The sequence below is a fragment of the Paenibacillus sp. JT22N7 genome, assembly GCF_059383875.1.
In genome coordinates this window covers 1-57,671 of record NZ_JBXENY010000019.1, presented here as the reverse complement: position 1 = coordinate 57,671, position 57,671 = coordinate 1, and the positions used below count along the sequence as shown (strand labels likewise).

The following is a 57,671-nucleotide window of genomic DNA, read 5'->3' as shown; positions in this document are numbered from 1 at the left end:
ATTATTCATAAACCATAATTTTTTCGAGTCCACACGCGAGATAATAGAATAAAAATCACTGTAAAACCAATATGAATCAATAATTTGCTTTTCTTCAACTGGAAGGATTTTCACCGTCACTGTGATCATTCCTTTTCTATTTGATTAGGTTATCTATTGGATTAATTTAATAAATAAGCTCATCATGTGTGAAGTAATTTCAATATAACATTACTGGAAAAAATATGAAAGTTTTATGTTGAAAACACTTTCATTTTCGAATTAAAGCCATTGACAGATTCCCGCTTCCTCCCTATGATTAAGAATGGATTACGGACAGGACGGGCTTATGAGCCTGCAAAACTTCATACTTGAATGAAAATAGGTGCGAAATGTTGGCTGGAACTTATACGTCTTCGTTCGCTTAAAAGGGAAGTTCGGTTAAAGGCCGACACGGACCCGCCACTGTAAAGGGCAGCAGCTTACACAGGCTGCGCTCCCCTCACAAATAAGCCACTGGCTGATGAGCTTCTTTTCGTCGCAAGACGAATAGCAGATGCTTACCCTAGCTGGGAAGGGAAGAGAGGGAGGCCCCAAGTCAGGAGACCTGCCTGTTTTAACATCACTGTTTGACCTACGGTGCTTAGGGAGGTGGTTGGTTATGCCCATTTATTGCAAAATGTCTAACGATTATTTGTTGCTTCATGGCGAGCAGACGCAGATAAGGTTTAGTTATTTAACATAAAAGCATTTCTGACTGCTTTTTAAGGGTCGGGGATGCTTTTTTTAAATATAGAGAAAAGATATGATTTTTCTATCCTTTCTCTATATTTCTACGCGAAACGGTAGCTTTGCCGCCACAGGACGGCTTTCGGCCGTTTACGCTTACTAGAAGGGGAGACAAAAGAAAAATGAACCACACGAAGAAGCCGCTTAGCTTGTCACTTGGAATGATGATCGTTTGCTTGATGCTGGTCCTTGCAGGATGCAGCACGAATGCTGGCCAAAACGCAGAGCAGGGCACGGATGCTGCCTCGGGAAACAACGCTGCTGCCGCTAAAAAAACACTAACAATGGCGTACACTTGGAACCCTGCAGGCGTTGATCCGCATGGCGACGATAGCTGGGATGTTATGCGCTCGGGCGCAGGGGAAACGCTGATTAAATTGAATGAGCAGCTGCAGCCATCCGCTTGGCTCGCGAAGGAATGGAAGCAGGAGGATGCTAATACGTGGACGTTCAAGCTGGAAACGGGCGTAACGTTCCACAACGGCAAAAAAATGGATGCTGAAAGCGTAAAAGCATCGCTGCTGCGTTCCATTGCGAACAGCCATTTGGCGAAGGATTTGCTTCTGGTTAAAGATATTGAAGTGCTTGCGCCTGACGAGCTGAAAATGATTACGACACAGCCGAACTCGGCGATCATTTCCAGCTTGGCTGATCCAAGCACGATTATTCTTGATGTTGACAGCATGAAGGAAGCGGGCAGCTACCCGGCCATGACGGGAGCTTTCAAAATCAAGCAATTTACGAAAGACGTATCGCTTGTTGTTGAGCGTTATGATGGCTATTGGGGGGAACCCGCAAAGCTTTCAGAAGTGACGATGAAGTTTGTAACCGATGGCAACACGCGTCTGATGGCGCTGCAAGCTGGTGAAGTAGATGTCGCAACGGACATTCCGATTGACAGCATTGAGCTGGTAGAGAAGGACAGCAAGCTGGAAGTGCTGTCTGCCCCATCGGTTCGTACACATATGGTATTATTTAATATGAATTCTGCTTTGTTTAAAGAAAAATCGAACCGCGAGGTTGTAGATCAAGCGATTCCGCGCGAGGCGATTATTGAATCGGTTATGCGTGGTTACGGCACGAAAGCGAAAAGCCCGTTCCCGGAAATTTTGCCATTCGGCAAAGTGGCGGAGCAAGCAGCAGGGGAAACGACGGAGCAATTGCTGACCGCTGGCGGCTGGCAGAAAAATGCGGAAGGCATGTGGGAGAAGGAAGGCAAGCCGTTCGAGGCGACGCTCCTTACGTTCCCGCACCGCCCAGAGCTGTCGGTTATGGCAGAGGTTATTCAAAATCAACTGCTTAATGAAGGAATTACCGTGAAAATACGCAAGGTTGAAAATATTGACGCTGAGCTTGCGAAGTCCGATTGGGACCTTGCGATGTACAGCATGCTGACGGCGCAGACGGGCGATCCGCAATATTTCTTGAACATTTTCTATCAAGCTGCTAGCGAATCGAATGTCAGCCATTATGAATCGAAGCCGCTTGAGACGGTAATCGATAAGCTTAACGATACGGCGGATACCGATGCGCGTTATGCGCTTGCGATACAGGCCCAAGATATTATTAATGCTGATTTGCCGCAGTCGTTTATCGTACATCCTGACAATGTATTTGGCGTGAAAAAAGGGGTAACGGGCTTCATACCGCATCCGATCGAATATTATTATGTGACGGCTGAAGTCGATATCCCTTAAGTAAAGGGTGAACTTAAGTATGCTTCGTTTTTGGCTAGAACGCGTCGCGCAAATGCTGCTCGTCATTTTTTGCGTAGCGACGCTTACCTTCATATTAATGCGGGTATCTCCAGGCGATCCGGCGAGAATTTTGCTGACCACGCATAATATCCCGGCCTCGCAGGAGGCGATTGACGCGCTCCGGGAGGAAATGGGACTGACGGATTCCTTGTGGAGTCAATATATAGGCTGGCTAGGCGATGTATTTACATGGCAGTGGGGGACATCTTATATGTCCAAGGAGCCAGTTGCCGGGGAACTGCTCAAAAGGCTGCCCGCCACACTGGAGCTTGCTTCTGCTGGCGCATTGGTCATGCTGCTGGCAACGTGCCTTATAGGCATGGTGACCGCAATCTTTTCAACAGGGCTGCTGGACCGGATAGGCCGAATCCTTGCGCTGCTGGGCGCCTCGATCCCCTCCTTTTGGCTCGGTTTTTTATTGATTTATTTTTTCTCGGTCCGGCTAGGCTGGCTGCCTTCCATGGGACGCGGGGGCTTTGCTCATCTCCTCATGCCGGCGGTTACGCTTGGCCTAGGGCTTGGCGCGGTCTATGCCCGGGTTTTGCGGACGAATATGCTGGAGATGAACAACCAGAACTTCGTCAAAGCATCGCGTGCGAGAGGCTTATCCAAAGGAAGAATATTCATTTTTCAAGTGTTCAAGCATGCCTTTTTGCCGATCTTATCGATGCTGGGGACAAGCTTTGCTTTTATGCTGGGAGGCAATGTGATCGTTGAGACGATCTTTTCCTGGCCCGGTGTAGGCAAATATATTATTGAAGCGATAACGGCGCGGGATTATCCGGTCATTCAAGGTTATGTCGTATTCACCTCCTTCTTGTTTGTCGCAATCCATTTGGCGGTGGAAGTTTTTTATGTGCGCTTGGACCCGCGGCTGCGGGCAAGCTAGGAGGAACTCTTTTTTATGCGGACCCTTTTTCAAAAAAAGAATACAAGCTTGCTGCTTGGCATCGGCCTGTTTGCAAGTATTGTGCTGCTGGGCTTGCTGGCCCCGTGGCTCGCGCCTCATAATCCGCTTCAGGTGAATCTGCCGAATCGGCTTCTGGCGCCGAGCGGCGAATATCCTTTTGGCACCGATCATTTGGGGCGCTGCATTTTATCGCGCATTTTATATGGGATTCGGACGACGGTTACGATTGCTTTTGTCATTTTGGGATTGAGCTTATGCATTAGCTTGCCGATTGGGCTGTTAACAGGCTATTTTGGCGGGCGCACCGATCATTTTTTTATGCGGCTGATGGATGGCACGCTCGCTTTTCCTGATTTTGTACTGACAATTGCCATTGTGGGCATACTCGGACCCGGGTTTGCGAATATGATCATCGCGATTGTCATCGTGAGGTGGGCCAATTATGTCCGGCTCATTCGCGGGCTCGTGCTTAAGGTGAGCAAGGAGGATTATTTAATAACAGCCCGCATGTCCGGCAATTCGCATCTGCGGATTATGCGCCGTTATATTTTGCCGCAGATTGCAGCGCCGATCGCTGTGTTCAGTACGCTTGACATTGGAAAAATCGTGCTGCTCATCGCCGGGCTATCCTTCCTCGGGCTGGGCGTTCAGCCGCCTACTCCTGAATGGGGCGTCATGCTGCATGATGCTACACGTTATTTTCAGCTGGCGCCGCATGTCATGATTTTTCCGGGGCTTGCCATCGTAAGCTTCGTATTATCGTGCCAATTAATTGGCGACCGGTTTAAAGAGCAGAACGCTGACGTTCCGAAGGAGGTGTAAGATGGCGGCGAACACTACCAACATTAACAACAGCGCCAACCTTAACGATACCCCGCTGCTCTGCGTTCAAAATATAGAAATTTCCCGGCAGCAAGCTGGAAAATGGCTGCCTATCATCCAAAATGTATCCTTGGAGCTTCATGCCGGTGAAATGGCTGCGCTTGTAGGGCCGAGCGGCTGCGGCAAAAGCATGACTGCCCATGCGCTTGTCGGGCTGCTGGAAACCGGGCTGCGCCTGACAGGCGGGCATATTTTTTATAAGGAGGATGATATTTCCCGTTATGATGAGCGTCGCTTGCAGAAGCTTCGCCGTGAGGAAATCGCCCTTCTTATTCAGCATTCGCTGAGCGGCCTAGATCCGATCCGCACGGTGCGCAGGCAAATGGTCGAGACGTTGAAGCTGCAAGCGAAGCGTTCGCGCAAAGAAATGGAAGCGTATTTGGGCACGATGCTGGAACGGATTGGCTTTGCGGACCCGGCAGCGATTTTGGACGCATACCCTTTTGAACTGAGCGGAGGCATGCGGCAAAGGGTGCTTCTTGCAATGATGCTGAGCACGGAGCCGGCATTGTTTATTGCCGATGAGCCGACGACGGCGCTGGATGCACTCAATCGCGACCGAGTGTTAGCTTTGCTGAAGCAGCTGCAGGCGGATTTCGGCTTGACGGTGCTGCTCATTTCGCATGACGAGCAAAGCGTCCGCAAATTCGCGGATCGTGTCATCACGATGCAGCCGGGCGGGATGGCTTCAGTCCAAGCGAAAGGAAGCGTCCTATGATTGTGTTGGAATTGCGTCAAGTGACCAAGGCGTTTCCGCTGCGGCTGCTGAGAAAGCGAAGAGGGCTTAAGGCGAAGGACAGCAGCACGGCCGTTCAAGCTGTGAAGCAGGTTGATCTCGCGCTGCATCGCGGAGAAACGCTTGGGCTTGTTGGGGAAAGCGGCAGCGGGAAAAGCACATTAGCAAGGCTCATTATGAAGCTGGAAACGCTAAGCTCCGGGCAAATTTTGCTCGGCGGACAGTCTATTCATGGACATCATATGAAGGATTTGCAGGTATACAAAAGCGTACAGCTTGTCCTTCAGGACTCTGCATCCTCCTTGCATCCCCGGATGCTTGTTAAAGAGGTGCTGGCAGAGCCAATGCGCAATTTTGGAGCTAAGCATCCGCTGGAAATTCGGGACTTAAGCAAACAGCTCATGCGCGCCGTTGGCCTGGACGAGAGCTTTCTAGGCAAGCTGCCGCATCAGCTTAGCGGAGGGCAGAAGCAGCGCGTATGCATTGCGAGAGCGCTGGCGGTGCGCCCGGAAGTGATTATTTTCGACGAGTCGTTAGCCAGTCTCGATCCTTTATCGCAGACTTCTATCGTGTCGATGCTCCAGCAAATTCAGCGGCAGCAAGAGCTGGCCTACTTGTTCATTACGCATGATTTGGCGCTTGCCCGTCAGCTGTGCGACCGGATCGCGGTCATGTACCAGGGCGAAATCGTGGAAACGTTTAGTGAATGGGAGGAAGGCAAGCTTAAGCATCCGTACACCCATGCTTTATTTGCGACGCTAGAGGAGCACGTGGACGAAAGCTCAGTTGAAAACGCGGAGAAGGAACTGCCCTATGAGCTTGTAAAAAGCTAGCCCTCCTTCGGTGTTTCTCTTACGCGCATAATATTGGAAACTCAGTGGAACCCTATGCAATAAAAAGGCACAAAGGGGTTCAAACATGATGCTAATGAGCTTATGGAAGCAGCTAAAAAGAAAGCTTCGCCGCCGTCCGCTTTGGACGCTAGGCAGTATCGCCTTGCTCGCCGTCACGCTAGCGGGTACTGTCTGGCATCCTGCGAAGGCGGCTGCGGCCATCAACCTGGCAAGCGCCGTCGCCAATTTTGCCGATTCAGCGTCTGGCGCTAATCCCGTAGGCGTAGGAGCAGCATCTAGTGCAGGAGCCGCCAGCGGCCCCTCTTCTGAGCTGCTGCGCGAGCTGCGGGAGCAGCAGGAGCCAGTCAGCGTCATGCTGCGCCGCTACTATCTATGCGGCGAGGAGAGCAGGCCGCTTGGGCGCATGACTTCTCTCCAGCTGATCCGGCTGCTCGAGGCGAATGGCGAATGGCATGCAAGCTTCGATAAAAAAACGAGCCGGGTGCTGGTTGAGCAAACGGTGGATGAGTTTTCGAAGCATTGCCAGAATGAAGCGTATATGGGCGTGGACAGGCAGGGGAATTTATCGCTGTTTGAGGGGGCCCCCCAGCAGGAGAAGGTGCTAAGAACTTTTTTTCAACTGGATATTCGGTATTTGGAAAGCAGCTTGCCCCGCGACAAAGTAGAGCAGCTGACCCACGGCATTAAAATCAATGACATCGAAGAGTTTAACAGCGTCCTGTCTACCTTTAGCGACTATGAGCTGGGACATGGCAAACCGGCTAAACGATCCGCTTATTAGATGAAAATAGCAGCCCGGAGGACGTTCTTATAGAGGACGTCCTCTTCTTGTTGTATAATGAATGATGGTGTAAAGAAAATCGGCTGCTCCTCGACACTTTCCTCAAACGCATGTTCTCATCCTTTCTGTCTTTTGGTATAATAGGAGAAATAAACGGCAGGAATAAGGAGTTGGCGGTTTGCGCGTTCTAGGCATAGATCCCGGTATTGCGATAGCGGGTTTTGGTTTCATTGATAAACAGGGTCATAAGCTTAAGCCCGTTCAGTATGGCTGTATTCAGACGGAGGCGCATACGCCGCCCGAGGAGCGGCTCATTCAAATTTATGATTCGGCTGTTGCCCTAATGGATAAGTACAAGCCCGATTCGGTTGCGGTGGAGAAGCTGTTCTTCAACCGGAACGTATCAACGGCGTTTGCGGTTGGTCAGGCGCGGGGGGTTATTATTTTGGCGGCGGCGCAGCGCGGGCTTCCGGTTGCGGAATATACGCCGCTGCAAGTTAAGCAGGCTGTTGTAGGCTACGGCAAGGCGGAAAAGCGCCAAGTGCAGGAGATGGTCAAGATGTTCCTGAATTTATCGGCCATTCCGAAGCCCGATGATGTGGCGGATGCGCTGGCAGTGGCCATTTGCCATGCCCATTCGGCAGTTTTAGTCCAAAAAATTAATGAGGCGGGACGATCATGATTGATTTTTTACGAGGTATAGTGTCCCATGTTGAGCTGGAGTATGTGGTGCTGGATGTACGAGATGTCGGTTACCGGGTGTTTACGCCGAATCCCTATGCGTTAGCGAAAAGGGAAGAGCCTGCAACCCTATATATTCATCATTCCGTTCGCGAGGATGCGATTTTGCTGTACGGGTTTGCAACGCGCGAGGAACAGACGCTGTTCCGCAAGCTGCTGGAAGTATCGGGCATTGGGCCGCGCGTGGCGCTGGGCATACTCGCAGGAGGCAAGCCAGAAACCGTTATTGCTGCCATTCAGCAGGAAAACATTACGTTTCTTACGAAGCTGCCGGGCATTGGCAAGAAGACGGCGCAGCGGATGATTTTGGATTTGAAGGACAAGCTTGCAGGCATCGCAAGCGATGCGGCAGTGCTGTCGGCGGCGGGCGCTTACCTGGAGCCTGATTTATTCCAAAGCGGAAGCGGGCAGGGAGCAGGCACCGCTTGGGAAGAAGCGCGTGAGGCACTCGCAGCGCTTGGTTATACAGCTGCGGAGCTTGACCGGGCATGGCATGGCTTGCAGCAGACGGTGATTCCAGAGGAGACGGTTGATTCCCTCATGAAGCGCGCTTTGCAGCAGCTGTTTAAAGGTTGACGAAAAGGAGCTGAGCACGGATGGACGAAAGAATTATTTCCGCCAACCTTATGATGGATGATCAGGCGGTGGAGCTAAGTCTGCGTCCTCGTTATTTGGCTGAATATATCGGTCAATCGAAGGCGAAGGAAAATTTAAAAGTATACATAGACGCGGCAAAGCTTCGCAAGGAAGCGCTCGATCATGTATTGCTTTACGGGCCGCCCGGACTTGGAAAAACAACGCTGTCGAACATAATCGCCAATGAGCTTGGCGTAAACCTGCGTACGACATCGGGACCAGCTATTGAGCGCCCAGGCGATCTCGCTGCCCTGCTGACGAATTTGCAGGAGGGCGACGTGCTGTTTATCGATGAAATCCATAGGCTGCACCGTACAGTAGAAGAAGTGCTTTATCCGGCAATGGAGGATTATGCGCTCGACATTATGATCGGCAAAGGGCCAAGCGCAAGATCCGTACGGCTTGATTTGCCGCCTTTTACATTAATTGGCGCAACGACAAGGGCGGGGCTGCTTTCCGCTCCGCTGCGGGACCGCTTCGGCGTCATCAGCAGGCTGGAGTTTTATACGGTTGATGAGCTTGCTTATATTATTTCGCGCTCGGCGGAAATTTTCGATATTTCCATCGTGGGCGAAGCATCTCAGGAAATTGCGCTGCGCTCCCGTGGAACACCGCGAATTGCCAACCGCCTGCTCAAGCGGGTAAGGGATTTTGCCCAGGTGCGTGGCGATGGCATTATAACAGACGAAATAGCAAGCTCGGCGCTGGAGCTTCTGCAGGTTGATCCGATGGGACTGGACAGCATCGACCATAAAATGCTGCATGCAATGATGACGACATTTGCCGGGCGTCCAGTAGGCCTGGATACAATCGCGGCTACAATTGGCGAGGAAAGCCAGACGATAGAAGATGTATATGAGCCATATTTAATGCAGATTGGCTTTCTCCAGCGTACGCCGCGCGGACGTATGGCGACCGAGCAGGCGTATCGCCATATAGGCATTCCATACCCGGAGAGAAATTAGAATGGCTGGCGCGGGGAAGCATTCAGTAGAAAAGCTGTTTATCGTCTATGATGGCCAGTGCAATCTATGCATTGCAACGGTTGCAAAGCTCAAGGAGCTTCCGTCGCGGGCCCATTTGCAATTTGTGCAAATTCAGCAATTGGAACAGCCGGGAACGGTGAGCGTTCCTGGCATTCAGCAGGTGAGCACGCAGCAGCTTTATGAGAAAATGCATGTTGCGGACAGCAATGGCATGTTATATGCCGGAGCAGACGGCGTTATACGCGTGCTGCGCACGGTTAAAGGGCTGGGAGCGCTCGCCCTGTTGTACCGGATCCCAGGCATGCGGCGAATAGCAGATGTTATTTATCGCATCATTGCGGGCCGACGTTACGAATGGTTTGGCAGAACAGAGCAAAGCTGCTCGGTGGATGGCTGCGAATGGAAGCCGCCAATGCAGAACAATAATCACCCAGAAGGGGGAAGGTGAGATGAACGCCCGCTTTTCGATCAGACGGCTGTCGCTTCTAACTTTAGCTGGGCTAATGCTCATTTCGATGTGGCATGTACAGCCTTCTCAAGGAGCCGTACCTCAGCTTGATTCGATAAGAGTCGCTATATTTTTGCAATTTCCGGGGAAATATTCGGTGAATACAGCCGCAGCAACACTCAGCTCGGCAGGCGGCTTGTCCATTGGAATGAAGCAGCCGTCCGGCGCGGAGGAATGGCTGCGGGAGGCAGGCAATGTACAGGCCCGCTTTGCCAAGGACGATTATAAGGTCAAGGTGCTGGAAACGACCAGCTTCGAGACGGCGCTTAGCGCTTATAAAAGAGTGCAGACGGCGAAGGGCAGCGGTTTTATTACTTCCTTAACGAAGAAAAGCAAGACGGTATATCAAGTAACAGAAGGTACCTACAAAACCGTTGAAGAAGCAAAAACTGCGCTAAGCAAATGGAAGTCAGACAGCGAGTTAACGAAGCTGTCCGGCGGTTCGCAGCCGGAGCTGCAAGGGCCGCTTCATCTGGAAAGCACAGGCTATGCTTCTAAAGCTGAGGCTGTTAAGGCATCGTCATCATTTGAGGCAGCGGGAATTGATACGTATATCGCTGTGCGCAAGCCAGCCAGCGGACTGCGTTATTCGGTTATGGTAGGTGCTGCTGCCAGCAGTGCTGATCTAGACCTCATCAAGGTAGCGTCTGGAGCATCTGGCGTCAGCCTGCTGCAGGCTGACGCCAAATCGCCTTATCTGCTGCTGAAGAACGACCATACGCTGACAGGCAAGTCGGGAAGCTCACTTACGATGTATACGTTCCCTGTAACAAGCGCCAAAGTATGGGTCGAGCCGGCAGGCAAAGAAACGATCAAACTGACGGAGCGTTACAGCCGTACGTATCGCGGTGCTTTTGAGTTTAGTGATTTTAATGGGAAGCTTGCAGTCGTAAATGAACTTCCGTTTGAGCAGTATTTGTATTCCGTTGTAGGTGCGGAAATGGTTGCGACTTGGCCGCAGGAGGCTTTGAAGGCTCAGGCGGTAGCCGCTAGAACGTATGCGCTCTATCAAGGCACGGGCTTTCAAATCGCCCATGTAGTCGATAGTGTGAGCAGCCAAGCCTATGCGGGAACAAGCACGGAGAAGCAATCCACGATTCAAGCGGTAGACGCGACGCAAGGCGAGGTCGTGCTTTATAAAGGCAAGCTGATTGAGGCGCTTTATTCCTCCAATGGCGGCGGGGCTACAGCGGATGCCAAGGAAGTATGGGGCAATGCCGTTCCTTATTTGACGAGTGTCAAAAGCCCGACGGACAGCTCGGCGGAAAAAGGGCTGTACAGCTGGTACCGCGTCGTGCTCCCAAGCGGCTTGACCGGCTATATTCGCGAAGATTTGCTTACGGCAACGAGCGAAACGAATCCCGCAGGAATTAAGTTGATGAAGGTGAATACGGACGGCGTAAAGGTGCGGAAAATACCGCTCATCCAAGATGATGTGCCGTTGGTTGGCCAAGTTAATGCGGGTGCAAAGGTAGTCGTCTTGGAAAAATCAGTGCAATCCGGTCCGATGTCTTGGGTACGAGGACCTTTCAGCTCAGAGGAGCTGGTTGCTTCACTCAAGAGCGTCACCACGATAGCCGGTCCAATTACTTCGCTCCAAGTGAGCAAGACAGGACAGTCGGGTCGGGCTACGGAAATGCTGGCGAACGGCAAAAAGCTGGAGGTCAAATATCCGGATATGCTGCGGACGGCGCTGGGAAGCCTGCCGAGCACCTTGTTCCAAATTGACGAGACAGCACGCGTGAACGTACTCGGAGCGAATAAGAAAACGACAACAAAGCCTGAGAGTGCAGGTGCGATCTATACGATTGGGGCAGGCGGCGAAGTGAAGCAAATGGATGCCAAGCTGTATATTATGGGCAGCAAGGGCAAGATTCGTGAAGCGACGAAGACGCCGAGCTTCCGTTTCATCGGTACAGGCTTCGGCCATGGCATCGGTTTGTCCCAGTATGGGGCGCTTGGCCTTGCCGAGCAAGGGTATGACTACTCTTATATTCTGAAATACTATTATAATGATGTAACTATCGCTAAGGAATGATGACTGACAGATGAACGTAGAAATGTTTGATTTTGAACTGCCGGAGCATTTAATTGCTCAGACCCCGCTGCAGCAGCGCACTTCATCGAGGCTTTTAACGCTGGACCGCAGCAATGGCGCGGTGAATCATGAAAGCTTCACCGATCTGGCACAGCATTTGCATGCCGGCGATGTGCTGGTGCTTAATGACACCAGGGTACTGCCTGCTCGTTTAATTGGCGCGAAGGCGGATACAGGGGCGAAGATTGAGCTGCTGCTGCTCAAGCAGCTGGAAGGTGACCGCTGGGAGGCGCTCGCGAAGCCTGCCAAACGCATGAAGATCGGCGCAGAGGTATGGTTTGGCGATGACGGCAGCGGCCAGCCGCTGCTTCGTGCCTTTGTTGAAGAAGAAGGCGATATGGGCGGCCGTACGATCCGGTTTGCGTATACGGGCATTTTTCAGGAGCTGCTGGAGCGGCTTGGAGAAATGCCGCTTCCGCCTTACATTCGGGAACGTCTGGAGGAGCGCGAGCGCTATCAGACCGTTTATGCCAAGCATGATGGCTCGGCGGCAGCCCCGACGGCTGGACTGCATTTTACAGCTGACTTTTTGCAGCAGCTTGCGGATAAAGGTGTGCGCATTGCTTATGTGACGCTGCATGTTGGGCTTGGAACGTTTCGGCCGATGTCGGTAGACGTAGTGGAAGAGCATGTGATGCATTCGGAATATTACGAGCTTAGCGAGGAGACCGCGGCGCTGCTGAATCAGGCGAAGGTCGAGGGCGCACGCATCGTTGCTGTAGGGACAACCTCTGCAAGGACGCTGGAAACCGTTGCGGCGCGCTTTGAGAAGGAAGCGATTCAGGCATGCAGCGGCTGGACTGATATTTTTATTTTTCCGGGCTACTCCTTCAAGCTCGTTAATGCGCTGCTAACCAATTTCCATTTGCCCAAGTCGACGCTGGTTATGCTCGTCAGCGCGCTTGCTGGGCGCGATGCGGTTATGAGCGCTTATGCAGAAGCGATTCGTGAGGAATACCGCTTTTTTAGCTTCGGTGATGCGATGTTTATTTATTAATAGTGGAGCAACAAAATTAAAGAAGACAGGAAGCGTGAATTGTGGCTGTAACCTATGAATTGTTAAAAGTGTGCAAGCAGTCTGGAGCGCGGCTTGGCCGCGTCCATACGCCCCATGGCGTTATTGAGACGCCGGCTTTTATGCCAGTGGGAACTCAGGCGACGGTAAAGACGATGAGCCCGGAAGAGCTGAAAACGATGGATGCTCATATTATTTTGAGCAATACGTACCATCTGTTTTTGCGCCCCGGACATGATTTGATTGGGCGTGCAGGCGGATTGCATAAGTTTATGAACTGGGATCGTCCAATTTTGACTGACAGCGGCGGTTTTCAGGTGTTCAGCTTGAGCGAAATGCGTAAAATTACGGAAGAAGGCGTCCAGTTCCGCTCCCATCTGAATGGAGACAAGATGTTTTTGTCGCCGGAGAAGGCGATGGAAATTCAAAATACGCTTGGCTCGGATATTATGATGGCATTTGACGAATGCCCGCCATACCCAGCTGAGCATGCTTATGTGAAACAGTCGCTTGAGCGCACGACACGCTGGGCGGAGCGCTGCCTCGAATCCCATGCGCGTCCACATGATCAAGGGCTGTTTGCAATCGTCCAAGGAGGCATGTACGAGGACCTGCGCATCCAGAGCGCGAAAGATTTGACTTCCATGGATTTCCCGGGGTATGCTATTGGAGGACTAAGTGTCGGTGAGCCGAAACACTTGATGTATCAAGCACTTGAGTATACGGTACCGCTGCTTCCAACCGGCAAGCCAAGGTATTTAATGGGAGTTGGTTCGCCCGATGCGCTGCTGGAAGGCTCCATTCGCGGCATCGATATGTTCGACTGTGTGCTTCCTACGAGAATTGCGCGCAACGGAACAACGATGACAAGCGAGGGAAGACTCGTTATTCGCAATGCCAAGTATGCAGAGGATTTTGGTCCACTTGATCCGAAATGCTCTTGCTACACATGCACGAATTATTCACGCGCGTATATTCGCCACTTGATGAAGGCCGATGAAACATTCGGTATGAGATTGACGACTTATCATAATCTACATTTCCTGCTTCAACTCATGAGGGATGTGCGTCAGGCGATTACCGAAGATCGGCTCCTTGATTTTCGCGATGAGTTTTTTGACAGCTATGGGTTGCGGGATAACGATAAGGGTTTTTAGAAAGGGGGGATTTCAATGTCACTATGGTTAGCAGATGCAGCTGGAGCACCAGCGAATAGCATTTGGGGCATGGCATGGCCGATACTACTTATGTTTGCCGTGTTCTATTTCTTGCTTATTCGTCCGCAACAGAAGAAACAAAAGCAGCGTACAGCGCTGTTGTCGCAATTGAAAAAAGGCGATAAAATTTCAACAATCGGCGGTATGCACGGTACAATCACGGAATTGACGGATGACACAGTCGTACTTCGCGTCAATGATACGGTTAAGCTGACGTTTGAACGCAGCGCAATTAGCTCGGTCGTTAGCAGTGCGCCTACGATTTCGAAAGATTAGTAGGATAGCTCCAAAAAGCCTGCGCCTTGAAGGTTAATCCTTCAAGACGCAGGCTTTTTTATATGAGTATGTAGAAGCCTTCTTTAGGCTAAGCTGCTTCTATTTTTCCCCGTTAGCGCTCCTATGCCGTCTGAAAATGATGCCGGCTGCCGAATTACTTTTTAAGATTGACGCCAATAACGCCCCCAAAAGCGCCAAGCAGCAAAGTAATGCCAAGGACAATGGCGGTATGCAGAGAAAATCCGGCATCGGCAGCCAGAAAGCCAATTAACAATATGGTCAAACCATAGAGCAGGCCAAGCAATCCGCCCTGATACCAGCCTTTCATGCCGGATCGCTTGCCGGACGTTAATCCGCCCGCAAAAGCGGATACGCCATGAATACATGTTGCGAAAGTCGGCAGGCTGCTTTCCTTCATATTTCCAAAATGCAGCAAAAGCGAGAGCAGCAATGCGCCTAAAGCAAGCCAAATGATGGCATACAGGAGACCCGCCAGCATAGGGGAAGCGATCTGGGGAGGCCGCGGAACATGTTTAATGGGATTCATCGTTTTCCTCCTTTAAATTCCTTTTACTTAAACCATATGGCCAGGCTCTGCGGAATAGTACAGGCAAGCGGAAGGGTGGACGAAATTCTATCCAATTACGTATAATGTGAGGGATAAGAAAGGGTGAAGCGAGATGGAAACCAAGGCAGCAGGAATGCTTTACAATCCGGCGGCTTGGCAGGTTATCGCGGTAGCAGTTATTTTTTTGGTAACCTATGCCTTTGTCATTACGGATAAAATCAATCGGGCAGTGGCGGCGCTTGCAGGCGCATTTCTCATATTGGTGCTGGGCATATTGGACTTGCGTTATGCATTTACGGAGGCGGTCGGCTGGCGGGTCATTATGCTGCTCATCGGCATGATGCTGCTTGTCGGCATTTTGAACCGGGCAGGTGTCATCCCATACATAGCGATCAAGCTGGCCCAGTGGGTCAAAGGAAGCTCGTGGAAAATCTTTATACTGCTCATTGCCTTAACCGGCATTAGCTCAGCTTTTCTGGACAATGTAACGATTATGCTGCTCGTCATTCCGGTAACAATGTCGATTACAAAATTGCTGAAGCTGAATCCTTACCCTTTTATTTTTGCAGAAATTGCTGCTTCCAACATCGGTGGTGCTGCTACTTTAATCGGTGATCCGGTTAATATGATTATTGGCTCTGCGAACAAGCAGTTGACGTTTAATGCTTTTATCATCCATTTAGGACCTGTATCGTTGTTTATATTGATCGTTACGATAGGCTTGTTTTTGTTCGTATACCGCAAGCATTTTAAGCCTACGCATAAAAGCAAGGAAGCAAGCGAGCTGATGAAGCTTTCCGCCAGCTCCTACATTAAAAATCGCCCGCTGATGATCAAATCGGTCGTCGTTTTTTTGCTAACCATTATTGCCTTTACGCTCCATTCGGCATTAGGCATTGAGCCGGCGGCTATCGCGCTTGGCAGTGCGGCACTGCTCATGGTCATAGGTTTGAAGCGCAAGGAAGCAGAAATTGCCTTCCGCATGGTGGATTGGGGTACGATATTATTTTTTATCGGCTTATTTATTATGGTAGCGGGACTTTCGGCAACGAATTGGACCAATCAAATCGCTTTAGTTGTGCTGCAAATGACTTCCGGTAATGTTGATATAGCGTCATTGCTGCTATTGTGGATTTCCGGTGTAGCCTCCGCTACGATGGATAATGTGCCGTTTGTAACGGCAATGGTTCCTGTTATTCAAGCGATGGGTGCTGAGCTGGGACTGAGCGCGGGTCAAATGGAGCCGCTGTGGTGGTCGCTGTCGCTTGGCGCAAATCTCGGCAGCAACGGCACGCTCATTGGCGCTTCCGCAAACGTAATTGCCGCAGGCCTTGCTTTGCGGGAAGGCAAAAGCTTTCATTTTAGAGCCTTTCTTAAAGTAGGTGCGCCAATTGCGCTTATGTCGCTGCTCGTCTCTACGGCTTATGTGTATTTTATTCTGATCCCGTAATTTTATGTTTTCCCGCCTTTACCATAAATTCGTGCCTGGCCGTTTCGTATGAGGGAGATGGCGGCAGGTGAGAATACGTGTACAGACCGCTCAGGCCAACATGCAGCAGGCGCGAGCGATGAAGGAGGCGGGACCACTTGGAATTTCTGACCCTTGTGCTGCGTACCGTATTGATTTATTTCATCGTATTTCTCATCATGCGGTTTATGGGAAAACGGGAAATCGGCAAGCTGTCGGTTTTTGACCTCGTTATCTCGGTTATGATTGCGGAAATAGCTGTGATCGTTATAGAGGATTTGGATCGAACGATGTGGGAAGGCATTGTGCCGATGGTTATTTTAATGCTGGTGCAGGTGGGAATGGCTTTTGTGGCGCTGAAAAATCGCAAGCTGCGGCAGCTATTTGACGGGAAGCCAAGCGTTATTATGGCGAAGGGCAAGCTGAATCGCGATGTCATGCGCAAGCAGCGCTATAATCTGGATGATTTTATGCTCCAGCTTAGAGAAAATCAAATTACAAGAATCTCGGATGTGGAATTTGCGATTTTGGAGACGAGCGGCAAGCTGTCGGTCATTCCTAAAAGTACAGAAGGGTCCCCGGAAGAGATAGCGGAAGAGCGTTTGAATGTGGAGGAACAACGGAGCAGGGGCGGACACGAGCTGCAGCAGCAGGCGGAAGAAGGCAGTAGTGCTGAGCATAATTCGGATTTGGCGGGCAAGCTGTCTATGCAGCAAAATGCTAAGGTCATTCCGCCCAAATATCGTTTTGAGATTTTGCCTATTCCGCTCATTATGGATGGCAAAGTACAGGATGAAAATTTGGAGAAGCTGGAGAAAACCCGTTTTTGGTTGAAAAATGTCCTTCAGGATGAAGGGGTAACCGACTTTAAGGAAGTATTCCTTTGTACAATAGACCATAAAGGCAAGCTGTTTTTGGATAAAACGAAAAAGCCGCGAAAGTAGTTTGGGAGCAAGGATGTCCCAAACTGCTCGCGGCTTTTTTTTAACGATACGAATATATGAAGACATTATCGCAGGCGATGGTCTAGGTTCGTGAAAACCAATGGCCGATTTTGGGCAAGCGGGTGAGGTCATGCCGGTCAATAATGTTCGTCCAAACCATGAGCGCCAAATATACAATTGCGCCGCAAGCACAGGCCACAAGCAAATTCACCCATTCCGCAGCTACGGGCTCCCGATTCATAACGAAGCGTGCTGCGGCCCCCATAACAACCATAGCAGAGATGACCTTCATAAAATCGCGCAGCTTCATCCGGAAGCCGATCAGCTTGAGAACGCTAATGCCATGCAGCGCAGTGACTAGCACGATATTCAAATTAATCGCAATTAAAGCGCCATATATGCCAAATTCGGGCTTGGAGGCGAGATATATAATGAAGACCAGCTTAATAGCAGCTCCAATAAACGTGTTCATAAGCGCTTTGCCCGGTTTATCGAGCGCCTGAAGAGTTGCTTGCAGGGGAGCCTGCAAATAAATAAAAAGGCCGACAGGAGCAAGCAGCTGCAGCATCGGTGCAATCTCGCTGTGGTTGTACAGCATCCGGCAGATCGGCTCGGCGAATAGGCCGAGAATGACGACGAAAGGCGCTCCGGCGACAAGGGCCAGCCTCATCGATTGGTGCAAGCGCTTATGGATCGTAGCCATATCGCCGCGTGACGCTGCTTCAGAAAGCGACGGAATTAGCGAGGAGGCGAGGGAATAGGTCAATGCGGTTGGCAGCAGGATGAGCGGGATGACCATTCCTTGCAGCGCCCCGTACTGTGCCGTAGCAATGCCTGTAGCAATGCCTGCCGTAGCAAGACTGCGAGCGGTGAAAATAGATTCGAGCAAATAGGAGAGCGAGCCGACAAGGCGGCTGGCTGTAACCGGTATGGACAGGCTAAGCAGCTTGCCCATAATGGGTCCCTTATCAGCAGCTGTTGATGGCATGCTTGCCTCAGACAGCAGAGCGGGAGTCCTTTTTTCCCTCGCATATTTCCACAGCAGGACGGCTAGGCCGCCGATTTCACCGACCACGACGCCAAGCATGGCGCCAGCCGCTGCCCATTCCAGCCCTTTGGGCATGAGAAGCATCGCGAAGCTAAGCGAGAAAATAATTCGCAGCACCGTCTCCACAATTTGGGAAGCGGCGGAGGGAATCATATTTTGCTTGCCCTGGAAGTAGCCGCGAAATACAGATGAGACGCCGACGATCAGCAGCATCGGCGTCATGAACAGAAATGTGCGCTGCACACGCTTGTCCGGCAGCAAATGCGCAGTAATCCAAGGCGAGAACAGCAGCAGCAGGCTGGTCAGCGTGATGGCAAGAAAAATCGTAAGCAGCAGAGCACTGCGGAAAATATGGCGGACCCGCCCCTCATCTCCGTTTGACTGGGCTTCGGCAATCCATTTGGCAACGGCGAGCGGAATGCCGCCGGTAATTATTGTCAGCATAACCGCCAAAAACGGATAGCTCAGCTGATACAGCCCCACGCCTTCGGCGCCTATAATGCGCGGCAGCGCAATGCGCGGGACGAAGCCGAGAATTCGATTGATGACGCCTGCTGCAAGTAAAATCATGGCCCCTTTTATAAACGTTTGCTTGGTCATACTCGCCCCTCATTCCATTAGCCGTATTGTTGCAGTATCATAGTTATGCACGGCATGTCCGAATCATGATTGGATAATGAACATCGCTTTATGTGCAGGAATATGTGCTATGGACAGCGAATAGTATCAGTCAAGGCAAAAAAGCACGGGAGGCGCGGCTATGGAGGAACAGGACCTGGTTCAGGTAATTGAGCAGCTGTGCAACAGCAAGGCAGAGGAGTTTCAGCTTATTGGCTATGAACATGCGAATGGGAAAGACATTTGGGCATGCGTAAGCGCTGGATATAAAAAGAGCGGGCAGCCGGAGCTGCACAAGCTGGTCAACGACATTTTATCGCTGAAGGTGACGAGCTTTATGAACTTTTTGACGATTAGCGCCTACCGGGGAACCCATTTCTAAGGGAAGGGTTTCTTTTTTTTGACTCAAAAATTGCTCGCAAGTATAATAGGAATATTGAGATCATAAGGGGGACTTAGGAAATATGAACGGGAAAAGATTATTTGCCTTCCTTGGGATCGTTGTCATCATGTTTGGCGTGATCGCTTGGACGAGCCCATCGCTGGTAAACGGCATTCGGCTAGGCCTTGATTTGAAGGGCGGATTCGAGGTGCTTTATGAAGCAGAACCGCTTGCAGCTGGCGATAAAGTAACGCCTACTTTGCTGAAGGATACGGCGAAAAGCCTCGAGGCTCGGGCGGACAAGCTGGGTATTTCCGAGCCGGAGATAACGACAGAAGGAACAAACCGCATTCGCGTCAAGCTTGCAGGCGTTACGAATGAGGATGAGGTAAGAAACATTATCAAGAAGCCGGTTAATCTGACCTTTAGAGCACCAGATGGCACGGTTGAGCTTCAAGGTGATGATTTTGTGCAAAATGCAGCTACGGTCGAATATGATTCACTGAACAATCCGGTCGTTTCGATTAAGCTGAAAGATGCGAAGAAGTTTGAGGATGTTACGACAAGACTGACGGGCAAGACGCTTGCGATTTATCTCGACGATGAAATGCTGTCGAATCCGAACGTCAACCAGCCAATCAGCGGCGGAAGCGCGCAAATTAGCGGCAATTTCACGCTTGATGAAGCGAATGATTTGAAAGATACGATTAATTTGGGCGCATTGCCGCTTAAGCTGACAGAGAAATACACGCAAAGCGTTGGCGCAAAGCTTGGACAGCAGTCGCTTGAAGATACCGTTCGCGCCGGCGTTATCGGCTCGGCGATTATTTTGGTGTTCCTGATTATTTTGTTCCGTATACCGGGCGTTGTAGCGGGTATTACGGTCATTACATTTACATGGATGCTGGTACTCGTATTCGAGATGCTGAATGTCACGTTAACGCTGCCGGGTATTGCCGCATTTGTACTCGGGATTGGGATGGCGGTCGACGCGAATATCATTATGTACGAACGGATCAAAGAGGAAATCCGCAGCGGCAAAAGCTTGCTTTCCTCCCTTAAAGCAGGCTCCAAAAACTCGTTCCGTACGATTATGGATGCGAACATTACGAACATGATTTCCTGCGGCGTGCTTTATTACATCGGAAACGGTGCGATCAGAGGCTTTGCACTGACGATGATTTTGAGTATTTTGGTCAGTATCGTTACAAACATTTTCTTCTCACGCCTACTGATACATTTGCTGATTCGCAGCAACCTGTTTACTAAACCTAGCTATTTCGGCGTGAAGGAGGCGGACATCCGTGAACTTTAAAACAACAGTGCATTTTGACTTTATCAAGCATAGCAAAAAGTTTTTCATGGCTTCTATTATTTTGACGGTTTTAGGGGTTATCTCGCTGTTCCTGTTCAACCTGAACTATGGCGTCGATTTTAAAGCGGGTACGAATATGGATATCGCAGTCGGCAAAGCTTTGACCCAAGCGGAAGCGAAGGAAGTTTTGGCAACAGCTGGCGTTACGAACGTTACACCGACTGTTGGCGGCACGAACGGCGATCGCGTTTCAGCTCGTTTTGAAGAAGTATTGGAGCAAACGAAGGTCACGGAAATTCAAAATGCGTTTAAAGCAAAATTTGGCGATCAAGTATCGGCAGAGGTCAACGTAGTATCCCCGGATATGGCGCGTGAGCTTGGCTTCAAGACGATTTATGCCGTTATTATTGCAAGTATTGCGATTATGATTTATGTGATGATCCGTTTCGAATGGCGCTTTGCGCTAGCAGCGAACATTGCGATTTTGTATGACGCCTTTGTCGTTGTCGCTGTGTTTTCCATTTTCCGTCTGGAAGTCGATCTGCCGTTTATTGCCGCAGTATTGACGACAATCGGTTATTCGATTAATGATAAAATCGTTATTTTCGACCGAATTCGTGAAAATCTTCGTTTTGGCAAGCTGAAAACGCGTGATCAGCTCGCAGATATGGTCAATCAGAGCCTTTGGCAGACGATGGCGCGTAACATTTATACGGTACTGGCCGTACTCGTTATCGCGGTTTGTTTATTCCTTTTCGGAAGCGAGTCGATTAAGCTGTTCGCCTTGGCGAAAATTATCGGTCTGACAAGCGGCGCATACTCGTCGATCTGTATTGCGAGCCCGCTCTGGCTTCTTCTTAAAAGCAAACAAAAGCCTAAAGCAAAGCAGCCTGCCAAGACTGCGGTCTAACAGCGTAGAAGGAGGCAGTCATGACAATGAACCAACGATATACAAAAGCAGAGCCGGCCAGCTGGTCAGGAATTTGGGGTAATGCGGCGTTGGCGTTGTTGAAAGGGGCAGCAGGCTGGCTGTCCGGCAGCAAAGCATTGCTTGCGGATGGTTGCCGATCGGCAGCTGAGGCGGCGGCTATTTTTGCGGAAAAGGTCGTTTCGCAGCGTAATGAAAGTGGCAGCGAAGCCCCTTCCAGCAGCGCTGCTGCTGTAAAGCATAAGGAAACACGGAAGACAGAAACCGTCATGAATGTCGTTTTAGCGGCAGCCTTGCTCCTTATTGGCTTGGAAATTGGCATTTCGGCTGTTCGGGACATTGCAGAGGGCATTAGCAAGCCGCCTCATTGGAGTGCGCTTGTCGTTCTGGCTGGCTGCCTGCTCGTGAAGGAGCTCGTCTGGAAACAGCGGGAGCATGGCAGCAGCTTGTATGCGACACTTGCTGTGTTCATTGGTGCAGGAGCCGCGTGGCTGGGCAAGCTGATTTCGCTTCCGGTGCTTTATTATTTTGATTCGGCAGCTGCTATCGTCATATCGGTTATCGTCATGAACGGCGGCTATCGCATTATTGTGCCTTCCCCTCATAGAGAGGAAGCTGCCGCAGAAGTATACAGCGAAAATACCGAGGAGCTTATGCAGCTCGTTCAACGGGTGGAAGGTGTCGTCACCGTACAGTCGCTGCATGCTCGCGAGCGGGGCCATTACGTCGTTGCGGAGGCGGTTATTAGCGTTAATCCGCGCGTGACTGTGCTTGAAGGGCATGAAGTGGCGAAAAGGGTGAAACGACTGCTGTTGACACGCTTTACCCACCTAACGGACGCAACGATTCATGTCGAGCCTTATGACCCAGGTTATCCTTATAAATCCAATCACGATCCGAATCAGGAACATATGCCTACGCTGCTTCAATAGCGCAGCGCGGCAGAAAGGAGTTGAAGTCGGCGTGATTCAAGCAAAAACACGTTGGAATCTTGCACCTTGGGACGAGCAGGCAGACGCGGCGGCGAAAGAGCTTTCGACAGCTCTTAGCTTGTCGCCGCTTGCCGCCAAGCTTTTGGTGCAGCGCGGCTACAAGGAGATCGCACAGGCGGAGCAGTTTTTAAGAGGCGGCTCTGAGCATTTGCATGACCCGTATTTGCTGAAAGATATGAGGGAGGCTGTCGCCCGTATTCGGGAGGCGGCCTCAGCTGGCGAAAAGATACGTATTTATGGCGATTATGATGCCGACGGCGTATCCAGCACCTCGCTGCTCGTACATGTGTTTCGCGAGCTTGGCCTTCATTTTGATTATTATATTCCTCATCGTGCTCTAGAAGGTTATGGATTAAACAAGGCGGCGCTGGAAAAGGCGGCCGCCGAGGGTATCCGCTTAATCGTAACGGTTGACACCGGCATCAGCGCCTATGATGAAATTGCCTACGCCAAGGAGCTTGGGCTTGATGTCGTTGTCACCGACCATCACGAACCTCCAGCACGTATTCCGGATGCCTGCGCCGTAGTTAATCCGAAGCGGCATGATTGCACGTATCCTTTTGAAGGGCTGGCAGGCGTTGGTGTCGCATTCAAGCTGGCGCAAGCGCTGCTGGAACGCCCGCCTATGGAGCTGACAGACATTGTCTGTCTCGGAACGATTGCGGATTTAATGCCTTTAACTGGCGAAAATCGGATTTTAGTCAAAAGCGGGCTGGAACGGCTTCGCCAGACGACGAATACCGGATTTCTAGCGCTGGCTGAGTCGACGGGCATCGAGCTGCCGTCAGTTACTTCCACGACAGTTGCTTTCGGCATGGCACCGCGCATTAATGCGGCTGGCAGGCTCGATCATGCGCGGCGCGCTGTAGAGCTGCTCATAAGCGACAACTACGACGAGGCTATATTGGCAGCAACTTCGCTCGATATGCTCAACCGCGAGCGGCAGCGCATCGTGGAAGGCATCGTCAAGGAAGCGGAGGAGCAGTGGGCGCAGAAGCGAGCGCAGGCTGCGGATGCGGGCGAGGCGGAACCGGCGGTTATTGTACTGGCGGGAGAAGTCTGGAATGTTGGCGTTATCGGCATTGTGGCTTCCAAGCTGCTGGAGCGCCATTACAAGCCTGTAATTATTCTCGGTATTGATGGGGAGAGCGGCATGTGCAAGGGCTCTGCGCGCTCCATTGACGGCTACGACCTGCATGCAGCACTTACCGCCTGCGATGAGCTGTTGGACCATTACGGCGGCCACCAAGCGGCGGCAGGCATGAGCCTGCATCGTGACCAGCTGGCTGAATTTGAACGTAAGCTTGGCGAGCTTGCTTTGGAATGGCTCAGCGAGCAGGATTGGATTCCAAAAACGGGCATCGATCTGCAGTGCAAGGTTGAAGAAGCTAATTTGCAAACGATTAATGAGCTAGCGCAGCTGGAGCCGTTTGGTGCGGGCAATCCGTCGCCGCGCCTGCTCTTTCAGGGAGCAGCTCTTGCAGACAAGCGAACGATGGGCAAGGAAGCGAAGCATCTTAAGCTGACCGTGAAAAGCGGGCAAGCTGTACTGGAAGCGGTAGGCTTCAGCATGGGAGCTATTGCCGACCGGCTGCTGGCGAGCAGCCCTGTCGACTTGGTAGGCGAGCTGTCCATCAATGAATGGAACGGCCAGCGCAAGCCGCAGCTGCATATTCATGACCTGTTCAGCGGCGGCGCGTATGCAAAGTTTCCTGAGCGTGAGCATTTCGGTCAAGTGTATCAACTGCTGCGTAGAATGAAGCAGGCACCGCTTGAAGGGCTTGCGAAGCGCCTGGCGGAGATGAGCGGCTGGCCGCAGGAAATGACCGAGGTTATGCTGCGCGTATTTACCGAGCTTTCGTTTATCCGCATCGAGGATGGTTTGGCGATCGTTGTAGAAGCGCCGGAGAAGCGGGAGTTAAGTACAGCCACTGCCTATCAGGAGGCAAAAAGTAAAGCAGAACAATTGCAATCTCCATTGGTTGCAGCTACAATATTGGTTTGACAACACCAGAATGGCGACAGACAGAAGGGACGAATAATTAATGAGCGAGTCACAAATTAATTTTAAAGATTACATTCGGGTCATTCCCGATTTCCCACAGCCAGGCATTCGCTTCAAGGACATTACTACTTTGCTGAAGGATGGCCCGGCTTACCGAGCTGCCATTGAAGAAATGCGCAAAGCGGTTGAGCATTTGAAAATCGATGTCGTTGCAGGACCAGAAGCGCGCGGCTTCGTTATTGGCGCTCCGCTTGCCCTTGCACTCGGCGTAGGCTTTGCGCCTATTCGCAAAAGCGGCAAGCTGCCAGGCGAAACGATTGAAGCAAGCTATGACCTGGAGTATGGCAAAGATGTGCTCGCTATGCACAAGGACGCCATTCAGCCGGGGCAGCGCGTACTGATTGCCGATGATCTGCTTGCAACAGGCGGCACAATCGCAACTTCCATTAATTTAATTCGCCAGCTTGGCGGGGAAATTGTTGGTTCGGCCTTTCTTATCGAATTGTCTTATTTGACAGGCCGCGAGAAGCTTGGCGATATGGACGTCGTTTCTCTCATTACTTACTAGCCATTATTTGAAGGATGAAATAAAATCGTTTGAACGTTTAAGCCAACCAGCTGCTGCTGGTTGGCTTTCGCCCTATAAAGTCCCATTTTACCGGATACAATATTAATATTTCCATGACTTAAATCGACACTTCAATCGACAGCATAGTTGACGTCATGCTATGCTTACAGGCATAATATTAGAAAACTCGGAAAATGCGCGAAGGGGAGCCGAAGCAGGGCTCATTTCGGAAAGGGATGTTCATGGGCATAGAGCAGTTAATTGAAAAGGCATCGGCCTATATGAAGGAACAGGACTTATTACGCATAAGGGAAGCCTATCATTTTGCAGATCAGGCTCATCATGGACAAGTGCGGAAATCAGGCGAACCTTACATTTTACATCCGATTGCTGTAGCAGATATATTGGTGGATATGCAGATGGATGTGCTGTCCATTATTACAGCTTTGCTGCATGATGTGGTTGAAGATACGACAGTCGATTTGGAGACGGTACGGGCGAAATTCGGCGAAACCTGCGCAATGCTGGTTGACGGACTGACGAAGCTGGAGAAAATCCGTTTTCGTTCCAAGGAAGAACAGCAAAACGAAAATTATCGGAAAATGTTTGTGGCGATGGCGCAGGATATCCGCGTTATTTTGATTAAGCTCGCCGATCGCCTGCATAATATGCGGACGCTGAAATTCCAGTCGGAGGAGGCGCAGCGGCGCATCGCGTATGAGACGCTGGAAATTTTTTGCCCCATTGCGCATCGGCTCGGTATTTCCGCGATTAAGTGGGAGATGGAGGATATTGCGCTTCGGTATTTGAATCCGCAGCAATATTATCGCATCGCCAACTTGATGAAGAAAAAACGGGCGGAGCGCGAGCAGTTTATTGCCGATGTCATTGACCGCATTGAAGAGAAGCTTGGCGAGATGGGCATTGAAGGCGATATTTCCGGGCGCCCGAAGCATTTGTACAGCATTTACAAAAAGATGACCGACCGCAACAAGCAGTTTAATGAAATTTATGATCTGATGGCGATTCGTATCATCGTTGAGAACATTAAGGATTGTTATGCGACGCTCGGCATTATCCACACGCTGTGGAAGCCGATGCCGGGACGGTTCAAGGATTATATCGCGATGCCGAAGGCGAATATGTACCAGTCGCTGCATACGACGGTTGTAGGGCCCAATGGCGAGCCGACCGAAGTGCAAATTCGGACATGGGATATGCATCGTACATCAGAATACGGGATTGCGGCGCATTGGGCGTACAAGGAAGGCACAGTTGTTCCAAACCGCAATTTTGAAGATAAAATGTCTTGGTTCCGCGAAATATTGGAGCTGCAAAATGACGCACGCGACGCATCCGAGTTTATGGAATCGCTGAAAATGGATTTCTTCTCGGATCTCGTCTTTGTATTTACGCCGAGCGGTGAAGTCATTGAGCTGCCAGCCGGCTCTGTGCCGCTGGATTTTGCTTATCGCATTCACACGGAGGTTGGCAATCGCACGATTGGCGCCAAGGTGAACGGCCGTATTGTGCCGCTTGACCATAAGCTCAAAACCGGTGATATTATTGAAATTCTCACCTCTAAGCATTCATACGGACCGAGCCAGGATTGGGTGAAAATTGCACAATCATCGCATGCCCGCAGCAAAATCAGGCAGTGGTTCAAGAAGGAGCAGCGCGAGGAAAATGTGGCGAAGGGCCGCGAGGCTGTCGAGCGTGAGCTCAAGCGCCTTGGTCTGGAGCCTTCGGCTTGGCTGACCGAGGACAAGCTGCAGGAGGTTGCGTCGAAGTTCTCCTTTAACGATGTGGAGGATATGCTGTCCGGCGTTAACTTTGGCGGCGTGACCGCTGCGCAGATTTGTACCCGTCTAACGGAGAAGCTGCGCAAGGAAGCCGAGAAAAACAATACGATTGAGCTCGGTACGGATAAAGATGCGAAATCGGGAGGCAGCCGTAAAAATCGCCAACACCATGGCGTAACGGTACGAGGCATCGACAATTTGCTCGTTCGCTTCGCCCGCTGCTGCAATCCGGTGCCAGGCGATGCTATCATTGGCTACATTACGCGTGGCCGCGGCGTCTCGGTGCATCGAATGGATTGCCAGAACATTCCGTTCGGCATGGACGGTGAGGAAGCTGATCGCGTCATAGAGGTGGAGTGGGAAGAATCGGTCGAGGCCAATTACAGCGTCGATATTGAAATTACCGGCCATGACCGCAATGGTCTGCTCAATGAAGTGCTACAGGTCGTATCCGGCAGTAAAACGAATATTTCTGCAGTGACTGGCCGTTCCGTGAAAAATAAAATGGTCATGATTCATATGACCGTGCTGATTAAGAACGTTGAGCATCTCTCTTCTGTGGTGGAGAAGATTAAACGGGTACAGGATATTTATTCCGTCCAAAGGATTATGAATAACTGAGTTTGCTGTAAAAGCCTTGGTGGGGAAGGGCGGGGGGACGCTGCGTGAAAGGTTTGGGTTTCGGTCGCCATTGCTCCTGAATTTCATCGAATTTACCGTTGCACGGTAGAAATTCAGGAGCAAAAGCGAACGCTCCGCTCCTCAATCCCAAACCTTTCACTCCACTCTCCCCCTCCTTTTCCCCGAAAAGGTTTTAAAAGCAAGTTTAGCTATTGCCAGTAGGCAACAAGCTAAACTTACAAAGTCATGAACCCCCTGCCCTGATTAAATCTTAATAGGGCAGTTAAACGGTAAAACATTTATTACGCTCGCTTCTTAAACTAAGTGGGAAGCAATAGCATAGTCGGAAGCATTAGCATAGAGATGGCGGCGTATTTTGCCGCCTTCTTCTTTTTTAGAGAGAGGATGGAAAGCATGAAGGTTGTTATTCAGAGAAGCAAGCAGGCGAGCGTGACCGTCGAAGGGGAAGTAACAGGAGCAATCAACTTCGGATATGTGCTGCTCGTTGGGATTACCCATGAAGATACGGAAGCAGACATCAAATGGATGGCCGATAAAATCGCGGGCCTGCGCATTTTTGAGGATGAGGCCGGAAAGATGAATTTATCCATCGTCGATAAGGGTGGCGCTATTTTGTCGGTATCGCAGTTTACGCTGTATGGAGACAGCCGCAAAGGCCGGAGACCGAACTTTATGGCTGCTGCCCGCCCAGAGCAAGCGGAGCCGCTCTACGAGCAGTTTAATGCCTATCTTCGCCAGCAGCACGGGCTGCAAGTGGAGACGGGGCGTTTTGGCGCTATGATGGACGTGTCGCTCGTCAATTGGGGTCCTGTTACCTTGATTTTGGACAGCAAGGAATAGATCCACAGAACCGCCAGCCGAATTTCACTTGGTATGGCGTACATATAAGAAACTTATCCAGTCAGTTTCTAGACAAAAAAAAGGCAGCCAACATATTCGGCTGCCTTTTTACGTCCTTCAAATTAGCTATGAAAAGGGCAATTGCTGGTTTATTTTTTAAAACGGGCAAGCTTTTCTTCAACATTGAATTTTTTCATTTCCTCATTATCGAAAGGGTAAGGAGATGCTTTGTCGGCAAGCCATGTAAAGGTCATTTTGCTCATGATGACTACTGAATTGGCATTGCTTTTTATAACGGTCGGGAAGAAAATTGCCGCAAACATTTGAATAATGATGGGCATAATTCTCTCCTGCTCTGTTAGTCCAACGATTTCGCTTACAGTACGGATTAGCTTCTCAATACCCTGGTTTTTCATGAACTCACGATTTCGAAAATTTTCTCTTTTGTCATATTCTCCACAACTTCTACTTGCTTCCAGCCTTCGCGACGACTTGTGCTTTAATTTCTGCAAATAATCCTTCTTTAGTTAAACCGGTTATTTTATCGATATGGGCTAGTTCGATCTGCTCAGTCTGAAAATGAATTGTGCCACTCTGTTTAGTCGTTAAAGCCAGTTCTTTGTTTTCTGTATTCACTTTCAATGCAACGTTGCCAGCAGAATCCACTTCTACTTGAAAAGGTACGGAAGACGGGCCGAATACATCTTTCGTCTGTGCTTTTTTCAAAAACAGCACATACGTTTTATCAAAATCAGGTTTGCTGTAGTTGGGCAAATTGAGAGTGGCTTCATAGTCCACATCGTTTAACGTATGTTTTAACAAGACGGTATGCGGAATGGAGACATTAATCGTGCCCTTGGCATCGCCCAGCAACGATTCATCCACTACAAACGAATATACTTCGCTAAGATGATTTTCCCCCATGTCCCAAGTTTCTATAAACTTCTCGTAGTGGCCGAATACCACGTAATCGGAATTATGAACTAACCCTGCAACATCCCCGCTTACGGCATAATCGGGAGAATAATTTACATGAAACGTGCCGGGCGAATACTTCTCCTTCGCTGTAAATAGCAGCACCCCAGCCACAAGTGCTAAGCATAGCCCTGCAATTAGGAGCATCCTGAAATTGAATTTTACGGTCATTTTAAACCCTCCCTTAATTTATAGTGGGTAAAGCGCGTTTAGGCCGTTTTTATCATCGGTTTGAGGTGTGTAGATGGTCTCGCGATCTCTGCTTGAGTTCATAATAGCCTTTACAAGGAGTGGCGTATGACCGAGACCGAGCGCATGGCCTAATTCATGTCCTGCAGCGCTTCTTCTCGTATTGGATTGATTGGCTACAGCCGGATTTCCTATATTGATATCGGCGGTAAAGTAACTAGTTGAAGTTGTACCCGGACTCACATAAGTGATGCATACGCCAAACATCGAAGGATCATCGACATTTTGGGTGCCAACCTTGCTTAAGGTTGAAGTATTGAGCGCCGAAAGATTAAATTTAATTTTGCTTTGGGCACTATTCCAATCAGCAACTGCTGAATCAAACGCAGCTTTATAAGCTGTATTTGTAGTTGCGTATTTCACATAAACGTTGTAAGGATTATTGGCGGATTTGGGCCATTTGTGCCCGGTAAACGTATAAGCGAACGCAGATGACGTAAAAAGAAGAGCCAGTAGCATGAAGGGTATGGCGGTTAATAACGATTTTTTTCGCATATTTAATTTCTCCCTTTTTTTGATTTTTTGCTGCAAATCACTCAAGCTCGTAGCATAATGACGATTGAAAAACAGGATATGTTTCAATTTATGGATGTATTTTCAAAAAAATGAGAGGGGAAAGGTTTAATGCTTATTTTCGCTCGATTGGAGAGCAAGCAATAGCGTCAAGATGAAGATTAGGTCAGATGCCTTCTGGATACAATAGGGGAGAGAATGGGCGCGCTTAGCGCATTCGGCAGCGATTGGCCGCGGCCGGAGGCCTGTTTATTTTGTACCGGAGGCGAATGAACACATGCATCAATCCCGCAAGGAGCAAGGGCTGGAGCGGATTAGCCGCAAGCTGCTCCATGCCGATCGGCATGAAGCGATAAGGCTGTCACAGCTGGAGGAAGACATGGAAGCGGCAGAGGAATGGGCAGGATTTCCGTCTGCTGCTGGCAAGCGAAGCGACTTAAAGGACACGTAATAAAGCGCAGCGTGGAAACAGCGGCTCGCATATGCTGACGGAAAAGCGGGAATAAGGTCGAAATAGCCGGAAATAAAACGCTTTCTAAACTGTAATGTTACTGTAATCAAACGATAACGCTATTTTAACATCGCAAGCCTATAATAGACCTCGACCCCCTTTTTTAAAATATAATTTACTTTTGGACCTGCAATGTGATTGCAGGTTTTTTTCTGCCTTCTGGCGGTCTTGCCGCTGTTTCTATACAATCGGGCTGATTAGAGCTGAATCGCATCTTGACTTTCTCACCCCGCCCAAGTAAAATGAAGCATCAGCACCATTCACTATAATGATTTCATGATGGAACAAAGTAATCCATGTGCATATATGCAGAGAGGAATGCCTTAGGCTGCAAGCATTCTTATAATGGCGGGATGAACAGACTTTCCGGAGAACAGACGGTGAACGTTAGCCTGCTGGGGCTTAAGCTCTAGGCAAGCGATTGTTTCAGTAGCCGTACTGCGGGTGACGGGCGTTAACCGTCTTCAAGCGAGCTTCTGCCTTCTGGCAGCTGCCTCGGAATGTGGGTGGTACCACGGGAGCTATACTCTCGTCCCTGACAGCAATATTTGCTGTTCAGGGGCGGGAGTTTTTTGCTTTAAATATAAGACGTTATAAGTTTCATACTTACCACTGGCTTATATTTCACCGCAAAATGAACCCTGCCGTCATTGCACGGCGCGCACCATTTTGCTTGTTCTCATCGTTTTTTAGCAGCAGGTTAGGAGGAAAATGACATGGCATTTCAAAAATTACCAGGCACGCAGGATATGCTGCCAAGCTCAATCGACAGCTGGCAGTTCGTAGAGCAGAAGGCACGCGAAATTTGCCGCCGCTTTAATTTTCGCGAAATTCGCACGCCGATCTTCGAAGCGACCGAGCTGTTCCAGCGCGGCGTAGGCGAAACGACGGACGTCGTGGAGAAAGAGATGTATACGTTCACGGATCGCGGCAATCGCAGCGTGACGCTTCGTCCAGAGGGCACAGCTGGGGTCGTTCGGGCCTTCGTTGAAAATAAACTGTATGGCGAGCCTGATCTGACGAAGCTGTATTACATCGGCCCTATGTTCCGCTATGAGCGCCAGCAAGCCGGGCGTTACCGCCAGTTTCACCAATTCGGCGTAGAGGCGATGGGCTCGGTTAATCCGGCACTTGATGCTGAGGTTATCGCTTTGGGCTATACGTTTTATACCGAGGTTGGCCTTAAAGGGGTGCGCGTCGAAATCAATTCCGTCGGAACGCCGGAAGTAAGGCTTGCCTTCCGCGAGCGGCTGCTTGCTTTCCTTGAACCGAAGCGCGAGCTGCTGTGCAAAGATTGCCAGTCGCGGATGGACCGCAACCCGCTGCGTGTGCTGGACTGCAAAGTCGACCAGAAGCATTTTGAAGGCGCTCCGTCGATTTTGGACAGTCTGGATGAAGAATGCACAACGCATTTTGAAAAGGTTAAAGCGTATTTGACGGCTATGAATATTCCGTTCGAAGTCAATTCGAAGCTGGTGCGCGGACTGGATTATTACACGCACACCGCCTTTGAATATAAAGCGGAGGGCATCGGTGCCATCGATACGATTGGCGGCGGCGGGCGCTACAATGGGCTCGTTGCTGAAATTGGCGGACCGGATCAGCCGGGCGTTGGGCTTGGCCTTGGCCTGGAGCGGACGATTTTGCTGCTTGAGCATCAGAAGACGGAAGGCATTAAGGAAGCGAGCCAGGTCGACGTTTACGTCATCAGCCTTGGCGAGGCAGCAGAGCGTGAGGCGACGAAGATCGTACACGAGCTGCGTGCAGCAGGCTTGCGTGCTGACCGTGACTACACGGACCGCAAGATGAAGGCACAGATGAAGTCTGCGGACCGCTTCAAAGCACGTTTTACTGCCATTCTTGGCGATGACGAGCTGGAGCGCGGCGAAATTGCGCTGAAAAATATGGAAAGCGGCGAGCAGCGCACCGTAGCCATCAGCGAGCTGGCAGCAGCGATTCAAGCTTAGAGACTGCGACGAAATAAAGGACCGCTAATTTCCTCGCAGCTCCTTCGTTCACTAAATCTTTTAAATAAAAGGAGCATAACCATTATGTTGAAAACACATCCATGTGGAAAATTAACAAAAAGCGATATTGGACAAACGGTCATTTTGAACGGCTGGGTACAGCGTCGTCGTGACCTAGGTGGCGTATTGTTTATTGATCTTCGCGACCGTACAGGTATCGTTCAAACAGTATTTAACCCTGATTTTTCCGGCGATGCGCTGGCGATTGCTGACCGTGCCCGCAACGAGTTCGTGCTTGCTGTTCAAGGAACAGTCGTTGAGCGTGATCCAGAAACCGTTAACGCGAACCTGGAAACAGGCGAAATCGAAGTGCGCGTTGAAAAAATCGAAATTATGAACGCGGCAAAAACACCGCCATTCCCAATCGAAGACGGCGTCGAAGTTGACGAGTCGCTGCGTTTGAAATACCGTTACCTCGACCTGCGTCGTCCGGAAATGCAAAAAACATTGCTGCTCCGTTCGAAAGCAGCGAAAATTTTCCGCGACTTCCTTGATGGAGAAGGCTTTATTGACGTTGAAACGCCAATTTTGACTAAGAGCTCACCAGAAGGCGCGCGCGATTATTTGGTGCCGAGCCGCGTGCATGAAGGCGAATTTTTTGCCCTGCCGCAATCGCCGCAAATTTTCAAGCAATTGCTAATGGTCGGCGGCATTGAGCGCTATTATCAAATCGCTCGCTGCTTCCGCGATGAGGATCTTCGCGCAGACCGTCAGCCTGAGTTCACACAAGTCGATATCGAAACGTCCTTCCTGTCGCAGGATCAATTGCTGGGCATGATGGAGCAGCTTGCTGCAAGATTGTTCCGCGAGACGGTAGGCGTGGAGCTTGCGCTTCCGTTCCAGCGCATTACGTATGAAGATGCCATCAACAAATATGGCTCCGATAAGCCTGACCTGCGCTTCGGCATGGAAATTCAAGATATTACCGATATTGTCGCGACAAGCGAAGTGAAGGTATTCGCAAGCGTAGCAGCATCCGGCGGCGTCGTGAAGGCGTTCAATGCCAAAGGCTGTGGCGGCTGGAGCCGTAAAGAGCTTGACGATTTGCAGCCGTTCGCTGCTCGTTATGGCGGTAAAGGCTTGGCTTGGATTACGGTGAAGGATGGCGAATGGCGCGGTCCAATCGTGAAGTTCCTCAAACCAGAGGAAATCGCGGCGCTGACTGAGCGTTTGCAAGTAGAAGATGGCGACTTGCTCACATTTTCTGCTGACAAGAAAAAAGTCGTTGTTGATGTCATGGGCAACCTGCGCCTGAAAGTGGGCCGCGAGCTTGGTCTGATCGACGACACTAAATTTAAATTCGTATGGGTCGTAGACTTCCCGCTGCTTGGCTGGGATGAGGATGCACAGCGTTATGTAGCCGAGCATCATCCGTTCACACGTCCGCACGAGGATGACCTGCACCTGTTTGATACAGATCCAGGCAAAATCCGCGCTCAAGCTTATGATATCGTCTTGAACGGCTATGAAGTAGGCGGCGGCTCGATGCGTATTTACAAGCGTGAAGTACAGGAGAAAATGTTTGCTGCACTCGGCTTATCTCTAGAAACAGCGCAAGAGAACTTCGGATACCTGCTGGATGCTTTCGAATACGGTACGCCTCCGCATGGCGGAATCGCGTTCGGCTTCGACCGTCTCATCATGCTGCTGGCTGGCCGCACAAACCTGCGTGAAACGATTGCATTCCCGAAAACAGCGAACGCAACCGATCTGCTGTGCAATGCGCCGTCCGAAGTTGAGCTGTCCCAATTGGAGCAGCTTCATATCCGTACAGTGCCTAAGCCTGCGAAACAGCCTGCCCCAGCAGGAGCAGCACCAGAAGCACCTCAAGCTTAATGGAGCGGGCGGACGAAACAGCCCGCCTTCCTATGTAGTTGCTTGGAATAGATAACGGAAGGGACGGCGATTTTAGATGCTGCACCAATTTTCACGCACGGAGCTGGCAATTGGGCCGGAAGGCCTTGAGCTGATGAAAGGAAGTACGGTAGCGGTGCTCGGCATCGGCGGCGTCGGCGGCATTGCTGCAGAGGCGCTGGCCCGTACAGGCATTGGCCGTATTATTTTGGTCGATAAAGATGTTGTCGATATTACGAACGTCAATCGCCAAATTCATGCGCTTACGACGACCGTTGGCGAGCCGAAGGCCGACTTGATGCGCGACCGCATTAAGCTCATTAACCCGGAATGCGACGCGGTATCTCTCCGCATGTTTTATACAGAAGAGACGTATGAGAAATTTTTTGAATACCCGATTGATTATGTCATTGACGCTTCCGATACCATTTCGTACAAAATCCATTTGATTAAGCAGTGCCTGGAGCGCAAAATCCCGATTATTTCGAGCATGGGCGCCGCTAACAAAATGGACCCGACGAAATTTGAAGTTGTCGATATTTCCAAAACCCACACCGATCCGATTGCCCGCGTTGTGCGCCAGAAGCTGCGCAAGGAAGGCATTAATAAAGGCGTGAAGGTCGTATTTTCCTCGGAGACGCCGAAGAAGCCGCGACAAGATGTGACGCAGCGCATCGTGCCCGAGAACGCGCCGGAAATTCGCAAAGCCCAGCAGCCGCCAGCGAGCAACGCCTTTGTTCCTCCTGTAGCGGGGCTGATCATGGTCAGCGTCGTCGTGCAGGATCTGCTGGCGAAGGCAGATATTACCGTATAAATAGTCGCGGCTTACAGCCCAAAAAAAAACCAGAGCGGATATGCCTAGGCATATTATTGGCTCTGGTTTTTTTGTTTGGATCCTTATTTCTGAAACTCCTTCGGTGTAAAGCCCGTCATCTGCTTGAAGATGCGGCTGAAATAAAATTGGTCGCTATAGCCGACCTGTTCACCGACCTCCTTGACGGAGAGATGGGAGTGATTGCGAAGCAAATATTTCGCTTCGTTGATGCGCAGCGACATCAAGTAGCGGGAAGGGGGCTCCTCCGTATGCTTAATAAAAATTTTGCTCAAGTAGGACGCCGTAAAATTGAAGCTGCGGGCAATTTGCTCCAGGCTGAGATCCTCGCTATAATGCTCGCGCATAAAGCTTTGCACCATTTGCACCAATTCCTCCGTATCCGCTCCGCTTGGCTGAAGGCTTTTCATCTGGGTTTTAAAATCAGTCCGTTCCGCCTCAATTAGCGTCTTTACGCGATTGTATACCCGCGAAAGCTCAGTGGTCGCAATCGGCTTCAGCAAATATTCAATGACATTGTACTGAATCGCTTGCCGTGCGTATTCAAAATCAGCGAAGCCGCTCGTAATGATTTTGCGCATGCGCGGATAATAGCAGTGGATAGACTGAATGAGCTCAATGCCATCCATGACAGGCATCCGAATGTCGGTAATGAGCAAATCCGGCTGCTCCCGGTTCACAAGCTCGAGCGCCTCTTTGCCATCTTGGGCGGAGCCGACAATTTGAATAGCCTCATCCAGACCTTCGAGCTTGCGCACCAGCGTACCTCGGATGATATCCTCGTCTTCGGCAACAACGACTTTAATGACGTTTGCTTGAGCCATAAGCGAATGCCTCCCTTTGCCTAGCTATAGTTTGCCGCCGATTCTAATAGCCGCCCCGCCTTCGGGGCGATTGTGAATCTGAAATACAGCTGCATCTCCATATGTGAGCTTCATTCGAATATAAATGTTCAGCAGCCCCATGCCGCCCAGCTTGAGCACGGGCACGACATGCGTCTCATCAACCTCGCGAATACGCGCAAATAAATGCGCCAAGCTTTCTTCCGAAAAGCCAGGGCCGTTATCTGCCACCTCCAGGTGCCAATCCTCGCCTTCGATTTTGCCAGAAATGCGAATTTGCCATGGCGGCTCATGCTGCGTCCCGAACTTCAGCGCATTTTCAACAAGCGGCTGCACGACCAGCTTAGGGATGCGCAGCTCCCGCATGCGCTCGTCCACCTCCATTTCATAGTGAAGCTTCTGGCCGAAGCGAATTTGGTTAATATCCAGAAACTTGCCTGTATGCAGCAGCTCATCCTGCAAGCTCACAATGGCTGCATCTGTGGAGAAATAGCGCAGAAAATCGGACATGTTTTCAGTCATAGCAACAATTTGCTCATTCATATTTTCTTCGGCCATCGCATGAATGGTCGCGAGCGTGTTATACAGGAAATGGGGGTTCATCTGGGATTGCAGCGCAACGAGCTTCGCCTGCATTTCCTGCGACTGGGAAAGCAGCAAATCGTCCATCGATTCCTTCAGCCGCGAGCTCATGCGCACAAAGGAAACATGCAGCTGGTCCAGTTCATTGAGCCCGCTGCCGAGCGTCTGGGCGGCTACTCTGCCGGTTCCGAGATCCTCCAGCCGCATGCCGCGGATCGAACGGTGGATTTTCAAGATCGGATACGTAATCCGTTTGGATGCCGCATAGGAAAGCATGATCGCAAACAACAAAATGACAAAGGCGACGAGGACAGTCTGCTTGGCGAAAGCGAATACAGGGACGAGCAGCTTGCTCTCGGACACGATAATGAGCGTATTCCAGCCAGTCAGCTCCGAGCGGTGCAGCGACAATAGCTCCTTTGCCCCCGTATTGGGATTAACGAAGGACAAATAACTGCCCTTGCCCTGCGTCTGCGAATTGGTTTTGCCTGCCGTCAAGCTGGTGTAAGCCGCGTAGTGCTGCTTATCCGCCTGCAGGGGATAAATGATATCGCCATTGTCATTGTATACGAGTACCTGCGCACCGTAAGGATTTTCCCCCGTAAAAGCAAGGATGCTGCTGAAAATTCGATTGTAATATTGCTTCACTTCAACAATGCCGGTTGGATCATTGTAATTGTCATAAAACTGGCGGAACAGCGAGACTGAATATTGCATGTCGCTAGATGAAATATAACGGGACATTTCCTCATCGGGTACGGGCAGCGAAATGATTTTGCCATTTTGCATCGCTACAACCGCTTTAAACCAAGGCTTGGTCGCCGGATCGTAGGTGCGTTCGCCATTGTCAAAGCCATTGCCATACATTTTGTTTTTAAAATCATACAAATACAGCTGCTCCACCGGGCGCGAAGGGCCAATAGCCGCAGTCAAAATTTCAGCCAGCGCCTTGGCATTTTCAACTGATTGGCTTTTAGAGACGCTCGGAAACGATCCGCTGCCCATGCCGCCGGAAAGGCCTAACTTTTGTTTATCGCTCTCCCTATCGGTATCCGTATCACTACCATCTCCCGTCTGTGTTTGATCGGGCAGCTCTGAGGTGTAACGCTTGAAATGATTTTTGACCAAATTGGAGTACATGACATTGAGCGAAACATCATTCATTTTTTGAATTTCCGAATCGATATGCTCTTGCATCGAGCGGCCCATGCTGGCAAGCGAATCGGTTGCATTTTGCTTGAGCAGATTAGAGGACCAAAGGCAAAGCCATACGACTAGCACGGTAAACACGATGAAAATAATAAGAGAGTAGGTGGAGAACAGAACAGCTTGAATCGTTTTGAATTTAGTAAGCATCACTACCTCCAGCCGTTCACGCGCACCGTTGTTGCTTTCATTTTGCTGCTAGGCGGGCATTTTGTCAAAGACTTTTTGTAAGCGCTTCATAATTATTTGGCGAGTGGTAAAATAAGTGCATAAAACGCCCCTGTTTTATCCATGGCACATCAAAAATCGGAAATCTATAATGGGGAAGCAGGAAATGAAAACGCATACAGCTGAGCATTCAACATTAAAGGGGAGCGATATGATGAAAAAATCGATGTGGCTGTTAACGGTTATTGCTTTGGTTGCGATTATAGTTGCGGGCTGTGGGGGCGGCAATTCGGGTTCTGGCGGAAATGCATCATCCCCGGAAGGCAGCGCGAACAGCGGCACAGGCAATACGGGAGGGACGAAGCAAAATATTACGCTTACCTACTTGGCCAGCCAAGGCTGGATAAAGGATGCGGAAATGCAGCTCGCCAAAAAATTTGAAGCCGAGACCGGCATTCGAATCGATTATCAAATTGTTCCTTCCGATCAATATTTCAATGTGCTCAAAACAAAGCTGAACGCTGGCGAGGCGACCGACCTGTTTGGCGGGCAAAGCGGCAAAAGCGAAATCAGCCTCAACTATAACGTCGAGAAAAATGCCGTTGATTTGAGCGGGGAAGAATGGGTGAAGCGCGAGGACCCGCTCAGCATTGAGCAGTTGACGCTGAACGGCAAAGTTTACGCCCAGACGATTTGGGATACAGGAAGCAGCTTCGTTATTGCGTACAATAAAAAGATTTTTGAAGAGCATGGCCTCACTATTCCAAAAACGTACGAGGAGTTCAAGGCGCTGTCCCAGAAGCTGCTGGATGCCGGCATTACACCGCTGTATGAGCCGATTGCCGATGGCTGGCATCATGTCCTGTGGTTCGCCGAGCCGGGACCGCGCTACGATGAAGTAACGCCGGGCTTATACGATGATTTGAATGCGAATAAGAAGAAGTTTGTGGACGATCCGACGATGAAGCTGGCTCTTACACAGTTTAAGGAAATGTATGACCTTGGTTTTATGGGCGACAACGCTTTTTCCGATACAGGGGCGGATTCGGCTGTGAAGATGGCGAGCGGCAAATATGCAATGACCCTTGCGGCCCAAAGCATCGTCAACGATATCGAGAAGGCAGACCCTACTGTCAAAGCGGATCAATTCGGTTATTTTGTCATTCCGCTCGCGGACAATCAAATTTATTACATTAATCCAGGCGGCCCAAGCAAATTTATTTATTCCGGTTCGAAGCATATTGAAGAAGCGAAGCAGTACCTCGCATATTTGGCGCAGCCGGATAACTTGCAGTACATGCTTGACAATGATTCGACGATTTCCAATTTGAACTTCCCAGGGCTGAAAGACAAATATAATGAAGAGCAGAAGAAGCTGATGGCGACGTATACGAAAAAAGGTACGGATATTCAGGATTACGTGAACTATGTCAACCCGCAGTGGATGGATATGGGCAAAGATTTGGTTGCGATGCTGGGCAACGCGATACAGCCGGAGGATGTGCTGAAAAGCATCGACAAGCGCCGTGCCGATATGGCGGTTGTGGCGAAAGATCCGGCATGGGCTAAATAGGAGGCGGCTGCCACCGCTATAGACGACAAACGAGTGAGTGGGGATGAATGCTGCATGAGAAATAAAATTTATCCGTTTTACTTTGCTGTGGGCACAGTCGGCGTTTATTTTATCTTTTTCGTCGTACCAGGGCTGATGGGCTTCTATTATTCGCTGACGGATTGGAACAGCTATTCGGATACGATTACCTTCATCGGATTGGACAATTTCAAGACGCTGTTTTCGTCCGGTGAAAATTATGTCAGCTACATTATCAATACGTTGAATTTTACCGCATCGACCGTTATTTTAAAAACGGCTATTGGCCTGCTGTTCGCCCTTATCCTGAATGAAGGCATCAAGCTTAAAGGCTTTCATCGGGTCATGATTTTTATGCCATCGATCGTGCCGATGCTCGTCGTCGGCCTGATCTTTAAGTCGATTTTGAATCCGGCGACGGGGCTGCTGAATGAAGCGCTCAGATGGCTGGGGCTGGATTTTATGGCGCAAAAATGGCTCGTTGACGCCAATTGGGCGTTCAAATCGATTATTGGCGTTGATACGTGGAAGGGCGCTGGCTACATTATGATTATTTTGCTGGCGGGCTTGCAGTCGATATCGCGAAGCTATTATGAAGCAGCTGAAATCGACGGGGCGAACAGCTGGCATAAATTCAAGTATGTGACACTTCCGCTGCTCATGCCGGCGCTTGTCGTGACGACAGTGCTGAACTTGCTGCATGGCCTGAAAGTATTCGAGGCGGTTTACGTTTTGACGAACGGCGGGCCGGGCTATGCAACAGATGTGCTTTATACAGCGATTTTCAAAGAATTTTCGATGGGCCGTTATGGGGTTGGCACCGCGCTGTCCTCGCTGCTCTTTCTATTCATGACGATTGTCGGTTATTTTGTCATCCGCTTGATGGCCAGAGAGGAGGGGCGTGACCAATGACCCCGAAGTTCATTCAAAAGCTGGCGCGCAACGGCATCGCTTGGCTGCTCAGCCTGGTTACTTTTTTACCGCTGTATTTAATCATTGTCAATTCGCTGAAAGATCAGATGGGGGCAAGCTCCATGAGCATTGCGCTGCCGAAGGCGCTGCATTGGAGCAATTACGCCATCGTAGTGGAGCAGGGCAAGCTGCTGCAATCTTTTTTGAACAGCCTGCTGTATGCGGTCGGTTCAACGGTGCTGGGCATCGCGCTCGCTGCAATTGCCGCTTATATTTTTGCCCGCAATCAGTCGCGGTTGAACCGGTTTATGTATTTCTTCGTTATTTTGGGCATTGCGATGCCGATTAATTTTGTGACATTGACGAAGGTGATGCAGTTCACCCATTTGATTAATACGCAGCTTGGCATGGTCATTTTGCTTGCCGTCATGTCGATTCCCTTCAGCGTTTTTCTTATTTATGGCTTCGTTGGCTCGGTGCCAAGAGAGCTGGATGAAGCGGGCATTGTTGATGGCTGCTCGCCGCTGCGCCTGTTTTACTCCATCGTAGCTCCGCTGCTGACGCCCGTTATTGTTACGGTCGGCATCTTGAATTTTATGGGCGCGTGGAATGATTTTGTACTGCCGCTCTATTATTTGAATGACTCGAATATGTGGCCGATGACGCTTGCCGTTTATAATTTCTTCGGTCGTTTTTCGGTGAATTGGAACCTCGTTTCCGCTGATATTGTGCTGACAACTTTGCCGGTCATCATCATCTATTTGCTCGGTCAAAAATATATCATTTCCGGCATGACCTCCGGCTCGGTAAAAGGCTGATATAGGCTGTGCCATGGCTCGGTTGACAGATTGAAAAGGCAAGCAGGCTAAGAGAGGCTGAAGGAGGGGGAGCTATGTTTTTCCATGATCTGAAGCTGGAAAGGGAGCTGAAAATCGAGCACCGCATCGATAGTGTCGTAGAGCATGAGCTGCATATGCATGATTTTCTCGAAATAAATGTGCTGCTGCATAACAAGTCCCGCTTTCAGCTTTTGGATCGGGAATACACGGGTGATGCCGGGGACGTGTTTCTGTTTCGGCCCTATGCCCCGCACTATAATTTGGCGCAGGAGGCAGACAAGCCGATTGAATGGATTATGGTGCTGTTCTCGCCATCCATCGTCCGAATGATTCCAAATGGCTATCGCCTGCTGTACCCGTTCTATACCGAGGGGGCTTGTCCGCTTATTCCGGCCAGTTCTGCCTATGCCAAGGGCATTCAGGCTGCTGCCAAGGCCGCCTATGAGGAGCAGGTGAGGAAGGAGCCGGGCTGGGAGGCCGCCCAATTGATGCGGTTTATCGATATTTTGGTTCATGTGTTTCGCTATGCGGTTGCCTGCTCGGCTGGGGAAGGCGAGCGGGCTGAGGTGGACGAAGGCGTCGTATCGGCGGTGGAGCATATTTTGCGCCACATTACAGAGGACATCGATGTCAGGGATTTAATAGAATTGTATGGCCGGGGGAAAACGTATTTTTATACTCATTTCAAGCAAGCGGTCGGCGTGACGCCTAATCAATTTATTCATCGGCTGCGCCTGCAAATTGCGATGCATCTGCTGAAGACGACGAGCAAGTCGATTACGGACATTGCCTTTGAGTGCGGCTACAATTCCATTCATTATTTCAACAAGCATTTCAAGCAATACAGCGAGGTTTCGCCGCGGGAATTCCGCAGAGTGGCGAAGCAGGCGATGTAGCGGCTAGATAAAAGAAGAAACAGCAAGCAGGGCTTGCGAACAAGGCATATAAGCGGCTAAGGGAGGAGCGTAAGAAGATGGCGAAGGGAACGGAGAACATAGAAGGAATACAAGCAAGCGGGGGTGTGCCTTCACAAACAGAGCTTGACAGCGCACAGCGCGCAAAGTGGTTCACCCATGACCGCTTCGGCATGTACATCCATTGGGGGCTGTATTCGCTTGGCGCGAGGCATGAGTGGATGCGGTCCAGAGAGTTTCTCAGCAATGAGCAATATGAAAAATATTTCAAGCATTTTGATCCGGATTTATATGATCCGGAGCTATGGGCTGAGCTTGCCGCGGAAGCGGGCATGAAATATATGGTCGTCACCGCCAAGCATCATGAAGGTTTCTGCCTGTGGGACTCGAAGCTGACGGCTTATAATGCCGTGAACAGTCCGGCCAAGCGGGATTTGCTGCGGCCGATGCTGGATGCTTTTCGCGAGCGCGATATTCGCACGGGCTTGTATTATTCGCTGCTCGACTGGCATCATCCGCATTATACGGTCGATGTGAAGCATCCGCTGCGCTATAATGAGGCGTTTCTGGCGCAAAGCAAGGAGCGGGATTTTGCCAAATATGTTGAGTTTCTGTTCGGCCAGACGAGGGAGCTGCTCAGCGAATATGGCAACATCGATGTGCTGTTCTACGACTTCTCCATTGCCGCCGAAGCGGGCTTTGAGGGCAAAGGCAAGGAGGCATGGCAAAGCGAGCGGCTAGTCCGCATGATTCGTGAGCTGCAGCCGAATATTATGCTCAATGACCGCCTGCAAATAGCGGGAGATATTACGACGCCGGAGCAATATCAGCCGCGGGAGTGGATTAAAGTGAACGGGCAGCGTGTCGTCTGGGAAGCATGCCATACGTTCAGCGGCTCATGGGGCTATTACCGCGACGAGGAATCGTGGAAAAGCATTGATATGCTCGTGCAAATGATGATTGATACGGTAAGCAAAGGCGGCAATTTGCTGCTGAATGTCGGGCCGACAGGGCGAGGCGAATTCGATGAACGCGCGGTGGAGCGCTTGAAGGGAATTGGCGCCTGGATGCGGCGGCACAACCGTTCCATCTATGGCTGTACGGCAGCGCCGGAGGAATATGCTTGTCCGCAGGATTGCCGTTTTACGTATAACCCATCGACGAATCGGCTGTATTTGCATATTTTCAGCTGGCCGTTCAAGCATTTGCACCTATACGGCTTCTCGGGCAAAATCGCCTATGCCCAGCTGCTCCATGATGCTTCGGAAATCCGGATGGTCCAGGGCGAGCAGGAAATGACGATGGAGGCGGGCGCCTTTAACGAAGGGCGGGCTGCCGATACGCTTACATTGGAGCTGCCAGTGAAAAAACCGAACGTCACCGTTCCGGTCATTGAACTGTTTTTAAAATAATCACTTCGGCCGCTGACAGGATGCCTGCATAGGTAGTCACCGTCAGCGGCCCTTGCAATTCCGCTTTCATACAAAAAGCGCGTACCGATTGAGTATCGGTACGCGCTTTGAAGCCGTTACATGGCCGGACACTGTCTGCTGTGTTCATGTCAAACAGCGCAGCACCATTCCGCTATTTACCCAACTACCGCCTCAATAAATTTTTCAAGTGCGGTCGTATCGGTAATATTGTTGTTGCAGTCATGGCTTTTGGCGCACATGTAGTTACCAACAGCTTTGTAGTAGTCGGGGGATGCGCCTGCAGGCCTTTTTTTCGTTATGGCTGAAAATAAAGCAAGCTCCTCAAACCGATTGCACACAAAGCAATAGTTTTTCTTGTTCGTCGGGTTGTAGCGTCCTTCGACGCCGACGAACTGACCATTTACCGGATAAACGATAAACAGCTTGTTGCTCGCGATATCGATCCAGCTTAAATAAGTGACATAGCGATAGTCGATAGCGGCTAGATCGGGCAGCTTGAGCTTTTTATTTTTCGGAAAAAGCTTCTGGATTTGCTTGGCCGTAATGGTCGGAAACTCCGTTAAATAGCCTTCCAATTCCCGCAAATACTTGGCAAAATCCTCTTTCGTCCGCAGCGTCGAGACGGCTTCAAGCATTTGCTTCTGCTCGGCGGCTGCGTCCGGGAACATTTCCATAATTTTAGATTCGGTCGTATATTTAACGGACTCCAAAATTTTACGGTCGGCAACTGTGCCAAGCGCATGCTGCAAAATGCCGGCTTGTTTTTTAATCACATTATATTGATGGTTTCTAATAAATGGTTTACTCATTTAGGTTCAGCCCCTTATTTGTTTTGATCATGCAGTAAATAAGGTGCAAAGCCAAGTATTAGAAACGACATAAGCGTGGCTAGGCGATAACGTATCCGTTATGAGTGCGCCCATGCAAAGTATCGCTTCCAAAACCAGCTCTGCAGTGGGCTGTGCCAATCCGGCAATCTCTAATTGCCATCCATACCGACCTCCTTTTCATTGAATTACCGTTTATTATAGTCAAAACAGCCCCGCTTCTCAATAGCAAATCCCATTCACAGCATGCTTTCAAGCTGCTTTGCGCTACCCATTAAGCTCGAAATCCAGTGTAAATCCGCCGTGATCCCCTTTGTGAAAATGAACCTCCTTATTCCCGAAGCGCTGAACCCAGCAATCGGGCCGTCCGAGAAACGGGCGGGCGAGCTCCGCCGTTTCGTCGCTGAGAAAGTCAGCCGTCGGCAGCCAAGCGCCGCCGCCGGGGAAGGTGCAGCGCTGCTTCCACGCTTCGGGCAGCAGCCACAACGCGACAAGGACGACCGCGCCTGCGAGCTCGGCGCGCCGCCTCATGGCGCGAAGCGTGCCGGATGACAGCGAGCTTCCGGCCGCAATAATGAGCTTGGCGCCGGCAAGCTGCGGCTCGGCCGCGAATTCATCGTAAACGAGCACATTGTTCAGCGGGAAAAATAATGGATGAACCGCAGCGGTTCCATCCCTGTTTGCAGCGGTTGCGGCTGCTGCTGGTGCTGGTGGAAGCGGCGCACCCTCCCATAGCGGGAATTGCTCTTCAGCGATATCAGCCTTCAAGCGATGGCGCGGGAACGTATAGCCGGGAATGTGCATACAGCTGCCATGTGCCGGAAGGGTGCGGTGGCTGAGAAAATGCCATACGTGAAAAATGCTCTGGCTTTCCTGCGGCATGGCAGCAGCCAAGCTGCCGAAGGGTCGCTCATTTTGGCCATAGTTGCTGTCGTCGGAGTGAATGAAGGCAATGTCGGCACTGGCATCCATGTGGCAGTAGGACAGCGGGTGGTCAGGGACAAATTCCTGCCTGAACTGCTGCCAGACGTCTCCAAACGCAGTTTGCTGAAAGCTGTGTCCGTCGAATCGCATCAGCGCATCAACATTTTCAACAAATAAATGGGTAGGACTCATTAAATAGCCCATTCTGAGTGCGGAGGCGAACTCCTCTGGCGAATGGCCGGGAAAGCCCGGGGTGCGAATCGGCCATTCGCCGGCATCTGGTCCCCATAAATCGGCGCACAGCCACAACGGGCGATGGTATTGTTTGGCTGCACCTAGCGCCGTGGCGAGTTGGAGCGATTGGAACGACTCCTTCATTATTTTGGGGCAAAGGGCCATCCCTCCCCGCGCCTGGGCGTGGAACAGCACGGGAAATACCTGCTCGGAAATGAGCGGCACATTAGAAGTGACAGGTGAGGGGCTTGGCACTTGTACCTTGCTCACAATAGAGCGGACATGGGCATCGCGCTTCGCAACCGCAGCGGTCAAGGCTTCCCGCAAAGGAGCGACTTTTTCCTGCTCCCCGGCTGGGCTGCTCCAATGCGGAAACCAGCCATCCTTGCGATACTGCGCCGCATTGATCTGCAAATGCTCAGGCTCATCGTAGAGCAGCCCAATGAGCAGTCCGCTTGCCGCTGCCAGCCGGATTTGGTCGTCTGGAATATCGTAGCGGTTCGTTCCCTCTTCCCACGGGCCGTTAATGTTGCCATACTCATTGCCGAGGCAAAGCTCCATTCCATAGGCGAGCATGTCAGCGAGCAGCTCCTGCTGGCCCTCAAGGCCGGGAAACACATGATGCACGTAAAAATCGGCCTGCAGCTGCTTAAGCTGCTCCATAAAAGCCTGCCTTCCTGGTGGAGGGTCCTGTGAAGGATAGATTTGTCCTGTTCCCGTGCGCATATAAAGCTCTGAAGCCGTCTGCGCCCAAGGGTCCTGCCAGCCGATGACCGTTCCTTGCATGCCGAATTTCATGAGCCCAATTCTCCTTTACTTGGATGTCGGATTTTTTGCTGGCTCCATTTTAACATGGCGGAGGAAACGCTTTCTTTGCTAAAAAGGCAGGCTGGTTTGCAATCTTGTTCATAAAGCGTGGGGCAGAAGGGTTGGCTCAGGCTAAAGGGAGGCGGCAGGCCGATTTTTGAACAAAATCGCAAATAAACGTCCTTGTCCAGACAAGTAAGCTGCAAGGCGCTTCGCTATACTTGAGAAGAAGCGGGAGCTGCAGCGTACACGCCATCAGCAGCCTTTTACCATTTTACAAAAAGCAAAGGATGCGTGAATGAGATGACTAAACAGCGTTATCGGTTAGGTGTAATTGGGCTTGGGGAAGGACGCAGCATTATGTCGGCGGCGCTGGCGAGCGAGCGGTATGAGCTGGTGGCGGTATGTGATTTAAATGAGGAGCTTTGCCAGCAGCGGGCGGAGGAATTCGGCTTTCATGGCTGGACAACCAAATATAGCGATTTATTGGAAAACCCCTTAATTGACGTCATTGCGATATATACGCCAGACCAGCTGCATTTGACGCATATCCGCCAAGCATTGGAGGCGGGCAAGCATGTCATTTGCACGAAGCCGCTGCTGCCTTCCTTGGAGGGCGCGCAGGAGCTGCTGGCCATCATGAAAGGGACAGACAAGCGTTTATTTGTAGGGCAAAGCTCGCGGTTTTTCGAGCCGATGCTTCATCAGCGCAGCGATTACGAGCAGGAGCGGCATGGCGCACTCCAAATGGTGGAGGCGCAATATATAACCGACGGACGCTGGTTTCTTGAAAAAGATTGGAGCCGTCAAAAAGGCTTTAGCTGGATGTACGGCTTTATGATCCACGCTGTTGACCTCGTTCGCTGGTATTTGCCCGGCGTAACGGAGGTTGTGGGCTTCGGCCGCAGCATAGATGCTAGCGGCGAAAGCGGCAACGGCACCGTCGATACTTGGGACTCAATGCGTTTTCTGCTGCGGGATGGGCAGGGACGAATGGCGCAAATTTCCGGCAATTATACAATGCCGACTCTAGGGCAGGCGGTCGAGCCATCTATAAGCTGCGTGCTGCGCGGTACGAATGGCATTTCGCGTGCGGAATATCCGAACTTAAGCTACCATACGCATTTTGCTGAGCAAGGCACAGCCTCTTATTCGTTTGAAGACAAGCATGACTACTACTTCCGCTTTGAAGGCAAAAGCCATCATGCAGGCGAGTACCAAAACTATATTGAATATTTTGCGGATTGTTTAGACAGCGGCGAGCTTCCGCTTCCAGACGCTTCAGAGGCGATACACACGCTTGCCCTGATGGCAGCAATGGAACGCAGCGCAAGCGGCGGCGGCCAGCTTGTACGCATTCAGGATATAAAGGATGAATTCGGTATTGTTTAGCAAGCTTTCAGGCTTCATATTGCAGAAAAGCAGAAAAGCAGAAAAGCAGAAAATCATAAAAGCATAAAAGCAGGCAGAGGCAGAGGCTTGGAAGAAATCTAAAAAACAGCATGGGGAGGGGAGCAGCATGAAGCTGACGTATGACAAGCCGGCAAGCATTTGGACGGAGGCGCTTCCCGTCGGAAACGGGCGGCTTGGCGGGATGGTTTTTGGCGGCGTTGATGCGGAGCGCATTCAGCTGAATGAGGATACGCTTTGGTCGGGAAGTCCGCAGGATTGGAATAATCCGTTAGCGTTGGGGGCTTGGGCGGACATGCGCCGCTGCATTAAAGAGGGCGATTACGAGGAGGCTGAGCGAATAAGCAAAGCTTCGACGATGGGGCCTTATACGCAAAGCTATATGCCGCTAGGCGATGTTCAGCTCCGCTTTTATCACGGGCAATTGACGGAAGAATATAGGCGCGAGCTGGATATGGCAAACGGCATCGCGAGAACGATATATCGAATTGGCAAGGTTGTTTATACACGGGAAGTATTCGCTTCGCATCCCGATCAGGTAATCGTCATCCACCTGACCGCAAGCGAGCCCGGGAAGCTGAGCTTCAAGGCAAGTCTCAGCAGTCCGCTGCGCAGCCGCACCGCTCCTGTACGTGACGGTTTGCTGCTTACCGGTTATTGTCCGGAGCAGGTTTATCCGAATTATTATGAGACGGATGAGCCGATTAGATACGGGCAGCCGGATACGACGAAGGCTATGCGTTTTGCGGCGCTCCTAGGCATTAGAGCCGCTGGGGGCTCGTGGTCGGCGGATGCGGATGGGCTTCATGTGGAAGGGGCGACAACGGCGACGCTGTATGTCTCAGCCGCAACGAGCTTTAATGGCTATGACCGCTGCCCAGGGACAGAGGGCAAAGATGCTGAGCTGACGGCGGGCGCCTATTTGACAGCGGCTGCGGAGAAGCCATTCGAAACGCTGCTTCGTGCGCATGGTGACGATCACCGAGCATTATTTGGCAGAGTTGCTTTTCAGCTAGAAGGCTCCAGCTTGCCCGAACACTTTCCGACGGATCAAAGAATCGCCGAATATGGCGCAACTGACCCCCATCTCGTAGAGCTGCTGTTTCATTACGGACGTTATTTAATGATCGCAAGCTCCAGATCAGGCACGCAGCCGACGAATTTGCAAGGCATATGGAATCAGGATGCCCGGCCGATCTGGAGCAGCAATTATACGCTCAATATTAATACGCAAATGAATTATTGGCCTGCGGAGCTGTGCCATTTGGCCGAATGCCATGAGCCGCTGCTTGACTTTATTGCCGATTTGTCCGTAACGGGGCAGGCAACCGCAGCGGTTAATTATGGCTCCCGGGGCTGGACCGCCCATCATAATTCGGATATATGGCGGCAATCCGCGCCTCCAGGCGATTACGGGCATGGCAATCCGCTATGGGCGAACTGGCCGATGAGTGCCGCTTGGCTCTGCCAGCATTTATGGGAGCATTATCGCTTTGGCGGGGATATCGGCTACTTAGCGCAGCGAGCTTACCCCGTTATGAAGGGCGCGGCCCAGTTTTATTTGGATTGGCTGGTCGAAAACGAGCAGGGCATGCTCGTCACTTCCCCCTCCACCTCGCCGGAGCACCGCTTCCGGCTGGAGGACGGACGAACGCCAGCACTGAGTGTTGCTTCAACGATGGATATGAGCCTCATTCGCGAGCTGTTTGAGCATTGTTTGGCGGCCCATGAGCAAATTTGTGCTTCTGCGGCAGTCGAAAGGGCAAGCTGCTTTGAATCGGAATCGGAATCGGAACAGGGACAGGAACAGGAACAGGAACAGGAACAGGAACGGAAACGGGAATGGGAACCGGATGTGGAATCGGAATATGAATCCGTAGAGGAAGGGCACTTTTTGCAGCAATTAGAAGCTGCTCTGCCTAAGCTGCTCCCGGCAAGCATTGGCAAGCATGGCCAACTGCAAGAGTGGTCCCAAGACTACGAGGACGAGGATCGTTTCCATCGTCACGTATCGCATCTATATGCGGTCTATCCGGGTGATGGCTGGTCAGCGGAAAGTACGCCGGAGCTTTATGAAGCCGCCCGCATCGCCTTGGATCGGCGGGGCGACGGGGGAACAGGCTGGAGCCTCGGCTGGAAGGTCAATCTATGGGCAAGGTTCGGAGATGGCAATCGGGCGTATGCGTTAATTAAGCGGATGCTTACGCTTATCCCGGATGATGGGGTGATGGATTTTGAGCGGGGCGGCGTGTATGCGAATTTGTTCGATGCGCATCCGCCCTTTCAGATTGACGGCAACTTTGGCGTAACAGCTGGAATGGCCGAACTGCTCGTGCAGTCGCATGCGGGCAGGCTGCAGTTGCTGCCAGCACTGCCGGACGCTTGGCCAACTGGCAGCGTCAGCGGCCTCCGCGCCCGCGGCGGCTTCGAGGTCGCCATCGCCTGGCGTGATGGCAAGCTGCAAGCGGCAGAGCTGCTTGCCCACCGCAGCGGCCCATGTGTGCTGTATGCAGGTACAGCGCTGCGGATAGAGCCGCACGGGAAAGAAATGGCGCTGGTGGTGGAGGAGAAAACGCCACTGCATTATTATTTTCAGGCTGAGCAGGGGAATGTGTATCATATTCATCTAAAATAAATGGATACTCCTTCCTTTTTTTGAAGGACACAGATTCCGCTAATCTGGCTTTTGCTCCGATTTCAGACCGTACGCGGACAGGAAAGCCGCTATTGCCCTCATTATCCCGTCCAAATGACTATTGGCACTACATTAGCGGCTCCTGGGTCCGCAGACTATGCCGAAACCCGTGATCCGGTTGAAATAGCGGCTGCTGTGTCCACCAAGTCTATCATTGTGCAGGGATCAAACCCCTGAAACGAAGCGATTGAAGCTGCTTTTCGGTACGTAGGCCCATATTCAAGAGAGGTGGCAGAGTGAAATGTTCGGAAGTAGCGGGAATCTGTTGGCACTGGCTTTTTTAAAGCTGGCGCGCTTACGTTTGCATACATGCACTAGCACAAATGCACTAGCAAAGACGTACGCAGCGGACCGCTGTGTGCGTCTTTTTTTATAGAAAAACAAGATATAAGCTATAGGAACAGCCAATCCTATCTATTTTCCAGTAGCTGTGCAGGGACAGAATATATTCATACATAAAATTGAATTTTTATTCTTAAATTCGTATTATAATTCATATATTCAGAGAAGCCAGCTTTTTTCGAGCGGCAAAGATCAAAAGCATTTTATGACAGGAGATATACAATGAAAGTAAGCAAAAATACAGCTGAGCATTATAGTTGGGGAGACCGTTGTGATGGCTGGCATTTAGTTAAAAACCAAGATTTAAGCATTATTCATGAACGAATGCCGGCAAATACTTCGGAAGTAAAGCATTATCATCAAACTGCTCGGCAATTTTTCTTCGTTTTATCAGGTACAGCTACTATGGAAATAGGCGATAAAGTTGTCATTATAAATGGGCAAGAGGGAATGGAGGTTTCCCCTCATATTCCGCATCGAATGTCCAATCAGAGCAATGCTGAAATTGAATTTCTCGTCATTTCTCAGCCGAATAGCAAAGGCGATAAGATTATAGCCGATTAATCCAATGTGAAACCCCAGCTTGTTCGGGTTGTCCGCGACTGGCTATAATTGAAGCTTGCATATGCAAGGGGCCATACTCTCATTAAAGGAACCAACTGGCGCAATAAAAAGCGAATATGCTATGATCGATAGGAATAGGGAAGAAGGTTGTGAGCATATGGATTTATTTTCTTATCAGGAAGCGGAGACGCCGCGGGCGAGGCTGCTAGCCGACCGGATGCGGCCGCAGACGCTGGATGAATATATTGGGCAAGAGCATATCATTGGAGAGGACAAGCTGCTGCGCCGGGCGATTGAAGGGGATCAGGTATCGTCCATTTTGCTGTACGGCCCGCCGGGCTGCGGCAAGACGACGCTGGCCAACATTATTTCCAAGCGGACAGCGGGCGAGTTCGTCAAGCTGAACGCCGTTGACGCTTCGGTGAAGGATGTGCGCGAAGTCATTGAGCAAGCCCGTCTGAGCAAGACGATGTATGGCAAAAAAACCATTTTGTTCCTCGACGAGGTGCATCGCTTCAACACCGCAAGACAAGATGCGCTGCTGCCAGCGGTTGAGCAGGGGATTATTATTTTTATTGGCGCGACGACGGAAAATCCGTTCCATCATGTAAATGGGGCGCTTCTGTCGCGCTCGACGCTGTTTCAATTGGAGCCGCTCGGTCCGCAGCATGCGCTGGAGTCGATGAAGCGGGCGCTGGCCGATAAGGGACGCGGGCTGGGCTTTATGGAGCTGCACTGCGACGAGGAGGCGCTGGCGCATATTGCGAATATGGCAGGCGGCGACATTCGCCGCGCCTTGAACGCGCTGGAGCTGGCCGCGGTGACGACGCCATCTGAGCCGGACGGCTCGGTACATATTACGCTGGAGGTTGCGCAGGAATCGATTCGCAATCGCGCGGTCAAAGCCGATCAATCGACGCAATACGATGTGCTGTCTGCGTTTCATAAAAGCGTTCGCGGCTCCAGCGATGCGGCGCTGTTCTGGTTTTTGTACGCGGTGGAGAGGCTTGGCATGGACCCGATGACGTTTATCCGCCGGCTGATCGTCGCTTGCAGCGAGGACATTGGACTTGCGAATCCGCAAGCGATGGTGCAGGCGGTAACGGCGATGGACGCCTATCACAAGATCGGCTGGCCGGAGGCGAAATACAATGTGTCGCAAGCGATTTTGTTCGCGGTAGAAAGCCCGAAATCAAATGCGACGGCGCTGGCCATCGGCAAGGCGATGACGATGATGGAGGGGCTTGGCGCAGCCGAGGTGCCGCTGCATTTGCGCGATACGCACTATAAGGGCTCGGCGCAGCTTGGCCACGAAGGCTACAAGTACCCGCATGATTATCCGGGGCATTATGTGCAGCAGCAATATTTGCCGGACAAGCTGCGGGAAATGAGCTTTTATCAGGCAACCGAGCAGGGCATGGAGGATAAAATCCGGCAAAACCAAGAGCTGCGGAAACGTCCGAAGGGGAAGAAATAGCCGCTTGAGGGACAGAATGGCAACCTTCTAATGCCAGCCAATGAGGTCTACACTTTACGCGGGTGCGACCAAGACGAAACGGCAGAAACCTTTTTCTGGGCCGCCGACCCGGATCCCGCAAAATAACACCAAACTAAGGAGCTGTATAAACCTATGAAGCTGTTAACATTCACGGAGCAAGGTGCAGAGCGTTTGGGAGTAAAGACGGAGCAAGGCATTCTCGATGTGGCGGCAGCCAGCGTAGCTTGTAAAGGCAGTGCATCCGTACCTCAAAATATTCATCAGGTCATTGAAGGCGGGGCGGAGGCCGTTGAAGCCCTTCACCGTCTGGAAGGCGAAGCGATAAGCCGCGCAGCGGAGCTTGGCCCGGTATTTCTCGATGAAGCGGAGCTCACGTTTGCCCCTGCTGTGACAAGCCCTGGCAAAATCCTTTGCATCGGCCTCAATTACCGCAAGCATGCGGAGGAGTCCAATGCGGCCATTCCCGAGGTGCCGATTTTGTTCAGCAAATTCAACAATACGCTCGCTGCCCATGGAGAAGCAGTGCCGCTTCCTATTGCCTCCGAGAAGGTGGATTATGAGGCGGAGCTAGCGATTGTCATTGGCAAAGAAGCGAAGCATGTGACGGAGGAGGAAGCGCTCAGCTACGTATTCGGCTACTGCGCTGCCAATGATTTGTCGGCTCGCGATTTGCAAATGCGGACAGGCCAGTGGCTGCTGGGCAAAACGTGCGACAAATTTGCGCCGCTCGGCCCTTATCTCGTAACAGCGGACGAGGTCGGAAATCCGAATGAGCTGGACATGAAATGTATCGTAAACGGCGAGGTGCGCCAGCATTCGAACACGAGCGATATGATTTTCAGCTGCAAGGAAATCGTCAGCTATGTTTCGCGCCATATGACGCTGTTGCCGGGCGATGTCATCTTGACGGGTACGCCTGAAGGCGTCATGCTCGGTTATCCGGAGGACAAGCAAAGCTTCCTCAAGGCAGGGGACCGCGTTACAATCGAAATTGAAAAGCTCGGCAGCTTGACGAATCTTATGATTCGGGAACAATAATGAATGCAATAAAAAAGCAAGGAAGCCTAGGCTAATGCCGCCAGCGTCCTTGCTTTTTTTGCTATAAAAATGATAAGTGCTTCTCCAATCCATTGCTTCAGGCAATGGCAAACATGAGTGCGCCGTAGCCAAAGGCAGCAGCCAGCAGCCCCATCGCAAAAGCAGGCATCAGCTGTTCGCTGCGGTACATCCGGAAAAAACCGACAATCATCACAACAGCTGATGCAAGCAGCAGCCAGCTATCTAGCCCAAGTGAAAAATGAAGCGTAATATCAGGGCTAAAGCTGCCTTTATAAATCGTTGTGAACAGAGAAGAAGGTGCTGTTGTTTGCAGCGTTTCCTTCACCTCATGCGGCGGAGCCTGTTGGCCTAGCACGCTTGTGGCGATAAAAATCAGCAATGCGACGATGCTTTCTGCCTTAATCCAAGGGAGCGGGCGGAAAGCGGCGTTATGCTTAAGCTTGTTTTTGTAGCCAAAGCCGTTCGAATACGCGAGCAGCAGCAGCGGCAGCAGCAATAGGTGCTTGATTAACAACATCTGCCCATACGGCAGCATCCAGGCGTTTACGTATTCGGGCGTCGTAAAGGTCATTAATGCAATGCCCGCTGAAATGGCTACGAAAAAACAGCCGAAGGCGAGCGTTGAGAACCAGGATAAAAACGGCTCCCAATGGCTTTCATCTTTCGAAAACAAGCTTATCGTAATGACAATGCCGAGCCAAATCGTGACGGCTATAAAATGGGCGCTGTGAATGACGATCCCTTTCAGCCCATACAGCGATGAGGCGTGGCTGGCATAACCGAGCCATACGGCAAGCAGCAACGTTATGAACAGCCCAACCTTCGGCATATGTCGGTCCTGCCGGAAGGACTTCATTCCGAGCAGGACCGACAGGCCGAGGGAGCTAAGCAGGGTCCAGATTAAGGCTTTGCCTGCTACGGCATCAAGCAGCAGGCTTTTCATCATTTGCCCATAGCTGAGTTCAAAATCTGCTGCGAAAGTGCGTGCCGTTTGATCAAGCGGGACAAACGAAAGCACAGGAATAGCAAGCGCGCAGGCAAGCAGCAAGCGATTAGGGACAATAACCTGCGGACGCTTGCCCTCCGGCACGAGACGCAAAGTAAATGCGCCCATTAACAACGCAAAGCATACATATAGAAGCGTCTCGCTCAAATAAATCATTTTTTACGTCTTCTCGCAGCGGCAGCGATCACGGCAATGAGGAGAATGACGACGACAATGATGATTACGCTCGTTGTGGAGCTGCTAGCTTTTCCCTCCGTTTGGGTGGCGGCGTCTGTTGCCGGCACAGCGCTTGCCGCAGGACTTGCCGTTTCAAGGGCAGGTGACTCGGTAGCCGCTGCATCAGGCGTTGACGAGCTTTCAGGGGAAGGGGATGCCGATGCAGGCTGCTCGCTTGCAGCAGCTTCCGGCGCATTGACAGTGAAGCTGTAGTCGCCCTCAATCGCGTGGCCATCAGCGCCGATAATCGCCCATTTTACCGTGTATATCCCATTCTCCAGCGCCGTTGGAACGGCACCGCTCATCGTTTTTCCATCTACAACGACTTCATCGGTTGCAATTTGCTCGCCGGCCGCGTTCAAGAGCTTGAATGTGCTGAGCTTCTCAATATCGGTATTGAAGGAAAGCGAAATTTGAGCAGGTGATGCGGTTACCGTCTCGTCTACGGCAGGTGAAGCTTGCTCGATTTTGGAATGGGCGAAAGCTGCACCCGGAATTAGCCAAATAACAGCCAGCATAATTAGAATGATTCGTTTCATGTTGTTCCTCCTTGTAAGCCAAAGCTTAATATGTTGTAGCAAGCTGTTAGCATTATATCAGATATAGGGGGGTGACATACGGCCTACCTTGCCGCAAATTATAGGCGACTTTATGAACTTTTGCAAAAAAACGCTAGGTCTATGCTGAATAATGTACGGACTACGACGAATACACATAATTACCGTCACTGAAAACGGCGAGAGATGGACGAGGGGGTGCGCCTACCGTCACCGGAGTATTTTCTGGGGCAGGGCAGGCGAAGCCGCATTGGGTGAAACGATTCAGGTTGTGCTGTTTGCAGGGTTATTGCTGGCTAACGGTTTTTTCGCCGCGGCGGAGGCAGCTATGCTGCGTTTACGTTCCGATCAGCTGCACAAGCTGCATGCCGGGCGCCGTTTATCAAGAAGAGCTGCTGTTTCTGCCGCCATGCTGCGCGAGCCTCGTATTTATTTAAACGCCTGCCAGCTTGGCCTAACCATCGCATCGCTTGGAATGGGCTGGCTGGGTATTCCTGCATTCCGCCTGCTCTTTGGTTCATGGCTTGCTGGAGTGAATGGGCGAGTCCCAATCGCTCCAGCCGTAGTGGAAGCGGGCGCTGTAGCAGCCGCTTTGCTGCTGGCTGCTGTGCTGCACAGCGTCTGCGGCGGACTCGTTCCGAAGGCGCTGGCAGGACTTCGCGCAGAGCAGGTCGTTGCGGCTGCAGCCGCACCTTTATTTTATTTTCATAAAATGGTGTATCCGATGGCGCGGCTGCTGGACGTATTGTCCAGTTGGCTAGTTAAGGATGGCGATGTCCGGATGGGAGTCGGCTCCGTCCATGCGTACTCCAGTCAGGACATTCGGCTGCTGCTCAAGGAAAGCAAGCGTTGCGGACTCATTCATCATACGGAGCTGCTGCTTGTTGATAATATTTTCAAATTTACAGAAACGCATGCGAGAGAAATTATGATTCCCCGCCGGGAGGTCATCTGCTTGTATGCCCAGCTATCGCTTGAGGAAAATAAACAGATGGCGCTTGCCGAAATGCACACGCGGTATCCCGTCTGTGAAAGCGACAAGGACGATATTATCGGCTTTGTCCATATTAAAGATTTATGGAAGGATGCGCAGCATACGCTGACCGACATCCGTCAGATTTTACGCCCGATTATGACGGTGCCGGAGTCGATATTCATTCGGGAGCTGCTGGGCCAAATGCAGGAGAGCAAATCGCAAATTGCGATTTTAATAGATGAATATGGCGGGACTTCAGGCATCGTGACGCTGGAAGACATTATGGAGGAAATCGTCGGTGAAATTCAGGATGAGTTTGACGAGGAGCGGGCGATGATTGAGCCGCTTGGCGAAGGGAGCCACTCGATTAGCGGAATGATGCAAATTGAGGAGGTAAACAGCTGCCTCGGGACGAATATTAGCTTTGACAACTTTGATACGATTGGCGGCTGGATGTATTCCCAGTTGGAAAACCTGCCCCGCAAAGGCAACCGTGTAAAAGTAGCCGACCATTTCGAGCTCGTCATCGAGGAGACGGATCATTACCGCATTTCCCGTATTCGCGTGAGCCGGCTCGCTGCTTCCCCTTCAGACAAGGAAAATGAGGGGGTAATGGGTGGCACTGGAAACGTTGATGGCAAAGGAAAGGGAACAGGGACAGGAACTGGAACCTAAGGGCGCTGTACGTATAAAAAAAAGGAACCTCCTCCTCTAAAATGTACCCCTTGTAAAGGACAATTAAAAAAAGGTTAGGCCACTTCAAGCTGCTGTCTGTATCGTGCAGGCGGCAGCTTATTTAAGTTCCATTGACCTCGATAATGAT

General features: G+C 50.9%; 51 protein-coding genes and 1 riboswitch (1 of these 52 running past the window's edge). Of the genes, 39 read left to right on the top strand and 12 right to left on the bottom strand.

Annotated elements, in window-relative coordinates; translation table 11 throughout:
- Positions 1-120: the 5' end (the start) of a hypothetical protein gene (locus tag AC50Y5_RS32165; protein ID WP_494865647.1), read on the bottom strand. The gene continues 912 nt to the left of window position 1, outside the view; 120 of the gene's 1,032 nt are visible here — the first part of the coding sequence; the start codon lies at positions 118-120; its stop codon lies beyond the left edge, outside the window.
- A 225-nt stretch (positions 121-345) separates the two neighbouring features.
- Positions 346-608: riboswitch (cobalamin riboswitch) on the top strand.
- Positions 609-890: 282 nt separating this feature from the next.
- Here AC50Y5_RS32165 and AC50Y5_RS32160 point away from each other — a divergent pair.
- The 14 genes from AC50Y5_RS32160 to yajC all read left to right on the top strand — a co-directional run bounded on the left by AC50Y5_RS32160 (position 891) and on the right by yajC (position 14,165).
- Complete coding sequence (locus tag AC50Y5_RS32160; protein WP_056039945.1) at positions 891-2,465, top strand: ABC transporter substrate-binding protein; 1,575 nt, start codon at positions 891-893, stop codon at positions 2,463-2,465.
- Positions 2,466-2,484: 19 nt separating this feature from the next.
- Entirely contained in the window at positions 2,485-3,414 is a 930-nt protein-coding gene (gene nikB / locus AC50Y5_RS32155) for a nickel ABC transporter permease (protein ID WP_056039947.1), read from the top strand.
- A gap of 15 nt (positions 3,415-3,429) precedes the next feature.
- The gene (nikC, locus tag AC50Y5_RS32150; protein ID WP_056039949.1) at positions 3,430-4,257 is read left to right on the top strand and encodes a nickel transporter permease; all 828 of its coding nucleotides are present in this window, start codon (positions 3,430-3,432) and stop codon (positions 4,255-4,257) included.
- A gap of 1 nt (position 4,258) precedes the next feature.
- The gene (locus AC50Y5_RS32145) at positions 4,259-5,035 is read left to right on the top strand and encodes an ATP-binding cassette domain-containing protein (RefSeq protein ID WP_056039951.1); all 777 of its coding nucleotides are present in this window, start codon (positions 4,259-4,261) and stop codon (positions 5,033-5,035) included.
- Positions 5,032-5,886: an ABC transporter ATP-binding protein gene (locus tag AC50Y5_RS32140; RefSeq protein ID WP_063892629.1), complete on the top strand. Its 855-nt coding sequence runs from the start codon at positions 5,032-5,034 to the stop codon at positions 5,884-5,886. Before AC50Y5_RS32145 ends, AC50Y5_RS32140 begins: the two co-directional genes overlap by 4 nt.
- 85 nt (positions 5,887-5,971) lie before the next feature.
- On the top strand, positions 5,972-6,688 hold the full coding sequence (locus tag AC50Y5_RS32135; protein WP_494865644.1) for a BofC C-terminal domain-containing protein: 717 nt from the start codon (positions 5,972-5,974) through the stop codon (positions 6,686-6,688).
- Positions 6,689-6,866: 178 nt separating this feature from the next.
- Positions 6,867-7,370, top strand: a complete 504-nt coding sequence (ruvC, locus tag AC50Y5_RS32130; RefSeq protein ID WP_046229358.1) for a crossover junction endodeoxyribonuclease RuvC — start codon at positions 6,867-6,869, stop codon at positions 7,368-7,370.
- Positions 7,367-8,005, top strand: coding sequence for a Holliday junction branch migration protein RuvA (ruvA, locus tag AC50Y5_RS32125; RefSeq protein ID WP_056039954.1), 639 nt, complete (start codon positions 7,367-7,369; stop codon positions 8,003-8,005). The genes ruvC and ruvA overlap by 4 nt, the downstream gene beginning before the upstream one ends.
- 20 nt (positions 8,006-8,025) lie before the next feature.
- Positions 8,026-9,030, top strand: a complete 1,005-nt coding sequence (gene ruvB / locus AC50Y5_RS32120) for a Holliday junction branch migration DNA helicase RuvB (RefSeq protein WP_056039956.1) — start codon at positions 8,026-8,028, stop codon at positions 9,028-9,030.
- A gap of 1 nt (position 9,031) precedes the next feature.
- A complete protein-coding gene (locus tag AC50Y5_RS32115) occupies positions 9,032-9,499 on the top strand; it encodes a thiol-disulfide oxidoreductase DCC family protein (RefSeq protein ID WP_494865642.1) in 468 nt (155 codons plus the stop codon).
- A gap of 1 nt (position 9,500) precedes the next feature.
- Positions 9,501-11,597 (top strand): SpoIID/LytB domain-containing protein, encoded by a 2,097-nt coding sequence (locus AC50Y5_RS32110; protein WP_494865640.1) that lies wholly within the window; start codon positions 9,501-9,503, stop codon positions 11,595-11,597.
- A 10-nt stretch (positions 11,598-11,607) separates the two neighbouring features.
- A complete protein-coding gene (gene queA, locus AC50Y5_RS32105) occupies positions 11,608-12,654 on the top strand; it encodes a tRNA preQ1(34) S-adenosylmethionine ribosyltransferase-isomerase QueA (protein ID WP_494865638.1) in 1,047 nt (348 codons plus the stop codon).
- 38 nt (positions 12,655-12,692) lie between these two features.
- The gene (gene tgt / locus AC50Y5_RS32100) at positions 12,693-13,829 is read left to right on the top strand and encodes a tRNA guanosine(34) transglycosylase Tgt (protein WP_494865652.1); all 1,137 of its coding nucleotides are present in this window, start codon (positions 12,693-12,695) and stop codon (positions 13,827-13,829) included.
- 15 nt (positions 13,830-13,844) lie between these two features.
- On the top strand, positions 13,845-14,165 hold the full coding sequence (gene yajC / locus AC50Y5_RS32095; RefSeq protein ID WP_056039968.1) for a preprotein translocase subunit YajC: 321 nt from the start codon (positions 13,845-13,847) through the stop codon (positions 14,163-14,165).
- Between the two features lie 154 nt (positions 14,166-14,319).
- Here the strand turns inward: yajC and AC50Y5_RS32090 are convergent, their stop codons facing one another.
- Positions 14,320-14,712 (bottom strand): TIGR04086 family membrane protein, encoded by a 393-nt coding sequence (locus AC50Y5_RS32090; protein WP_056039970.1) that lies wholly within the window; start codon positions 14,710-14,712, stop codon positions 14,320-14,322.
- Between the two features lie 133 nt (positions 14,713-14,845).
- On the opposite strand from AC50Y5_RS32090, the gene AC50Y5_RS32085 reads away from it, so the two are divergent.
- Entirely contained in the window at positions 14,846-16,183 is a 1,338-nt protein-coding gene (locus AC50Y5_RS32085) for an ArsB/NhaD family transporter (protein WP_442952549.1), read from the top strand.
- A 197-nt stretch (positions 16,184-16,380) separates the two neighbouring features.
- Positions 16,381-17,145 carry a DUF421 domain-containing protein gene (locus AC50Y5_RS32080; protein ID WP_494865650.1) on the top strand — a complete coding sequence of 255 codons (765 nt, stop codon included), beginning with the start codon at positions 16,381-16,383 and terminating at the stop codon, positions 17,143-17,145.
- An 82-nt stretch (positions 17,146-17,227) separates the two neighbouring features.
- On the opposite strand, the gene spoVB is transcribed toward AC50Y5_RS32080, so the two are convergent.
- On the bottom strand, positions 17,228-18,793 hold the full coding sequence (gene spoVB / locus AC50Y5_RS32075) for a stage V sporulation protein B (RefSeq protein WP_056039972.1): 1,566 nt from the start codon (positions 18,791-18,793) through the stop codon (positions 17,228-17,230).
- Positions 18,794-18,953: 160 nt separating this feature from the next.
- Between spoVB and AC50Y5_RS32070 the strand changes: the two genes are divergently transcribed.
- From AC50Y5_RS32070 to dtd, 8 genes are all read left to right on the top strand, one after another.
- On the top strand, positions 18,954-19,193 hold the full coding sequence (locus tag AC50Y5_RS32070; RefSeq protein ID WP_046229349.1) for a post-transcriptional regulator: 240 nt from the start codon (positions 18,954-18,956) through the stop codon (positions 19,191-19,193).
- A gap of 82 nt (positions 19,194-19,275) precedes the next feature.
- Entirely contained in the window at positions 19,276-20,508 is a 1,233-nt protein-coding gene (gene secD, locus AC50Y5_RS32065; RefSeq protein ID WP_046229348.1) for a protein translocase subunit SecD, read from the top strand.
- Positions 20,498-21,418 (top strand): protein translocase subunit SecF, encoded by a 921-nt coding sequence (gene secF, locus AC50Y5_RS32060; protein WP_074904695.1) that lies wholly within the window; start codon positions 20,498-20,500, stop codon positions 21,416-21,418. The genes secD and secF overlap by 11 nt, the downstream gene beginning before the upstream one ends.
- A gap of 20 nt (positions 21,419-21,438) precedes the next feature.
- Positions 21,439-22,368, top strand: a complete 930-nt coding sequence (locus AC50Y5_RS32055) for a cation diffusion facilitator family transporter (protein ID WP_494865634.1) — start codon at positions 21,439-21,441, stop codon at positions 22,366-22,368.
- Positions 22,369-22,399: 31 nt separating this feature from the next.
- Entirely contained in the window at positions 22,400-24,433 is a 2,034-nt protein-coding gene (recJ, locus tag AC50Y5_RS32050; RefSeq protein ID WP_494865632.1) for a single-stranded-DNA-specific exonuclease RecJ, read from the top strand.
- 55 nt (positions 24,434-24,488) lie between these two features.
- On the top strand, positions 24,489-25,001 hold the full coding sequence (locus AC50Y5_RS32045; RefSeq protein WP_056040144.1) for an adenine phosphoribosyltransferase: 513 nt from the start codon (positions 24,489-24,491) through the stop codon (positions 24,999-25,001).
- Positions 25,002-25,243: 242 nt separating this feature from the next.
- Positions 25,244-27,424, top strand: coding sequence for a RelA/SpoT family protein (locus AC50Y5_RS32040; protein ID WP_056040147.1), 2,181 nt, complete (start codon positions 25,244-25,246; stop codon positions 27,422-27,424).
- Between the two features lie 414 nt (positions 27,425-27,838).
- Entirely contained in the window at positions 27,839-28,285 is a 447-nt protein-coding gene (gene dtd / locus AC50Y5_RS32035; protein WP_494865630.1) for a D-aminoacyl-tRNA deacylase, read from the top strand.
- Positions 28,286-28,434: 149 nt separating this feature from the next.
- On the opposite strand, the gene AC50Y5_RS32030 is transcribed toward dtd, so the two are convergent.
- The 3 genes from AC50Y5_RS32030 to AC50Y5_RS32020 are packed head-to-tail and all read right to left on the bottom strand — an operon-like array spanning position 28,435 to position 30,004.
- Complete coding sequence (locus tag AC50Y5_RS32030) at positions 28,435-28,797, bottom strand: hypothetical protein (protein WP_494865628.1); 363 nt, start codon at positions 28,795-28,797, stop codon at positions 28,435-28,437.
- Positions 28,751-29,431, bottom strand: a complete 681-nt coding sequence (locus AC50Y5_RS32025; protein ID WP_494865626.1) for a hypothetical protein — start codon at positions 29,429-29,431, stop codon at positions 28,751-28,753. The genes AC50Y5_RS32030 and AC50Y5_RS32025 overlap by 47 nt, the downstream gene beginning before the upstream one ends.
- Before the next feature lie 18 nt (positions 29,432-29,449).
- Complete coding sequence (locus AC50Y5_RS32020; RefSeq protein ID WP_494865624.1) at positions 29,450-30,004, bottom strand: M57 family metalloprotease; 555 nt, start codon at positions 30,002-30,004, stop codon at positions 29,450-29,452.
- 295 nt (positions 30,005-30,299) lie between these two features.
- Here AC50Y5_RS32020 and AC50Y5_RS32015 point away from each other — a divergent pair, with 295 nt between their 5' ends.
- From AC50Y5_RS32015 to AC50Y5_RS32000, 4 genes are all read left to right on the top strand, one after another.
- Positions 30,300-30,473, top strand: a complete 174-nt coding sequence (locus AC50Y5_RS32015) for a hypothetical protein (protein ID WP_200931660.1) — start codon at positions 30,300-30,302, stop codon at positions 30,471-30,473.
- Positions 30,474-31,249: 776 nt separating this feature from the next.
- A complete protein-coding gene (gene hisS / locus AC50Y5_RS32010) occupies positions 31,250-32,500 on the top strand; it encodes a histidine--tRNA ligase (protein ID WP_056039987.1) in 1,251 nt (416 codons plus the stop codon).
- Between the two features lie 84 nt (positions 32,501-32,584).
- Entirely contained in the window at positions 32,585-34,396 is a 1,812-nt protein-coding gene (aspS, locus tag AC50Y5_RS32005) for an aspartate--tRNA ligase (protein ID WP_200931661.1), read from the top strand.
- Positions 34,397-34,472: 76 nt separating this feature from the next.
- Positions 34,473-35,228 (top strand): tRNA threonylcarbamoyladenosine dehydratase, encoded by a 756-nt coding sequence (locus AC50Y5_RS32000; RefSeq protein WP_056039991.1) that lies wholly within the window; start codon positions 34,473-34,475, stop codon positions 35,226-35,228.
- Between the two features lie 83 nt (positions 35,229-35,311).
- On the opposite strand, the gene AC50Y5_RS31995 is transcribed toward AC50Y5_RS32000, so the two are convergent.
- Positions 35,312-36,070: a response regulator transcription factor gene (locus AC50Y5_RS31995; RefSeq protein ID WP_056039992.1), complete on the bottom strand. Its 759-nt coding sequence runs from the start codon at positions 36,068-36,070 to the stop codon at positions 35,312-35,314.
- Between the two features lie 24 nt (positions 36,071-36,094).
- Entirely contained in the window at positions 36,095-38,026 is a 1,932-nt protein-coding gene (locus AC50Y5_RS31990; RefSeq protein ID WP_494865616.1) for a cache domain-containing sensor histidine kinase, read from the bottom strand.
- Positions 38,027-38,210: 184 nt separating this feature from the next.
- Between AC50Y5_RS31990 and AC50Y5_RS31985 the strand changes: the two genes are divergently transcribed.
- The 5 genes from AC50Y5_RS31985 (at position 38,211) to AC50Y5_RS31965 (ending at position 43,712) form a co-directional block, all read left to right on the top strand.
- On the top strand, positions 38,211-39,617 hold the full coding sequence (locus AC50Y5_RS31985; protein ID WP_494865612.1) for an ABC transporter substrate-binding protein: 1,407 nt from the start codon (positions 38,211-38,213) through the stop codon (positions 39,615-39,617).
- Positions 39,618-39,671: 54 nt separating this feature from the next.
- Positions 39,672-40,547, top strand: coding sequence for a carbohydrate ABC transporter permease (locus AC50Y5_RS31980; protein WP_056039999.1), 876 nt, complete (start codon positions 39,672-39,674; stop codon positions 40,545-40,547).
- A complete protein-coding gene (locus tag AC50Y5_RS31975) occupies positions 40,544-41,365 on the top strand; it encodes a carbohydrate ABC transporter permease (RefSeq protein ID WP_056040001.1) in 822 nt (273 codons plus the stop codon). The genes AC50Y5_RS31980 and AC50Y5_RS31975 overlap by 4 nt, the downstream gene beginning before the upstream one ends.
- 74 nt (positions 41,366-41,439) lie before the next feature.
- On the top strand, positions 41,440-42,282 hold the full coding sequence (locus AC50Y5_RS31970; protein WP_494865609.1) for an AraC family transcriptional regulator: 843 nt from the start codon (positions 41,440-41,442) through the stop codon (positions 42,280-42,282).
- Between the two features lie 77 nt (positions 42,283-42,359).
- Positions 42,360-43,712, top strand: coding sequence for an alpha-L-fucosidase (locus tag AC50Y5_RS31965; RefSeq protein ID WP_494865606.1), 1,353 nt, complete (start codon positions 42,360-42,362; stop codon positions 43,710-43,712).
- A 176-nt stretch (positions 43,713-43,888) separates the two neighbouring features.
- Here the strand turns inward: AC50Y5_RS31965 and AC50Y5_RS31960 are convergent, their stop codons facing one another.
- Both AC50Y5_RS31960 and AC50Y5_RS31955 read right to left on the bottom strand, forming a co-directional pair.
- Entirely contained in the window at positions 43,889-44,542 is a 654-nt protein-coding gene (locus tag AC50Y5_RS31960; RefSeq protein ID WP_494865603.1) for a FusB/FusC family EF-G-binding protein, read from the bottom strand.
- A 285-nt stretch (positions 44,543-44,827) separates the two neighbouring features.
- The gene (locus AC50Y5_RS31955; protein ID WP_494865601.1) at positions 44,828-46,516 is read right to left on the bottom strand and encodes a hypothetical protein; all 1,689 of its coding nucleotides are present in this window, start codon (positions 46,514-46,516) and stop codon (positions 44,828-44,830) included.
- A gap of 312 nt (positions 46,517-46,828) precedes the next feature.
- Between AC50Y5_RS31955 and AC50Y5_RS31950 the strand changes: the two genes are divergently transcribed.
- The 5 genes from AC50Y5_RS31950 to AC50Y5_RS31930 all read left to right on the top strand — a co-directional run bounded on the left by AC50Y5_RS31950 (position 46,829) and on the right by AC50Y5_RS31930 (position 54,072).
- On the top strand, positions 46,829-47,917 hold the full coding sequence (locus AC50Y5_RS31950) for a Gfo/Idh/MocA family protein (RefSeq protein WP_494865599.1): 1,089 nt from the start codon (positions 46,829-46,831) through the stop codon (positions 47,915-47,917).
- Between the two features lie 127 nt (positions 47,918-48,044).
- A complete protein-coding gene (locus AC50Y5_RS31945) occupies positions 48,045-50,570 on the top strand; it encodes a glycoside hydrolase family 95 protein (protein ID WP_494865597.1) in 2,526 nt (841 codons plus the stop codon).
- Positions 50,571-51,194: 624 nt separating this feature from the next.
- Complete coding sequence (locus AC50Y5_RS31940; RefSeq protein ID WP_056040011.1) at positions 51,195-51,536, top strand: cupin domain-containing protein; 342 nt, start codon at positions 51,195-51,197, stop codon at positions 51,534-51,536.
- A gap of 157 nt (positions 51,537-51,693) precedes the next feature.
- Positions 51,694-53,013, top strand: coding sequence for a replication-associated recombination protein A (locus AC50Y5_RS31935; RefSeq protein WP_494865595.1), 1,320 nt, complete (start codon positions 51,694-51,696; stop codon positions 53,011-53,013).
- 153 nt (positions 53,014-53,166) lie between these two features.
- Entirely contained in the window at positions 53,167-54,072 is a 906-nt protein-coding gene (locus AC50Y5_RS31930) for a fumarylacetoacetate hydrolase family protein (RefSeq protein ID WP_494865594.1), read from the top strand.
- A 97-nt stretch (positions 54,073-54,169) separates the two neighbouring features.
- Here the strand turns inward: AC50Y5_RS31930 and AC50Y5_RS31925 are convergent, their stop codons facing one another.
- The gene (locus AC50Y5_RS31925) at positions 54,170-55,255 is read right to left on the bottom strand and encodes a copper resistance D family protein (protein ID WP_494865592.1); all 1,086 of its coding nucleotides are present in this window, start codon (positions 55,253-55,255) and stop codon (positions 54,170-54,172) included.
- Positions 55,252-55,854, bottom strand: coding sequence for a copper resistance CopC family protein (locus AC50Y5_RS31920; protein WP_494865590.1), 603 nt, complete (start codon positions 55,852-55,854; stop codon positions 55,252-55,254). The genes AC50Y5_RS31925 and AC50Y5_RS31920 overlap by 4 nt, the downstream gene beginning before the upstream one ends.
- 268 nt (positions 55,855-56,122) lie before the next feature.
- On the opposite strand from AC50Y5_RS31920, the gene AC50Y5_RS31915 reads away from it, so the two are divergent.
- The gene (locus tag AC50Y5_RS31915) at positions 56,123-57,523 is read left to right on the top strand and encodes a hemolysin family protein (RefSeq protein ID WP_494865588.1); all 1,401 of its coding nucleotides are present in this window, start codon (positions 56,123-56,125) and stop codon (positions 57,521-57,523) included.
- Positions 57,524-57,671: the final 148 nt, after the last annotated feature.

Excerpts from the sequence above, each read along its gene's own strand:
- AC50Y5_RS32160 (WP_056039945.1), top strand. The coding sequence starts at position 891 with ATGAACCACACGAAGAAGCCGCTTAGCTTGTCACTTGGAATGATGATC.
- nikB (WP_056039947.1), top strand. The coding sequence starts at position 2,485 with ATGCTTCGTTTTTGGCTAGAACGCGTCGCGCAAATGCTGCTCGTCATT.
- nikC (WP_056039949.1), top strand. The coding sequence starts at position 3,430 with ATGCGGACCCTTTTTCAAAAAAAGAATACAAGCTTGCTGCTTGGCATC.
- AC50Y5_RS32145 (WP_056039951.1), top strand. The coding sequence starts at position 4,259 with ATGGCGGCGAACACTACCAACATTAACAACAGCGCCAACCTTAACGAT.
- AC50Y5_RS32140 (WP_063892629.1), top strand. The coding sequence starts at position 5,032 with ATGATTGTGTTGGAATTGCGTCAAGTGACCAAGGCGTTTCCGCTGCGG.
- AC50Y5_RS32135 (WP_494865644.1), top strand. The coding sequence starts at position 5,972 with ATGATGCTAATGAGCTTATGGAAGCAGCTAAAAAGAAAGCTTCGCCGC.
- ruvA (WP_056039954.1), top strand. The coding sequence starts at position 7,367 with ATGATTGATTTTTTACGAGGTATAGTGTCCCATGTTGAGCTGGAGTAT.
- ruvB (WP_056039956.1), top strand. The coding sequence starts at position 8,026 with ATGGACGAAAGAATTATTTCCGCCAACCTTATGATGGATGATCAGGCG.
- AC50Y5_RS32115 (WP_494865642.1), top strand. The coding sequence starts at position 9,032 with ATGGCTGGCGCGGGGAAGCATTCAGTAGAAAAGCTGTTTATCGTCTAT.
- AC50Y5_RS32110 (WP_494865640.1), top strand. The coding sequence starts at position 9,501 with ATGAACGCCCGCTTTTCGATCAGACGGCTGTCGCTTCTAACTTTAGCT.
- queA (WP_494865638.1), top strand. The coding sequence starts at position 11,608 with ATGAACGTAGAAATGTTTGATTTTGAACTGCCGGAGCATTTAATTGCT.
- yajC (WP_056039968.1), top strand. The coding sequence starts at position 13,845 with ATGTCACTATGGTTAGCAGATGCAGCTGGAGCACCAGCGAATAGCATT.
- AC50Y5_RS32090 (WP_056039970.1), bottom strand. The coding sequence starts at position 14,712 with ATGAATCCCATTAAACATGTTCCGCGGCCTCCCCAGATCGCTTCCCCT.
- AC50Y5_RS32085 (WP_442952549.1), top strand. The coding sequence starts at position 14,846 with ATGGAAACCAAGGCAGCAGGAATGCTTTACAATCCGGCGGCTTGGCAG.
- AC50Y5_RS32080 (WP_494865650.1), top strand. The coding sequence starts at position 16,381 with ATGCGGTTTATGGGAAAACGGGAAATCGGCAAGCTGTCGGTTTTTGAC.
- spoVB (WP_056039972.1), bottom strand. The coding sequence starts at position 18,793 with ATGACCAAGCAAACGTTTATAAAAGGGGCCATGATTTTACTTGCAGCA.
- AC50Y5_RS32070 (WP_046229349.1), top strand. The coding sequence starts at position 18,954 with ATGGAGGAACAGGACCTGGTTCAGGTAATTGAGCAGCTGTGCAACAGC.
- secD (WP_046229348.1), top strand. The coding sequence starts at position 19,276 with ATGAACGGGAAAAGATTATTTGCCTTCCTTGGGATCGTTGTCATCATG.
- AC50Y5_RS32055 (WP_494865634.1), top strand. The coding sequence starts at position 21,439 with ATGACAATGAACCAACGATATACAAAAGCAGAGCCGGCCAGCTGGTCA.
- AC50Y5_RS32040 (WP_056040147.1), top strand. The coding sequence starts at position 25,244 with ATGGGCATAGAGCAGTTAATTGAAAAGGCATCGGCCTATATGAAGGAA.
- dtd (WP_494865630.1), top strand. The coding sequence starts at position 27,839 with ATGAAGGTTGTTATTCAGAGAAGCAAGCAGGCGAGCGTGACCGTCGAA.
- AC50Y5_RS32025 (WP_494865626.1), bottom strand. The coding sequence starts at position 29,431 with ATGACCGTAAAATTCAATTTCAGGATGCTCCTAATTGCAGGGCTATGC.
- AC50Y5_RS32020 (WP_494865624.1), bottom strand. The coding sequence starts at position 30,004 with ATGCGAAAAAAATCGTTATTAACCGCCATACCCTTCATGCTACTGGCT.
- AC50Y5_RS32015 (WP_200931660.1), top strand. The coding sequence starts at position 30,300 with ATGCATCAATCCCGCAAGGAGCAAGGGCTGGAGCGGATTAGCCGCAAG.
- hisS (WP_056039987.1), top strand. The coding sequence starts at position 31,250 with ATGGCATTTCAAAAATTACCAGGCACGCAGGATATGCTGCCAAGCTCA.
- aspS (WP_200931661.1), top strand. The coding sequence starts at position 32,585 with ATGTTGAAAACACATCCATGTGGAAAATTAACAAAAAGCGATATTGGA.
- AC50Y5_RS32000 (WP_056039991.1), top strand. The coding sequence starts at position 34,473 with ATGCTGCACCAATTTTCACGCACGGAGCTGGCAATTGGGCCGGAAGGC.
- AC50Y5_RS31995 (WP_056039992.1), bottom strand. The coding sequence starts at position 36,070 with ATGGCTCAAGCAAACGTCATTAAAGTCGTTGTTGCCGAAGACGAGGAT.
- AC50Y5_RS31990 (WP_494865616.1), bottom strand. The coding sequence starts at position 38,026 with ATGCTTACTAAATTCAAAACGATTCAAGCTGTTCTGTTCTCCACCTAC.
- AC50Y5_RS31985 (WP_494865612.1), top strand. The coding sequence starts at position 38,211 with ATGAAAACGCATACAGCTGAGCATTCAACATTAAAGGGGAGCGATATG.
- AC50Y5_RS31980 (WP_056039999.1), top strand. The coding sequence starts at position 39,672 with ATGAGAAATAAAATTTATCCGTTTTACTTTGCTGTGGGCACAGTCGGC.
- AC50Y5_RS31975 (WP_056040001.1), top strand. The coding sequence starts at position 40,544 with ATGACCCCGAAGTTCATTCAAAAGCTGGCGCGCAACGGCATCGCTTGG.
- AC50Y5_RS31970 (WP_494865609.1), top strand. The coding sequence starts at position 41,440 with ATGTTTTTCCATGATCTGAAGCTGGAAAGGGAGCTGAAAATCGAGCAC.
- AC50Y5_RS31965 (WP_494865606.1), top strand. The coding sequence starts at position 42,360 with ATGGCGAAGGGAACGGAGAACATAGAAGGAATACAAGCAAGCGGGGGT.
- AC50Y5_RS31960 (WP_494865603.1), bottom strand. The coding sequence starts at position 44,542 with ATGAGTAAACCATTTATTAGAAACCATCAATATAATGTGATTAAAAAA.
- AC50Y5_RS31955 (WP_494865601.1), bottom strand. The coding sequence starts at position 46,516 with ATGAAATTCGGCATGCAAGGAACGGTCATCGGCTGGCAGGACCCTTGG.
- AC50Y5_RS31950 (WP_494865599.1), top strand. The coding sequence starts at position 46,829 with ATGACTAAACAGCGTTATCGGTTAGGTGTAATTGGGCTTGGGGAAGGA.
- AC50Y5_RS31945 (WP_494865597.1), top strand. The coding sequence starts at position 48,045 with ATGAAGCTGACGTATGACAAGCCGGCAAGCATTTGGACGGAGGCGCTT.
- AC50Y5_RS31940 (WP_056040011.1), top strand. The coding sequence starts at position 51,195 with ATGAAAGTAAGCAAAAATACAGCTGAGCATTATAGTTGGGGAGACCGT.
- AC50Y5_RS31935 (WP_494865595.1), top strand. The coding sequence starts at position 51,694 with ATGGATTTATTTTCTTATCAGGAAGCGGAGACGCCGCGGGCGAGGCTG.
- AC50Y5_RS31930 (WP_494865594.1), top strand. The coding sequence starts at position 53,167 with ATGAAGCTGTTAACATTCACGGAGCAAGGTGCAGAGCGTTTGGGAGTA.
- AC50Y5_RS31925 (WP_494865592.1), bottom strand. The coding sequence starts at position 55,255 with ATGATTTATTTGAGCGAGACGCTTCTATATGTATGCTTTGCGTTGTTA.
- AC50Y5_RS31920 (WP_494865590.1), bottom strand. The coding sequence starts at position 55,854 with ATGAAACGAATCATTCTAATTATGCTGGCTGTTATTTGGCTAATTCCG.